Consider the following 55,638-nt stretch of genomic DNA (forward strand, 5'->3'; position numbering starts at 1 on the left):
AGCTTGGTATAGGAACACGCCAGACTGCCGCAAAGCACCCCGTACACCGCAGCACCTCGTCGTGGCATCCGTCGCCGTCCGACAGGTCGGAGCGGCAGATAATGCAGTTCCTCAGAACAGGTCGAGCATATTGTCCAGATAGATGGCTTCCCGGACATGCAGCTGGTATTCCGGTTTTGTCATGTAGTAGAGCAGAAATTCCAGTACCAGCGCACTGCCCAGTCCCCGGCCCTCGATCTTGAAGTTGGAAAATCCCATCGGCATATAGACATCCTGAATGTCCCTGATGCCGATAAACCCCGGATTTTCCATCGCCTTCGAGAAGCGGTAGCCTTCCTCCGCACCCGGTGCGGTACAGATGTGTTCGGGGCAGGCTTCGCCGAGATTTTTTCGGCTGACATTCTCATAGCAGCGCTTTCTGTCCCGGCATCCGACCCAGCAGCACTCGTTGCAGAGAAATTCCACCTTGTCTTTCTGCGCCTGCGGCAGACTGTCCAGCTCTCCAAAGGCTTTGTTCAGCCGGAAGTCCGGCACCACATAGCGGAACTCTTCCCGGGCTGTCTCCGCCCGGAGCTGCTGAAACTCTGTCAGCACTTTCGTCGTGGAGGACACGAAATAAAGCTGCGGATAGTGCGTTTTCAGGTAGTCCAGCAGCAGCTCCGAGTGGACGATGACGCCGCTCTGCACCTGGTTTTCTCGCTCAAACAGGGCGCAGAGAGCGTTGCACTTTTTATCCGAAAGATGTTCCTCCCGGAGGAGCGAGTTGCTGAAGGTCAGCCGCGCCGAGATGCCGTATTCCCGCGTCAGGGCAAGGACTTCTTTGGGGTCATGCTCCCCGAAGCCAGCCCGTCCCCCGCCCCAGACGCAGTCGGCCGGTGCGCCATAGATGGAGCCGATGTCGCACCAGTCATAAAAGTATTCTCTGTGCGCCCGAAACAGAGGCAGGAACTCCCGGTACAGCTCGTAGAACTCGAACGATCCGGGCAGATGGTAATAGGCTTTTTCCTGTTTCATGGCGTATCCACCTTCCCGCAAGAGTTTTTTCCTATTATGCCATGAACGCAGTGAAATGGCATAATTGCGCATCCAAAGCCGGTTGCCACGCAGCTCCGCAGGAGCAAGCGGCGAGGCGCTGCGTATAAAACTATAATATCGCGTTAGCGATATTATACCACGTTTTCTCCCATTACAAAAGCCCCCGAAGAGTACAGCTTGATTTGTTCACTATGCCCTTCATCCGGCGGTTGATGTTGTTGGCAAAGCGGCGGACATAAAAGCGCTTGATGAACCGCGACGCCTGCACCAGCAGGGCGACGAGGATATAGGCCAGAACCAGCAGCGCCATTTGGGCCGCTGTTTCGCTGCCGCTCAGGATGTCCGCCAGGCACTGGGCCAGACGGCCCTCGAACCACGGGGTGGCCAGCAGGCCGATGTTATAGATGAGGCCCGACAGGGTCACGAAAGCCAGCGGGAGCCACTCGACCCGGAAATAGGAGAATATCCGGTCCGGGCGGAAGGTCTTCTCATTTTTCATCGGTCGTCTCACCCCCCTGCGGCATTTCGGAAGTGCGGGAAGCCCGCACGGCTCTCGGTCTTGGACGCCGTATAAAGCTTGTTCAGCGAAGCGGCAAAGGCGGCGGCTTCTTCCTCCGTCAGTACACTCGTCAGATACTCGTAAAAAGCGGCCTCAATTCCGGCCTTGGAGGATTTCAGGCTCTCGGCCTTTTCTGTGGGGAAAAGCAGCTGGCTCCGTCGGTCGTTCGGGGCGTCCTCGCGGGTCAGATAACCCTTCCCTTCCAGATTTTTGGTCCGCCGGGCGATAGCCGCCTTGTCTGCATGCAGCAGTTCGGCCAGCTGGGCCTGCGTACAGCCGGGATGGTGGCGCAGCGCATGGATGAGGTCGATCTCCGCTGTGCCGACGCCCTCTTCCCGCATCGTGAGCAGGACGAGCTTTTCAGCCTCCCGCGCGATTTTTGTGATTTTTCGTTCGGTAATATCCATAGACAGCCTCCGGGGCTTATCTCAAGAAGATGTATCTACATCGTTGTATGTACAACCATTATGATACAAAACCACTCTTTGTCAAGAGCGGCAGTGGTTTTATTCATCAAAAAAATGTTCTTCCAGCATCAGGCACAGGCAGTGATAAATGGGCAGATGAAGCTCCTGTATCTGATAGGTCTCCTGCAGCGGCACCCGGATGCAGACGTCGCACAGCGGCAGCAGCGGGCTGTCTGCCCCGCCGGTCAGGCCGACCACTTTCATGCCCAGAGCGCGGGCCGTTACCGCCGCGTACAGGATGTTCTTGCTCTTTCCGCTGGTGGAGATGACCAGCAGCACATCTCCCGCCCTGCCATAGCCATTGACCTGCTGGGCAAAGCACATCAGCGGGGCGCAGTCGTTTGCATATGCCGTCGTGAGAGCCGGATGACCGTCCATAGCGATGGCCGGCAGTGCCTTCTGCAGATGCTGGACAAGGTCCGGCCCCAGTTCCGGGCTTTCCCGGAGAAGCCGTTCCGCCAGTGCCTCATTCAGCCTGCGGGTCTTCTTGAACCCCTTCATCAGCTCGCCCACGATATGCTCCGCATCCGCTGCCGAACCGCCGTTGCCCGCAATGAGGAGCTTGCCGCCCGCCTCGTAGCTGGCCGTGATGATCTGGTAGGCACCGTCGATCTCATCCCGCTGCCCGGCGAGGATGGGATAGCGCTGCAGCAGAAGCTCGAGCTGCTTTTTTGCCCCGTCAGTCTGTTTCATCGTTTCTCTTCTCCTTCTTTTCCACGCAGCACCTGCTCCACGAAGTCGTATAAGGATGGTGCCGTCCTCTCCTGCCCCAGCTCCGGCGGTGTCCCGTCGGCACAGAGCAGCGCCGTCCTGCACCCCGCATTTTTTCCGGCGAGGACGTCATTTTTCCCGTCTCCTACCATCCAGGAGCAGCTCAAGTCGATGTTGAACCGCTGTGCTGCATCCAACAGCATCCCTGGCGCGGGCTTGCGGCAGCTGCAATGGATTTTCAGCTCCGGTCTTTCGCCGGGAAATCCCTTGTCCGGGTGGTGGGGGCAGTAATAAATAGCATCCAGCCACGCACCCTCCCGGCCAAGCAGGGTCTCCATCTTGCAGTGGATGGCTTCCAGCTGCTCTTCCGTCACCTCGCCCCGGGCGATGACCGGCTGATTCGTCACCACGACAGCAAGCCAGCCCAGCTCGTTGATTTTACGGACAGCCTGTGCCACGCCGGGCAGAAGCTCAAACTCGTCGATATTCCGCAGAAAGCCAACGTATCGGTTGATGGTCCCGTCCCGGTCCAGAAAGACGGCTTTCTGCTTCCGGCGCAGATTCCGCGCCGCCGCATGGCCGCTGCGCACATCCTCGCAGACTGCCGCATAGCGCTCCGGCGTTCCCATATCCTTGACGTACTCCGGGCTGTCGTAACAGAGCAGCTGCCCCGTCCCCGCCAGCGGCTTCAATATCTGCCGGTCCAAGTCTACCTTTCCCGCCGGGATGTCCCCTTCCAGCAGCTTCGGGCTGAGGATGTGCAGCCCTGCATTGACCCGGTTGCGGTAATACTGCGGGCGGGCATCCTCCTTGGTCAGCCACTGGGTCACCCGCTGCTCGCTGTCCGCCACGATGAGGCCGCTGTCATAAGGGTGGCCGTTCGGGTGGGTGAACAGGGTGGCCAGCCCGCCATGAACCTTGTGGAACGCCGCAAAGCGCTGCAGATCCACATCGAACATCACGTCTCCGTTCAGCAGCAGAAAATCTTCGTCCAGCCGGTCCCGGATGCGGAACAGCGCGCCCGCATTCCCCAGCGGCTCTTTCTCCACAAAATACTCGATGTGAACGCCGAAGGGCCGGCCCGTCTGCGGCGAGCATCCGCTGCCATCGCCGAAGTACTCCATGATGGCCGGGGCCAGATGCCCCACTGTGATGAGCACATCCGTCACACCCTGCTCCCGCAGGGATCCCAGCTCCCGCTCCAGCACAGGACGCCCGTCAATGGGCAGCATCGGCTTGGGGAGATCCCCTGCCAGCGCGGCGATGCGGGTGCCGCGGCCTCCGGCCATGATAACAGCCTTCATAATGCCGGCTCCTCCTCGGGCGCATAGTAGATGACCCGCGTGCCACCGTTTTCAAAGCGGAACGGGATATAAAGCAGCTCCTGCATGGCCTGGCGCACGGCGGCCTGATGTTCCGGCTCCACGTAAAATACCAGAAATCCACCGCCGCCCGCGCCCAGCAGTTTTCCGCCCAGCGCACCGGCGGCAATGCCTCTGGCGTACAGCGCGTCGATACAGTCGGTAGAGACTGCTGCGCCGGTGCCGCGCTTCAGCTTCCAGGTGTGGTCCAGCAGACGGCCAAATTCGTTCAGGTCTGCCTGCTCGTCGGTCAGGATGGCTTCGGCTTCATCCACGAGCGCCAGCATCTCCTGCAGCCGCGCAAGCTTGTCTGCCCCGTTCCGGCTGTTGTTGAGCTTCTGGATCTCCGCCGAGAAACGGGTAAATCCGGTAAAGAACATCATCAATCTGCCGTTCAGACGCCTTTTGCGCTCCGGCGACAGCAGGACTGGGCGCACTTCGTACCCGTCCGCGCTGAAATCAATGCGGTTGAAGCCGCCGAACGCCGCCGCGATCTGGTCCTGCCAGCCGCCGGCCTCTGCACAGAGCACCCGCTCCAGATAGATGGCCTCCTTGGCCAGTTTTTCCTTGCTGGCATACTGCCCTTTCAGCGCGTAGAATGCGTTCAGCATCCCGACGGCAAATGAGCTGGACGTCCCCAGTCCGGACCGCGCCGGAAGGTCGGCCTCGTAGGTCAGCCGGATATGATGCATATCCAGCATCTTCATTGCGTTCCGGATGGCCGGATGCTCGATCTCTTCCAAGCTGTTCACCCGCTCGGTCTTTGCGTAGGAAAGCTCCGTCGCGTAGGAAAAGAAGGGCGGCAGATGCCGGACGTTGACATAGCAGTATTTGTCGAACGTCGTGGAGAGCACAGCCCCGCCATATTCGCGGAAAAAGCTCTCCATGTCCGTTCCGCCGCCAAAGAAGGACATCCGGAAAGGTGTTTTGGTAATGATCATCTTCTGTCACTCATTTCACATCTGAATTGGAGGCATTCTGCACGATGTCCAGAAATGCCCTGGCGCAGCGCTCCCACGAGAAATCCCTTGCGACTTTCGCCGCGCTCTCTTCCAGCTCCTGCCGGGACGGATACGGTGCCAGCAGCCACTGCGCAATGACGTCGTCATCGTCGCACAGAGCATGGCCCTTCATATCCTTCAGCGTCACCGACGGTCCGATGGCCCGGTAGGCCGCCACCGAGGTGCAGTAATACACAGCTTCCATGATGGCCATGCCGAAGATCTCGCCCTTGTTCATGTTGACGTAGTAGTCCGACATGCAGTAGATTTTCCACATCTCCGGATAGGGTACATTCTCGTACAGGGTCACTTCCTGCTCGAGACCGTTGAAATGTATCTTCTCTTTCAGGGCGTTTTCCAGTGTGCCATTGCCCACGATGATGAGCTTGAAGGGCTTTTTGCCCCGTATCTTCAAAAACAGGTCTATGAGCTCCAGCGGCCGCTTTTCCGGTGAGAGACGGGAGACATTGCACAGCACGACATCTTCCGGTGCATAGCCATGCTCCCGGCGGAGAGCATCCCGGTCCACACTGCGGAAGTCCTGCTTCAGCACCGAGGTATCCAAGCCCACCGGGGCCACCGTGATACGCTCCACCCCCAGCGCTTCCAACTCCGCCTTTGCTGCGCTCGTCTTGGCCAGAACAGGGTTATTTTTATAGATGCGCAGCGTCCCGGTCTCGAACAGTATGTTCATCAGCCGTCCTTTCGGCCCATCATTCAGGCTGTGTGCCGTGCCGATGTAGGGTACGAATGCCGCCCCGTGTCTTTTGCACCAGCGGTAGATGTGGGGCAGAAAAAGCTGCTGGTCGCCAAAGCAGAACAATGCCTTCGTCTCTGCATCCAGCGCGGAGACGGGCATCCAGCCGTGGGCTCCCAGATGCCGCATAGGCAGATACCACACCACCAGCCCCGGCACCACGACGACCTTTTCTTCCTCTTCTGAAGGGTCGATGCCCTTATAGATAGTCAGCTCGTGGCCCATGGCAGCCAGCGCACGGCCCAGGCCGACCTCCTGACTGTTGTAGTAGCCGCGCCGCCCGAAGCCGTTTATCATCGTACACAGGATTCCCAGTTTCATTGCTGCTCCTTCCTGTACTTCCATGCCAGACAGAATATCTGCATATCGTCCACAAAATAGCGGCGGAACAGCCGCTTCGGTTCCTTCACAAAACGGTAGAACCATTCCAGTCCATTCTCGCTGAACACCTTCGGGGCGCGCTTGACATTGCCCGCCAGAAAATCCACCGTGGCACCGGCGCAGAGCGTGACGCCCGATGCACAGTCGCGGTAATGTTCGCTGACCCATTTTTCCTGCTTGGGGCAGCCAAAACAGGCCAGCAGGATGTCGGGCTTCACCTTTTGCAGCGTCTCCCGGATGTATGCCACTTCCTCCGGCTTTTTTTCAAATCCCATGCTGGGCGAGAGCGCACCCACCACCACCAGCCCCGGGTAACGGGCCTTGATATTCTCTGCGGCCTTGTGGGCTGCGTCTTCTTTTCCGCCCAGCACAAAGACCGAGCGGCCCTCTTTTGCCGCACATTCCAGCAACGTCGGCACGAGGTCAGAGCCGGATACCTTCATTTTCAGAGGCCGGCCATACAGCTTTGCAAGCCAGATGAGCGGCTGCCCGTCCACCAGCGTCAGGTCGGCGTCGTTCGTTATTTTTCGCAGCACGGTGTCCTGTTCCATCTTCACCACGACGTCAACATTCACTTCCACCACATAGGCCGGAGTCTGCTGCCGTATCTTCTGCAGCAAAAACTCCACCGCCTCTTTCAGCGTGACATTGTTGACGTAGGTGTTCAGCAACTTTGTTTTTTCCATCGTTCGTTCAGCCTTTATCGTTTAATTTGATGAACCTTCGGCCCAGACTCTTCCAGAGCTGCGGCGGCAGTAAAATCAGAACAACTATCGGCAGCAGCACAGTCGCTGCGGTCAGCGCCTTGAACATCAGGGTTCCCCAGCTGCCTGCCGCCGGCAGAATGCGGCGCAGCATCTCTGCCGCAGCAAATCCCGCTGCCAGCGAAGCTCCATTGCACACCAGTGTCGGATAGAATGTGTGCAGCGGCAGATGCAGACAGTGAGCCGCATACAGCGGTGCATCCACGAAATGTACTACGCTGATCACCAACGTCGTCAGAAGCACTGCATACGCGCCTACCGATGTATACCGCAGCAGAATGTACATGGACAGCACATTGGCCGTTCCCATCAGGATGGTGACGCAGCAGGGCAGCCGCAGCTTCTGGGTCAGCGTGTAAACATAATACAGCGGCTGGACCGCGCCGGTGGCAATATCGCTAAGCAGCACGATGAGCCCGGCCCGGAACAGAAAGTCCGTGTTCTGGCCCGGGAGCCAGAGCGCCATAAAATCATGGCCGCACACAAAAAAGCCCATCACGACCAGGTTGCAGAACCCTCCGGTACATCGCATGGAAATCTTGAGCAGCCCGGTCAGCTCTTCCATTTTATCTTCCGCGTACAACCGCAGGCACCGGGGCCGAAACACCGTACTGATCTTCATGATCATGCCGCTCACGATGGTCTCCAGACTTTTTGCCACTGAGATCTGTCCCATGACCGTAGCGTTCAGCATCAGGTTGGTGATGAGCAGGTCCAGACCACTGTTCAGCAGATTGCCCAGATTGTTCAGGGCCGTCCAGCTGCCGGTAGAGAGCACCTCCCACACCGCATGAGGCGAAAAATCCTTTACATGGAACTGCAGCTCCGGGGTCAGCTTATGGCAGAGCCTCAAGTTGCCCGCCAGCAGAAGCAGCGCACCCACCGCCGCGGCCAGCCCCACATACCACACATGGGGCTGCAGCAGCAGGCACAGCGCCAGAAGCAGCCCGGCCTGCAGCAAATAGGCCGCACTCTGCAGCTTTTCCGCCAGGTCGATGCGCTCCGAGATAAACGCAGCAGCATCGAACGCCGTGCGCAGCAACGTGAGCAGATACCGCATCAGCACGATAAAAAACAGCAGTTTCACATCTGCCGTCAGCTCCTGCGGAATCTGCAGCATCCGGTCCAGCCGGACGATTGCCACCGTACCTCCCGCCAGCAGGACACACGCTAAGATCAGGTCTGCTAAAATCGTTGAAGAAAAATAGCGGTTGGCCTTCTCCAGCTTTTTCTGGTAGTACGCCATCGCGATGAACCGTCCGGCAAAGGCGTTCAGGCCTACCGCCAGAATATCCACATAGCTGATAAATGTGTTCGCCAGCGCCACGAAGCCGTACGCCTCCACGCCGATGTTATTGGTCACATACGGTGTGATGAGAAAATTCATGAGGTAATTGATGCACAACGATAGCAGTGACCAGAACATATTCAGCGCAATCACGCGCCGGGAGCGTTTCATCTCTGTTTTCGTTGCCATGCGTTCCGGTATCCCTCCGCCAGACATTCCGCCGAATGTTTCCAGTTATATTTTTCCTCTACCAGCTGTCGGATATGTGACTGTGTGCCGGTATATGTTTCCTCCGTCCAGTCTGCGGCCCGGAGGATGGCATCTTTCAGTGCGTCCGGCTCTTCGGGCGGGAACAGCAGGCCCGTGCAGCCCCCGTCCGTCTCTTCCTCAAAGGCCGGGATGCTGCTGGCCAGCACCGGCTTGCTGTAGCTGTAGGCCATCAGGAGAGCACCGCTGCCGTAGATTTCCCGATACGGGAACAGGCAGAAGTCCGCCTCCTGATACAGTGCATCCAGCGCTTCGTCCGGCACATGGCCCAGCTGCAAGGTGACACAGCCTTCCAGCCCCTTCTCCCGGATGAGCGCCGCGTAATCCGTGGCATCCAGCTTGGGGAACTGCTGCCCGGCAACGGTCACATGGACCCGGCTGCGTTGTGTTTCCGTCATGCGGGCCAGAGCTTCCAGCAGAATATCCACACCCTTATAGCGGCGCAGGACGCCGAACTGTAAAAACTCCGTTTTTTCCGTATGGAGCTGATGTTCTTTCGGGCTGATCTGGGTGTAACTGCCGTGAGGCGTCACACAGATTTTTTCCGGCGGCAGATGGTACTCGTCCATCAACAGCTGGCGGCAGTATAAGTTATGGACCACCAGAAGGTCGCAGACACGGTAAAAATCGCCGTACAGTCTGCGATCCCGGGGCGACGCCTCATGGGGCAGCAGATTGTGTACCGTATGTACCAGGATCCCACAGTGACGCTTCAGCTTACAGTAAAGAGGTATCTCATACCGGGCATCTTTGAACCCCTGCACGTGCAGGACATCATAGTGTCCGGTGCAGATCTCAGCGGCCAATGCCAGCAGCCCTCCACCGTAACGCATCAGGGCCTCTGCCCATCCCTTTCCGCCAGCATACAGCTTATCCTTCCACTGCACACCTTCCAGTGGCCGGGGCGCGCCTTTGCGGCAGAAAATCGTGATCTGTTCCTCTGTGCGCAGCGCCCGGCACAATTCCAGCGTATACACACTGCCGGGCAGGAAATGCTCTACCATCAGGACTTTCATTCCATCCTCCTGCCAAACAGCCAGAACACACCATAGCCCAGCACAGCCCCCAGCGCGTTGGTCAGGATGTCGTTCACGTCACACTGACCCACCGCCAATACCAGCTGTGTCGTCTCTATCATCGTGGAGAGAGCCGCCCCGCCCAGCAGCGCCCACCAGACAGAGCGCAGACTGCGGTGCAGCAGGGGCAACAGGACACCCAGCGGCACAAAGAGGGCCGCATTCTGCAGTAGATGCCGCAAGACATCCGTATCCTGCATTTTCAGCGCACGAAACAGCTCCAGCTCCATGATGACGGAGGTGTTGTGCTGCCCCTGACGGGACAGCAGAGTCACAAACAGCACCACCAGCAGATAGGTCATCAGCAGAGCCAGGATCGTCTTGTTCATCTCACGCACATGGCCCAGCAAAAACCAGACCATCCCGCAGAGCATGACCACCGCTGTCAGGATGAGCAGAGCAAACAGCACCATGCCGCTGTTCTGCATCGTCTGCACCAGCACCATCACCACACTCCCCAGACAGAGGAACAAAAATGCCACCACGGCCACCAGTGCCGGGACTGCGCGGGGATTGCGGTTGCGGCGCAGCAGCGCCGTCAGTACTGCCGCAAAACCGCCGAGCAAAAAAAGCCCAATCAAGATGAGCTGTATCCCGCTGTGTGTACTCATGTAGCTTCCTTCTCCAATCTTGCTCTGCGTCGGCTCACAGGCCGGGGCTTGTTGCTCCCGACTCCCATCGCCAAAAATAGAAACACCATCTGGTATTCATAGGTGGACATGGAGCGTTCCGTCCAGCCCATGACCATGAACCAGAGCATATATGCCGCGCAGAAAATATAATTTTGACGTTCCAGCTTCCGCATCTGCCGAAACGAGGCCAAGAGCGCAATAAAATACGATGCCAAGCCGAACAGACCCACATTGAGCCAGTATTCCAGCAGCACATTGTGCGCACCTGTGGTCATCGTACCCATAAAGGAGTTGCTGCGGAACGCTGTGTGCAGCAGCGCCACCGCCTGCCGGTCACGCCAGAACATACCAAACCCGTATCCTGTAAAGGTGTGGCTGTTTGTCATGACCAGAATGATCTGCCGCCACAGCGGTGTGCGGCCGGTAAGGGTCGCATCCTTACCGATAGCGCTCAGCAGCGGCTCCATCAGCGGCAGGATGGTCAGCGCCGCGATCAGGAACCCCACACTGCCGACCACATAGACCAGCCCCAGCGGCAGCCGCCACTCCGGGTCGTTCCGCCCCTCCACGAACAGCAGATAGGCCGCCGGGATAGCCACACAGAACAGCGCTCCCTTTGCGTTGCACAAAAACAGCATCATCCCCTGCACCACGAACAGCATCAGCTCCCAGCGCTGGGGGATCTCCCGCCGTGCGCGCTGCAGTTTGAACCACGCTATCTGGAACAGGATGCCAACGGAAAGCTCCGCTGCCTCGTTGTTCTTGGTGCGCAGAAATCCGATAAAGTCGTGTTCTCCCTGTTCTTGGGAAAAGATCGTCCCCGGGAAGAGTACACAGTATAACAGCGTCAGCACCACGAACACCATCTGCGCTGTGCAGATGAGCCGCAGGATGTCTTCGCCGTCGTAGCGGTCCGCCATCCAGAGCGCGAACAGGATGGTCACGGTAAATCGGACACAGGTGATGATCTGCTCCGACGGGTATCTCGTCACGAACATCGAGTCCGCAAAAAAGACGACAGCCATATAGTAGACCGCTGTATAGCGCTGTTTGAGGTCCAACAGCTTTATACTCATCACGCCGTCTCTCCCGCTCGAGAACAGCATCAAAACCAGCTGCAGGCCGAACGTGCCATATTCCAGCAGAGTGCTGCTGCTCCCGCCCAGCAGACGGGTGTACCGTCCCGGGAAGCCCATGCTGACCAGCAGGATGAGCACCACCGCTGAATCGATGAGCTTTTCTCTTCGCTCAATGCTTCGGTTTCGAGCGGCCGAAGCCGAGGCGCTTGTGTCCCCTGCGCTCCGGGGCCGCATGGGCGGCTCTCCCTGTGCGTTCGACCGCGGCGCTTCGTGGCGCGGGCTTCGGTTCGGGTTCTGGCTCAGATTCGGGTTCGATGGCAGTTCCTGCCTCATCAACTGGCTCTTCTGTAAGTCCCGGCTGGACTGCGGGCTGTTCCTCATATGCCGGGGCGGGGTCTGCTCTATGCTGCTCCGGTTCGGGGACAGGCTGCTGTTCCGGTATCGTTCCATTGCTGCCTGCCTCCTTTTCCTCGGCCTGCTTCCAGCTTCCGTCTTTGCCCATGCGGAGCAATTCCCACATGGCCTCATTGTCGCTCAGGCCGCCCTTTGTCTGGTACAGGTCGTCTGTCAGTTCGTCCAGCACGCTCTGGCTCCCTGCACCGGACGGCTTCCAGTCAGCGGCCTTCTCCTGACCGTCCGCCGGGCGAAGCAGATCTTCCGGCAGTGAGCCGCCAGTTTCTTTTTCGTCCGTATTTTCGTTCTTTTTCGATGCGTTCGAAACTGCAGTGCGCTCCGGATAGAACTGGAAGGTCCCCAGAGACTGCGTCTCGTTGACCACACAGCCCAGCACACGCACACCGGATTTATCCAGCTTTTCAATGGCATCCTGCAGAGCGGGCAGCGGCGTCGCATCGTAGCGCACCACAAACAGCACATTGTTCGCCAGTTTGTTCAGGCGCAGCACGTCCGAGGAACGACCCACCGACGAAGCGTCGATGACCACGTACTCGTAGGGCTCCATGATTTTTTCCAGAAGCTCGAACAGCGTACCATCCAGAGGCACGGCGTTGCGCTCCAGTACCATCGGCAGCAGGTCCAGAAAGCCCGTCAGCGAAACGATGGCCTCCTGTGCAGCAGACTCGCCCTTATACAGAGCATTCAGAGTCCGGCTGTAATCCACGCTCCGCAGAAACATTCCGCCCAGACTCGGGGCGCGGGTGTTCAGGTCCAGCAGCAGAGTGCGCTTTTCCATATCCGAAAGCTGCAGAGCCAGGTTCGCCGCCACCGTGCTCTTGCCCTCGCCGTCCTCGGCAGAGGTCACATAGAACCGGTGCTGCTTTTCCTTCGTGCCGAAGCGATTGGTCAGGATATATGCCGCCGAGGCAAAGTTCTGCACAGCTTCGGCATCCGAGCGGTGCTTTTCGCTCAGGAGCTGGGTATTCTTCTGGAAATAGCCGTCGTCCTTCGGGACATTGCCCAGCGTTTCCAGACCCAGAACATCCTCCACGTCTTTCAGGTTCACCAGAGTGGGCCGCATAAGCAGCTCCAGAACTGCCATGCCCACACCGGCCATCAGGCCCAGCAGGCTGAAGATGATCCAGAGGCTGGCATAGCTGCCGCCACCCATCAGGTACTTTGCCTCCGGGGCGTCGATGACCGCCACCGAGCCCACCATCAGCGTCTCCGGCAGGATCGTCCTGCTGGCGTCCAGAATGGCGTTCATCAGCCGGATGCCGGCGTCCGCATTGTTCCAGCTCAGAGTGAGCTGAAGGACCTGTGTCTCGTTGTACCGGCTCACCTCCAGATTCTGGTAAACATCCTTCGTCGAGACCGACACAAGGCCTGTGCTGTCAAGAGCCGCCTGCAATACACGGTTGCTCTTCATCACAAAACTTGCCGCGTCTACCATATCCTCCGCCAGATGGAAGTCGTTGGTGCTCAGGTAGGAGGAGTTGTTGGTAAAGGCTCCCGTCGATGATTGGGAGGTGATGGCAATGGAACAGCTGATCTCATAGCTGGTGTAGTTGCCCTGCAGATAGGAGACACCGCTGAGCGCGAATCCGCAGATGAATCCCAGCAGGCCCAGCGCCAAAATCATCTTCCAGCGCTTGAAGGCCGCATACAGCAGGTCTCCTACACGGAGCTGAACATTGTTCATCGTTTCTCACCACCCTTTATGACTCTTTTTTGTTCGAATCTTCTTCGTTCTTTTCTTCTTTCTGGGTCTCTGCTGCCTTCCGCGCCTTGCGGCGGGCCAGCACGCCCCACAGGAATACCAGCAGCCAGATGACGCCTGCCGCGATGACAGCCAGCACAGCCAGCGCGATGGCACTGCGCAGCGTGAATACCGGCACGTTCCAGTTCTGTTGTCTTGCCGTATCCTGTACGGTAAAGTTATATTTCTTTGCGTTTTCTGCATTCGGCTCACCGCGCACGACATAGTAGCTGCCCTCGGTCAGGTCGGTGAACATCTCGCCGGAACCGTTGGTCGTCCAGGTCTGGATGAGCTGGTCCTGAGCGTTGTACAGCGAGAGCTGTTCGTCTGCCGTGTCACTGCGCAGGACCATATCCACTGCGTGGATGGACACCCGCAGCATCCGGTTAGTGATGGACAGCGCTGCCGTGCTGAGGCCGTCGATACGGCCATCTGCCGCCACCGTCATGGTGTAGTCCGTATTGTCCAGGCGGTAGTTCTCCAGCGTCTGCTGCTCACGGATGTGATAGGTCGTGCTCTTGTCCAGGTCGGTCAGCAGCACATTGCCTGCGGCATCGGTCGTCACGGTCTGAGTGATGCCAGTGCGCTCGTTGCTCACAGCAAAGGTCACACCTTCCAGCCCGGTGGAGTTCAGTTCATCGGTGACGCTCAATGCGATTTTGGTCTTCTCTGCGTCGATCTCATGCAGCTCCGGATCCTCGCCGTTCTTCTTCTCCACCTCGACATTCAAATCTTCCTGCATGGTGGTGTAGTAGTTCGGTGCGGTCTGCTGCTGCACGGTGTAATTGCCCAGATACAGCTCCTTGCTCTCGCCGTAGCCGTTCTCATCGCAGACGATGGTATCTGCATACTGGCCCTGCGTATAGCGCACCGTGCCGTCCTTGGTCACGATGTCCTCAGCCGCGATGACGCGGAATGTACCGCCGCCCACAGGCAGCTGCGTCTCGGCGTCGTTCATTTGGATACGGATGATGTTTTTGCAGGGCGACAGCCGGATCTGCACCACATAGGGGTCGGGCCAGTCGTACATCCGGTTCACATCATAATAGGTGTCCCCCGCCGCATCGTAGCCCTCCGGCTCGGTCAGCTCGTGGAAATAGTAACTGCCCTGCCAGATCTTTTCCGGCAGATAAAAGACGCCCTCCTCGGTCGTCTCATAGTCGCGGTAGTTGATTTTTTCCGGATAATAGGTATTCAGGGTCTGCAGGCTTCCGTTCTGCAGATGGGTCGTATCGGTGCGGTACAGCTCGAAGGTAACGCCCGCTTCCGGGATGCGCCGCTCCGTCTCATCATCGACCACTTCTACGAACACGGCGGTCTTAATGCCGTCCTCGCCGTAGCCGCCTCCACCGCCGGTCTGGATGATCTGCTGGTCGAACTGACCGTTGCCGTCTCCATCACCGTCGCCGATGCCGCCGTCATAGTACCAGCCGCCGGGGTCGTTATTGTTCCAGCCGGTGCCGCTGGACGAAGGCCCTTCGCTGGAAACGGAGGACGCCTCCTCATAACCGGTGTAGTCGCTCAGAAGATAGAGACCCAGCAGCGCAATGATGAGCACCAGCACAAACACAAGGCCGCTCATCATATCGGTGGCCGGCTGCCAGAAGTTGTACTCCTCATTCGGTTTCTGTCTGTGTCTTTTCATCCTGCGTGCCCCACTTTCAGAATCTTGGCGAACTCATCCACCGACAGCGGTCGGGAGAAGAAATAGCCCTGTCCCTCGGTGCAGCCTGCCTTGCGCAGCACATTGAGCTGCTCTGCGCTCTCGATGCCCTCTGCCAGCAGGTTCAGCCGGAGCGTCCGGGCCTGCACAAAGATACCGGGCAGTGCGTTCGTCCGGTTCTGCATCTCGGCGCTGCACAGGTCGAGCTTGAGCACGTCGGTGCCGATGTCGCCCAGAGCACTCAGCTCCATATAATTTCCGTCAAAGCCGTCCAGCACGACCCGGAAGCCCATCTGCTGCAGCTGAGCCACTGTCTCGCTCAGAACGTCGTGCGTTTCCAGATAGGCAGTTCTCGAAATATCAATGTCCAGATATTTCGGCGGGATACGATATTTCTTCAGCATTCCCGAGAAGAATTCTGCCACATCAATGGCCAGAATATCAGTCTTGGTCACGTTGACCGTAATAGGCATTGGACGGACACCCTCGTCGATCCACACCCGGATGGTCTTGCACACTTCCTCCCAGATATACTGGTCCAGCTTCGTGATATAGCCGTTGCTTTCCAGTACCGGGATGAACACTGCGGGCGAAACGACGCCCAGTACCGGGTGGTTCCAGCGCACCAGCGCCTCGGCACCGATGACCTTGCGGGTGTTCAGCTCATACCGCGGCTGCAGGAAGAAGGTGAACTCGTTCTTGCGCAGGCCGTCCAGGATCTGCGGCATCAGTACGCGCTCGTTGCCGCCATTTCCTCTCATGGCTTCGCCGGTCAGAGCGCCATTGCCCGTGTTCTTGGGCAGACGGTCCAGCAGTTCCAGGATCTGCCGCACCTCGCGGCGGCTGCTGTAGCGGGCCTGCTCGTCCGTGGTGGGGATGACCGTCTTGTGGAACTCTTCGAGGAACAGTCCCGTCTCGCGGTTCATGATGTTCCTCAATACATTATTTATAATATTAAACAGGATAGACAGGATAACGCCTGCGATGGAGGTATAGAATGCCGTATCGATACCGGCCAGAATGGACTGCACGCTGCCCAGAGCAGCCTCCACCGTGACGAAGCTGATGTTCCGCAGGCCCAGCAGCAGACCCACGAAGGTACCCAGAATGCCGAGGCCCGTCAGGGTGCCGGGGATCTGGGCGATGACGCCTCGCCATGTGTACAGCGCAAGGACATCCTCGTTGAGGACCTCATCGATGTCGCTGACGATCTGCCCCGTCTCCCGCTGGTGCTGCACTTTCTCGCGGTACTCGCCAAACAGCTTGTCCAGCCGCTTCTGCTGGAAGAAGCGCTCGATCCGCAGCGCCGCGACCCACGCCGAGCTGCCTTCGGTCCCGGATGCCTTGCGGATGCCGTTCTGTCCGTTCAGCAGTCCGCCCGTAAACGAGATCGTCGGCAAAAGGCCATAGATGCACCCCGCCAGTGTGATCATACACATAAAGCCGACGATGACCATGGAAAGCAGGTCCGGAGAATACGCTGTGAGCACAATACCGCTCACAAGCAGCACTGCCACAGACAGGTAGGAAAACAGCCTCATACTTCCATCCTTTCTCACCATTGAAAACACAAATTGAAAGCGCAAAAAGAAAAAGGCTGCAATAGTATCTTCCCCAAAAATAAGGGAAAATCCTTTTGCAGCCGAACCACCTTTTGGTTTTATAAAACAACTTCCAGAAGGCTTCAAACTTTGCGTCCTTGACTCACATCAAGTTTGCCCAGATAATTCAATTATATTAAAGGAGCAAAGTACCCTTACGATTACAAAAGACGCACTACTCACCTTATTCTAGTGCTTATGATACCATTCTTAAAGTTCAAAGTCAATACAAAATCTCTTTTGGCAGACTTACTAGCAATTCAACTTTTTAATGCAACAGCAACAGCGTTGCATTGCATATCGCAAATATGCTGTTATCATGTTGTGTTATTTTCTTGACTTGCGATAGATTCGGTACTATTTGGTTTCTATTCTACCACGCTTTTCTCTGCCGAAAAGATGCCGGAACGCAAAAAGCCCCCGGAGAGCCTTGGGCAGCTCTCCGGGGGCAAGTTCTATGCACCGGTGTTCCTCACACCGATGCACAGGCATTATTCAATTTCAATGAGGTTGGGATTGACCGGCAGAGCCTTCTGCTGCTGAGGTGCAGGCAGCATGATGTGCAGGATGCCATCCTCAAACTTTGCGTGGATGTCCTCCTTCTTCATGGTGTCACCCACATAGAAGCTGCGGGCGCAGGTACCGGAGAAAGTCTCGCGGCGCAGGTAGCGGCCCTCTTTATCCTTCTCGTCATTGGAGTGGCTGCGGACGGCCTGAATGGTCAGGTAGCCGTCGTTCAGCTCCATCTGAACGTCTTCCTTCTTGCAGCCGGGCAGATCAACAGCAACGTCATAGCTGCCGTCGGCGGTCTGCTTCACATCGGTCTTCATCATGTTTGCACCGCGCTTGCCGAAGGTCTCACGCTCTTCACGGTTCATCGCACGCTCCAACGCGCCATCGTTCCAGAACGGGTCAAAGAAATCATCGAACAGGTTTTCATGAAAAATAGTCGGCATAAACATAAATCATTCCTCCAATCCCGGCGTTCGGGTCGGGCAAAAAATTTATGAGATGTGCATCAGGAGCGGAGTCTTCCCGGGAGCCTTGCGGCTCCCTCATGCCCCTCTCTCCTGAGCACGGCTTAGTTATAGCACATGTTTTTAGCACTGTCAAGCATAGAGTGCTAAAATTCACAAAAGAATAATACTTTGATAAAATCTCATGCAATCTTTTCAAAAATCAGTCGTATCATCGTCTTCATTCAGCAAAAGCGCCAGGCACACAGTCAGCATAGCGGTCCGGCCAGAGAAACTCATTATAATAGCGATAGCTCTGCTCCCCTGTCATATAGACCACCACTTTCTATAAGCAGAAAACGATTCTGAACCCTCTCTCCCCGTTCATACTGTATAGAAGAACGGTTTTGGAGGTGTTCCGTATGCTGTTGACCCTGCTGCAATTTTTCGCGTCCAAATTCCTCGTGCTTGCGCTCCATCTGGAAGCGGGCAGTTTCCCCCGCCCGCTGAGTCCACAGGAAGAGATCAGGGCCTTCGCCGATCTGCGGGCCGGTGATTCATCCGCCCGGGAAAAGCTCATCCGCCACAATCTGCGCTTAGTGGCGCACATCGCAAAGAAATACTATGCTCTCCCCTCTGAGCAGGACGATTTGATTTCCATCGGCACCATTGGCCTGATGAAAGCCGTAGACACCTTCGACTCCACCCGCCGGGCGCGCTTCTCCACTTATGCCAGCCGGTGCATCGAAAATGCTATCCTCTCCCCAGCGCACTTTGGGATGGAAAAGAGAATCCACCTCTTTCACGCAATGACGCATCTACGTCAAAATGGATTTTTTGGAGCCGAGAGAGTGGTTCCTTTTTTCTGCTTCAGAGGGTGTCATGTGAGGGTTGTGGTCTAACCCCTCTATACATCTTGCAGGTAACTTTGGCAGGCCCCCGCACCACCGTAGAGACGCAGGCGTTCTACCGTATGTACCGCTCTTACGCCGACATCCCGAACCCATGGGACCGTCTGCGTTGGTGCCGCTATGGTCTTGACTTGCTGCAAAAAGAGGTTGCCGCCATGGTGGGCATGGAGGAATGGCTCTATCAGGATCTGGAAAGCGGCAATTTCCGCCGGAGCTTCTCCCCGGAGATTGCGGACAAGCTCGCCGCCCTTTACGGCATCCCGGTGGAGGACGTTCTGAACGACTACACCCTGTTTCTGCACCGGGGCGGCGGAGCCTTCCTCCGCAGATACCGGGAGGCAAAAGGCTGGAATCGCCAGCAGCTTGCCGACCACGCAAAGGTCAGCCGGACAAGCATCCGCTGCTGGGAAAACGGACAAAAGACCATCAGTCAGAAGTGCTTTTGCCATCTGGTGGAAAACCTTGGTTCCGATTTTCCATCTATGCTTCGCATGTGAGGTATGGTAATTTTTCTCCGGCCAAACGAAAAAGCTCGTCTGCAAGCCACGATATGTGGCAGCGCAGACGGGCTTTCGTTATGGAATCATTCTGTTTCAATTATTCTGATATTCGCTCTGACTTACATGGCGTTCCGTAAAACACGCAGTCGTTCTTCAAACGTTGCTTTCCATGCCGGATGCTCGGAGAATACGGTATGCTCCACCTGACAGACTTGGTTCAGTCCAATGTTCCGCACCGCTTCCACTGCAGCATCTTTTTGGCTCAGATGGCGTTTTCCCACGGTCAGACAGTTTGCGCCTTCTGGCGTGTCGTACTGCTGAAACGCCCGGTTGAAGTCCATCAGGTCGTGCAGACGGATGGGCTGATTGGTTTCGTTGTCTACCAGCAGACCCCAATTTTCCCAATGACGGTCGGTATTGCCCACCAGATAATCCAGAATGTTCATCATATAGTAGCTGGGAGCATCCAACTCTAAGATCTTATCCAGCGTGTTCCAATCATGGTTCGTGCAGTAGACGTCATAGGCTGCATAGGTCACAAGACTGTATCGCTGAGATGTCATGATTTTGCTGATAGAAACCGGCTCATTTTCAAACATCCCCTGCTCATACAGTACCTGATGGCAGTCAAAGCACCGGCAGATTTTGCTTGCCAGCACTTCACGTTCCACCGCTTCCCTGCCACCATCCTTGTAAAGATAGAAGCCATCCTCTTTTCGCACCCACGCCTTGGGGTACACGCCACCCGTAGACAGGTCATTTGCCAGAAGATGGGCGTTTGTCACCGTCATTTGGTGCCCCCGCAGCGCAATATCCACAAGCGCATTGCTTAAGGAGTGTGCGAAAAGGTTGATATCCTCGAATCGAATCTTCTCGTTTTCTTCTTTCACCCAGAACACATCCAGCAAAGACAGACAATGGTAGGATAATGCAATCTGTGCTCGTTCCCTGTCCGTAACACTCTGAGATGCACCGATACTGTTCAGGATTTCCTTGGCGTAGGTGCGATCCAACGTCAACATCCGGGAGGCGCACCAATAGTAAAAGTTCGTTACATTATTGATGCGCTCGTCAAAATCATCCGATTCCACCAGAACCAGATCATAGGGCATGAAATCCTCGAGGCAGACCCTGCATTCCCCTGTCGTGCTGAGTTGTGCCACACAGCTTTCCCGGTGCATGATCTCGTAAAACATGGTTTTCATCCCTCCCTGCGTTCTGTGTCTTGCTCTGTATTTATATTACCTTCTTTTTTCACGGGACGCAAGAGCTTTTACTTTTCAAAAAACTTTTTCTGCTGCTCCATCAGGACGGTTTCGATACGCTCTTTCAGCAAAAAGCGAAACTGTTTTGCGTGTTATGCAATGCCATAGGATACCATATTGGCCGCCAATAATCAACCGTTTTGTTGTGTCGGCAGCATTTCAAACCACTTATGTAACACAAAAAGCCCCACGCTCAACACTGCCTCTGAATCTGACTATCTCTGGTCGGAGCAGAAAAGCATATGTTGAGCGTGGGGCTTTGTTTATCGGCTCGGCTGCCAGCCGGGCTTTTGGTGTTCTTTGGGTTTGTAAGTTCCTTTGGTAGTATCGATCACCGCCTGCAGCAATTCGAGCTTCTGCCATGTGGGGCAGTTCAGACGGTCGATTTTTTCGATCACATAGTTGGCGTGGGCGGTTGCGACCCGTTTTCCGAGTTCGTCCCATCCCTCTTTCGTTTTGGGGTAATGTACCACCACTTCAATGGGGGCACTCTTTCGCATGGCTCACTCACCTCCGATTACATCGCTATCACCTCATTTTTACGGGTTACTGGTTGTCCGCTATTCGCTGCGGTTTCCGCTCAGAACATTCAGAGCCAGACTGACCAGCAAAGCCATATCAATGCGGAGCATTTCAGCCTTGCTGGCATAGCCCATAAAGCGTTCGATGCGGGATTTATCGATCGTGAAGATCTGCTCCAGAAGAATCATGGACGGTTCTTCAAAGGCCGGGTTGGAATCCACCAGCACATGGGTGGGCTGGTTTTTCTTCTTTTCCGTCCAGGTGGTAACAGTTGCAACGATCAGTGTAGGCGAATGACGGTTTCCAATGTTGTTCTGCAGAACTACCACAGGGCGTTTTCCGCCCTGTTCCGAGCCGATATGCGGCTCCATGTCTGCATAATAGATGTCCCCTCGGAGATATCTCCAATTGTTCGGTAACATAAAAATCAACCTCCTTTTTATGTAAGAAACAGCCGCCGCAGACGGATACCACGACGACTGTTGTTCAGGAGGTAAAACGAAACTGTCAGTTTTTCAGCGGCAGACTCATCTCACGGCTGGCACCGTTATAGATGCGGAGAATCTGCCGCATGTGGCGGTTTGCAGAACTGCCGGTGTCTTTCTGTGCCAGCTGCGTGATGGTTTTCGGATGTGTCCTTGCCAGCTGCTGCACCAGGCGCTCCCGGCTGTACTCGCCCTCGTATACGGAGATGAAGCGGGCCACACCCCGGATCACACCGGCAAGGTAGGAATCCACATTGCCCTTCCACGCCTCGTTGATGATGTGAAGCATCTCGACGTAGCGCTCACAGCCATACTGCTTGTACAGTTCGTATGCCGTTTCGATGCAGTAGATTTTCCAGGGTGCCCGGATGCCGTCATAACGGGCATCCACCGAGGCCTGCAGTCGGGCCTTGTCTTCTTCGGACAAGTGCCGTTTATGACCCTGTATGCTCTGAAGAAAACTTGGTGGCGCATTGCTGGTCGGCTCGATTTCCTCTTCCGGCGGGGACTCGGTGATCGGTTCCTGTACCGACATTTCCGGCTGTTCTGCCTGCGACACCGTGTTGTTTTCCGTTGCCGTCGGCTTTTTCTTCTGCGGTGCAGGCTTTGGCTTCGGTGGTGGCCTGTTCGGCTTCAGGCGTTCGAGGACCGTATCATCACGGTCACTCTTTTTCTTCTTGAGTTCCTCAAGAATTGCCGGGCGCTCTTCCTTTGGAATTGAAGCAAGCGCTACGATCTGTTCATCTGTCGCCTTGATATGCCCGGTCAGGATCTCTTCCTGCGCACCGGGCACCGCTTCTTCCGCAGCATCAATGCCTCGTGAATACTTTTCAGCACGTCGTACCGTCGCAGACCCAACACTATGTCCTACGGCGATTCGTTCGCAAGCTGGATTTCTTCCACTTCAAACTTGATAAAACCGTGCTTTTTCAGGATGCGGTAGCGGGTGTGCCCATCCAGAATGTAGCCATTCCATGTGATGATGGGATTCAGAAGACGACCCTCGGCAATGATGTTCTGCTCAAGCTGCTGTTCTTCCTCAAACTGCAGCGGCGGAATTTTGCTTTGGAACTCCGGGTCAATTTTAAGCTGGCTCAGTTTCACGTCGGTTCTCCTTTCCGGTCATTTTCGATTTACAGACAATGGGCTGAACGTAGTAGTCAAACCCATATCGTGTCTGGCAATACGTGCAGACATCCTTGACGAGCTGCCTGGGGTCGGCTCTGCGGAGATGGACGCCCTTTGCGTCCAAAAATGCCCCTCGGCAGACGGCGCACAAAGTTGTCAGGGTGGATTCATCCACCTTTTTTGTGGTCTTGCGGTTCATTTGCGTACTCCTTTTCGCTGATATATAAAAACGCCGTCCGTGGTTACCCTCGAACGGCGTTTGGAAAAGGTTTTGTATGGTTTCTCTTAATTTGCCCCCGGCACCCCTGAGAAAGGGAAACATTCAGGCGGTGGATTTGCACCACTCCATTGGCCTCTCGGCCACCCCGTCTTCTTTATGACCGGGCCTCGAATTACGGAAGTATCATTGTCTGGAAGTACCTGAAGCTGCATATTCAATTTTCAAGGTTCGTCGGCTCCGTTTTCCGCTCCCTCTCGGGCCCGGTCCGTTTCCGTGACATAATTGTATCGTACTTTCGAAGAAAAGTTTATGGACTCGTAGTCCAAGTCACCCACCCTCTTAGCCCATATATTGTATACAACAGTCCCAAAAAGCAAAAAAATCCCGCCTGAAAAGCAAAACCTTCGCTTTGCCCTCAGACGGGATGTCTTTCGACACGACTGTTAGCTAAATCAACCAATAAAGGCCTCCGAATCTCTTTCTTATTAGGAAAAGATTCGGAGGCCTCTGTTTTACGATTTTTTCGGAATAGCGGCTTTCACCAACAGCATCATGGGACGGCGCAGTTCATCCTTCATGCCGTAAACACTCAGCATCTCTGCAGAGGTTCGTTGTCATATTCGCTGGTATGGAGTGGTTTCACTGGCTGCATTGAGCTTCTAATGGCATCCAAAATGGTCCGATCCGCCGGGAGCCACGGAACGGAATCAAAATCCTCCTTCGTCAGCCACCGTGCAGCTTCCGCTTCTTTCAGAACAAGATTGCCGGAAACCACTTCACACCAGAAGCAGTCCATGGAAAGATGAAACGCCGGATAATCATACTCGATTGTCCCAACTAGATTCCCCACGGCGATTTCCGTGTCCAGTTCTTCTTCGATTTCCCGCTTCAGAGCCTGCTGCGGGGTTTCGCCCGGCTCGATTTTGCCGCCCGGAAACTCCCACTGGCCTTTATAGTCGCCATAACCGCGGGCAGTAGCGTAGATTTTGCGCTTTTCCTGCATGGAGTCGCAGATCACAGCGGCCACAACACGAATCGTTTTCATAACGTTCTCCTTTTGGATTCATTATAATGGCCGACCGTCAGAAGTCCCAACGACACGATAGAACACCCTGTTTCCTGCTTTTCTTGCAGTAAGCAGCCCCATCTCATGGAATTTCATCACAAACGTCCGAATGGTTGCATACGCAGCGTTTCGGAAATCCTTTTCCAGCTGCTTTGTGGTAAACTCCTCTGCACCATAAGCAGACAGAACATACTCCCAGAGCAGCCGTTCTTTTTCTGTGATTTTTCCTTCCGCAAGAGCAGTTTGATATACCTCAAGATCAGTTTTCGGCGGGACTGCATCCACCTGCAGGCGGTTATAGACCTCATTGCAGAAGTAGAACAGAAAGGGAGTCACATCCGTATAGCCGGAAATCAGAGCATTTCTCTCCACGCGTTCGTAGGCTTTGTAATATGCGTCCTTGTTTTCAGCGATGTATCGGGAAAACGGCGTGAACAGTGCCGCAGGATAGCCCTGCTGAACAAGATACCAGAGGTGGAATAGCCGTGCAGTGCGTCCATTCCCGTCAAAATAGGGGTGGTAGTATGCAAAAGCAAAGTGCAGAATGGCAGCCTTATGCAGCTCATTGATGCCGTCATTGGCATTCGCAAAATCGACAAGACATTTCATGGCACTGGGAAGCCGCTCTGCCGGAAGTCCCGGTCTGGGTTCTTCACCGCCCACAATAAAAACCTCGCCATGCCGATAAAAGTGGTTTGGCAGTAATCGATCTTCATCCGGGAAATAATCCCCTGTGCTGATCTGATATAGGTGATGCAGATTCTCCTCGGTGATCCTATTCTGACGATTCGCGATAAACTCCAGTCCGCGCTTCATACCATAGATGCGGGCTTCTTGTTCATCACGAGGGGCATAACCATCGAGGATATAACGGATACTGCTGCGGGTCGAGCGGATACTTTCAATTTGAAAAGTCGCATAAATTTCCTCGGTCATCGCCGACAAACCGAAGTTTTGTCCACTGACAGGGACAGAGAGCAACTGCTTCATACCATTTGTTGAAATTTGCGCGAGGTTCGGCAGGTAAAACAGCTTATTTCCAGAAAAATCAGTCAACGGCAGAGGCTGCGCAAAGTTTTGCCGCAGCAATTCGGCAAATTCTTTGACGCTGACAGTCGAGTACTTGTATTCCATCCGATTGAGTTCAAACAAATGCTTATCTGAAAGCATTTTGGCAAACTGTGCCCCATCCATTCTGTCCACCTCGCAGTTGATACTTATTGATACTATATAGTATCAATATACCAATTCTTTATAAAAAGTCAACCGAAACAGGCCGAACCAACTTTTTTTCCATACTCCCCGTCAAAATTCCCGTGGTTCCGTCACGAATCACATCTCCATCGGCTTATTCCCCACTTCGTCCAGATACGCATTCAAAAATTCCGCTGCAAGGCTGTTGGGACGGATTTCGGGCAATAATTCACAATGCCCTCTTCTTCCAGTTCTTTTTCAATCAATGCCGTACCGCATTCAAAGCAATGCTTCTGAATCATTTTTACACTCCAAACACTGTTTTCGTCAGCCGGATACCTGCTGCCGTTTTCATCGTATGTTCCATAAAGGTTCGGATTGCCTGCTGGTCGTACCCGCTTTCGGACGCATTGACGATATAATCTGCCTCAATCAGAATCTGATAGTCAATGCCGTTGATCTGCGCCGGACTATGGTGGTGCCATACCAGATAGGCCACCCGGTCGATCTGTTCTGCTGTCATGCCGGTATCCGCCAAGAACTCCCGCACCAGCGGGGCCCCCTCCTGCTCCTGATATTTACCATTGGTGTTGCCGTACTTTTTGCGGCAGAGCGGGCAGGCGATATCGTGGGTGATGGCCGCCACCTCCAGAATAAACTGCGTGTCTGCGTCCAGCCCCTCCAGCTCACCAATGGTTTTGGCATAGGTCCACACGCAGCTCAGGTGCGTGATGTCATGGATATTCCCTTCGGAAAAGGCGATCATCTTTTCCATGATCTGTGCAATGGTCATCATTTGTTTTCACTCCCGTTTTTAATACTTAAATGTTCACCTTGATAAACGCGAATTTTACAGGGTATGAATGATATGAGAAGCAAGTTCTGCATTTTCTTTGTCTACAAAAATCTCTGTAATATACTGAGGCTTTATTCCAAAAGTCCCGATTTGTGCTCGCATCCGTGTTGCGTCAAAAACACTTCGCTGATTCACATCTTTGGTTTTGCAATAGCATTTGATTCCAGCCGCTGTCAAAGCATCTGTAATACGGTGGCAATAGGTTGAATCCGAAACCGTTGCTACCTGTGACTTGAAGAATCGTTCCAGCATGGTGAACCTCCTATGCAAAAAAGTTGGACGATGAGTACTTGATGAACCAACGTAGCAAATTCCGATTTATCAAATAAGAATTTCCGTCAATTTTTCTCTTGATGCGGCTCGCTTCTAAGAGTAGGAACGAACTGTTCTGTTGCCGGAGACGGACCATTCAGGTCGGTCTCCGGCAGTATTTTTGTTATCGCGTATTAAAAAACAGCCGGAACGACTTTCTGCTGCGCTACATCGATGATGCCGTATGTATTCAGTCTGAGTTTGGGAATGACCGGAAGGCTGACGAAGGCGAGGGTCATAAAAATGCCGATATCTTCCGCTACACCATGTGCCTTGAGGGCATCGTTCAGCGCCTGCATTTTCGCCGCAACGCTCTCTGCGCTTTCGGTGCTCATCAATCCGGCCACCGGAAGCGCAAGTTCTGCCACGACCTGTCCATCTGCCACAAACGCAAGTCCGCCTTTGTTTTTCCGCACAGTGTTGCCGGCCAGCATCATATCGGTATCGTTGTCCCCTGCCACGATCAGGTTATGGGAATCATGTGCGATGCTCGATGCAACGGCTCCGCATTTCAGGCTGAAGTTTCCTAAAAAGCCAATGCCCACATGGCCGGAGTGATGATGCCGCTCAAAAACGGCCAGTTTTACGATGTTGTGTTCCGGGTCCACACCGGGAGCTTTGCCCGGATGCCGTTGGAACGGGATGATTTTTTCCTCCGTAAGCAGCTCGCCTCGGTTCAGGCAGATGACACGCTCCTGCTCCCCGCTTTCCCGAAGTTCCAGGTCCTGCAGTGTGATCTCATCCAGATCAAAGGAATCCATAACGTGGGAAAATCTCACACGGTCGATGTCAAGCGGTGCGGGCTTCAGCGTTTTTCCGTGCTCGGCCACCAGCGTGCCATTCTTGTAAACCTGTTCGACCGTAAAGGATTCCAGATCAGGAACCACAACCAGATCTGCCCGGTACCCCGGTGCTACGGCACCGCGTTGCTTGAATCCAAAATACTGTGCCGGGACCAGCGTTGCCATTTTGACGGCCACTGCTGGGTCTGCGCCCAGCCGGATTGCTTTACGGATGTTGGAATCGATGTGTCCGCTGTCCAGCAGGTCACCGGGGTGCTTATCATCTGTCACCAGCATACAGCGGTTGCAATAGGGCTCCCGGAACAGCGGCATCAGGGCCTCCATATTTTTGGCAGCCGTTCCTTCCCGGATCATGATGTATTGTCCGAGCCGGAGTTTTTCCATGGCTTCCTCGATATTGGAGCACTCGTGATCGGACTGAACGCCTGCCGCAATATAAGCATTCAGGTCCTTAGCGCTCAAAAGCGGCGCATGGCCATCCACGATCTTTCCCGCTTCGGTGCAGTCGCGGATCTTCTGCAGGATCTTCGGGTCACAGCGCACCGTCCCGTAGGCATTCATCAGCTCCGCAAGCCCCAGCACGCGGGGATCGCCATAGTAAGGCCGGAGCTGTTCTGCGTTCAGCACCGCACCGGATTCATCCAGATCCGTGGCCGGAACACAGGAGGGCAGCATGAAATAAACCGAAAGGGTCAGATTTTTTGTCGTTTCCAGCATAAAATCCAAGCCTTCCAGCCCCGCAACGTTCGAGATCTCGTGTGGGTCTGTGACCACCGCAGTGGTACCGTGGGGCAGCACTGCCTGCTCGAAAGCCGGACCACAGAGCATGGAGCTTTCGATGTGGATATGCCCATCGATCAGGCCCGGGCAGACATATTTGCCGTGCAGATCAACTTCTTTCCGGCCATGATACATACCCACGCCCACGATCGAATTTCCGCTGATGGCAATATCAGCGGTGTCGATCTCATCGGTAAACACATTGATGATTCTGGCATTTTTCAAAACCAGATCAGCCAAAGCATCTCCTCTGCCTGCCGAGATCCGGCGTTTCAGCCCATCAGACCGCATAGAAACATCTCCTATCTCTGAAGTTCGATTTTCTCACCTGTGGATTGGTTCTGCCATTATTCTACCACGCCTTGCCGCTGCGGAAAAGATGTCGGGAAACAAAAATGGCCCCGGAGGGCTTGTTACAGCTCTCCGGGGCCACCTTATGTGCGTTGTGCCTTGGCGCACATGACCGGCGTTTTACTCGATTGCAATCAGATTCGGGTTCTCAGGCAAAGCCTTCGTCTGCTGAGGAGCAGGCAGCTCGATGTACAGGACACCATCCTCGAACTTTGCGTGGATGTCTTCCTTCTTCACATCGCCCACGTAGAAACTGCGCGCGCAGGTGCCGGAGAAGGATTCGCGCCGCAGATAGCGGCCCTTCTTATCCTTTTCATCGTTGCTGTGGCTGCGCACTGCCTGAATGGTCAGGTAGCCGTCGTCCAGTTCCATCTGGACGTCTTCCTTCTTGCAGCCCGGCAGGTCAACAGCTACTTCATAGCCATTGTCCGTCTGTTTGACATCGGTCTTCATCATGTTTGCACCACGCTTACCAAAGGCGCCACGAGCCTCACGGTTCATAGCACGTTCCAGTGCAGCGTCATTCCAGAACGGATCGAAGAAATCATCGAACAGGTTTTCATGGAAAACAGTCGGCATAAGCATAAATCATTCCTCCAATCCCGGCGTTCGGGTCGGGGCAAAAAATCTGAAGCGTCCATTCAGAAGGGCTTTCCGGGGAGCCTAGCGGCTCTCCTTTTGCCCTTCCTCCTGAGCACGCCACTGTTATAGCACCGTTCATTAGCAATGTCAATAGAAGAGTGCTAAAATTCATGAAAGAATAATACTTTTATAAAATCCTATGCAATCTTTTCAAAATTCAGTCGTATCATCGTGTTTTTATCATTTCTGCCGGTACATCGGCGTAGACAGATATTTCATGCCGTTGTCCGGGACGATGACCACGATGTTCTTTCCCTGATTCTCCGGTCTGCGGCCCACCTGCACCGCTGCGTGCAAAGCCGCTGCTGCCGATGTGCCCAGAAACAGTCCTTCCGCCCGCAGCACCTCATGGGCCGTTTCGTAGGCTTCCTCGGTGCGGACATTGATGCACGCATCGCTCCAGTCTGGCCGCAGATAGTCGGAAAGTGCGCTTTCCGGCACATCATACGCCGGCAAAACGCCATCTATGATCTGCGCATCCGGGTGCTCCGGGGTCAGGCGGGAGTCCGGATGGGGCTGCACCAGAACCACTTGCAGATTCGGGTTGCGGCTGCGCAGATAACTTGCTGTGCCAAAACCCGTGCCGCCGGTGCCCGCCATGCAGACCAGAATATCCACATGGCCTTCTGTATCCTGCCAGATCTCCGGCCCAGTGGTGCGGTAATGTGCCTCGGGGTTCGCCGGGTTTGCCGCTTGATTGTTAAAGTAAGCTCCGGTGCGGCGGCAGTAGGCTGCGATCTCATCCAGCGTCGCCTCCCGCTCTGGCTCCTGCCAGGGGTGGGTGTGCTTCGTCTCCGGACGCTCCCCGGTGGCATCTTTGTAATCCAGAAGCCGTGCCCCGTAGGCCAGCAGCATCAGCCGCCGCTCCAGCGAGGCACCCCGCTCCAGAAAAATATCCAGTTTGTACCCACGCTCTGCTGCAAACGCGGCCAGACCGATGCCGGTGTTGCCGCTGGTCTGCTCCACGATGGTACCGCCGGGTTTCAGCAGTCCGGCTTCTTCCGCAGCATTGAGCATCTTTTTTACTCCATTCTCTGAATCACCGCACCCAGCCATCGGCACAGGGTATCGCCTGCCTGATTTGCGATCTCCAGCACGCGGGCGTGGCTATGCTTGACCGTCTGGATGCCGGTGGCCATGTTGGTGATGCAGCTGACGGCCAGTACCTTCATGCCCATGTAGTTGCAGACCATGGTTTCCGGCACGGTGCTCATGCCCACGGCATCGGCTCCCATCCCCGCAAAGGCGCGAATTTCAGCCGCCGTTTCATAGCAAGGGCCCATAAAGCCCATGTAAACGCCCTCCTTGTAGGCAATGCCCAGTTCATCGGCGGTCTGCTTGGCAAGGTTCCGCAGTTCCAGACTGTAAGGTTCGGTCATGTCCGGGAAGCGGGGGCCGAAGCGCTCATCGTTGGGGCCAATGAGGGGGTTCGTGCCCATCATGTTGATGAAGTCGGTAATGAGCATCAGGGTGCCCGGCGCAAACTCCCGGTTGATGCCGCCGCAGGCGTTGGTCAACACCACCTTTTCCACGCCCAACAGCTTGAACACATAGAACGGGTAGCAGACTTCCTTCATGGAGTAGCCCTCATAGAAATGGAAGCGGCCTTCCATGGCGTAGACTTCCGTGTCCCCCAGTTTGCCAGCCAACAATGCGCCTTTGTGTCCTGCCACCGTGGATACCGGGAAGTTGGGGATGTCCTTGTAGGACAGTTCTTCCGTGTCCGTAAAGTCCGCGGTCAGCTTGCCAAGGCCGGAGCCCAGCACCACCGCGATCTTCGGGCTCTTTTTCGTGTGTATCTTGATATATTCCGCACTTTCCAGTGCCTTTTCATAAAGATGTTCCATACCGTTCTCTCCTTTTCCCCAAAAATTCGATATACTCTCTGGGTTCAGTATATCGGATTTTTCAGGCCGATGCAAGACGCCCTTCATAGGGATTCGGATTTTCTGCGTGCAGCCACCGGCGGAACATCCCGCCATAACCGGCATGGGGATATTCACGGCCCCAGAACCGCATTTCATGCTGCACTGCACAAAATGTTCTCTCCAGCAGACCCTTTCCGTCAATCAGACCAACTGCCACCGCAACGGTTATGACCGTATCATCGGTGAAGTGCGATTTCTCGCTCAGCAGCGGAAAGTCCTTGTGCTTGTAATTGTTGTGGTCAAATTCATAGGGACTGCCCACGATGTCACCCAAGATTGCTCCTAACATGGCTGTTTCCTCCCTTACCTATGATGCCGCTTCTGGAAATCAGCTTCGATTCGTTCTTTCCACTCTGCGCCGATGGACGCGCAGCAGGGTGCTTCCCGCATCCGGGAGACTGTCTCGCTGACAACGTGGTAGTTGACCGCCACGCCCTGTGCGTCATTCTCAAACCGCACAGCCCGGTCGGACGAGATGCCGAAGCGGGCAGCTTCCTTCACGGCATCCATGTTGGCACCGAGGAACAGGAACTCCCAGCCGTATTGCTCTTTTTCCCGCTCGATCATCCGGCGGATCTTCTCATAGCTAAACCGTTTGCTGGTGTTTTCCAGTCCGTCGGTGGTGATGACAAAGATGACCTTTTCGGCACGCTCGTCCTCCGGCAGATGGCGCTGGATATTCACCATCTTTTCCATGCCATAACCAATGGCATCCAGCAGCGCCGTGCAGCCCCGGACGTAGTAGTCCTTTTCGGTCAGCGGCGCAACAGCCTTCAGCGGGAAACGGTCGTGCAGCAGCTGCACCTCATGGTCAAACAGGATGGTGGTCACGTTGGCCTCGCCCTCCTGCTCCTTCTGCCGGGTCAGCATAGCATTGAACCCGCCGATGGTGTCCTGCTCCAGCCCGCCCATGGAACCGCTGCGGTCCAGAATGAAAACAAGCTCGGTAAGATTTTTCTTCATAATAAATGCCCTCCGTTTTGTGGTGTATCGCTTTCGTTGGCAAAAGGATACCACAAACCGGAGGGCAAAAGGTCAACGGGCAGGCGACAAATCACGCACCCAGCTGTTCCTGATCGTATTCAAACAGCAGCGTATTGACCTGATTGATGTTATAGATTTTGTGTTCCAGGCAATACCGCACGATCCAGTCCCGCTTGGAGCCATCCGAAAAGGCATAGCCCGCGCTCTTGAGCAGGTCGATGGTTTCATCTTCGGACAGGTGCAGCCCAACCGCAAAGGCCAGCACGGTTTTCTTTTTAGGGTTGTACTCGCGGTTGCACTGAATTTTGGAGAAATGCTGCCGGGAGATGTTGGACTGCTTGTACACGGTGGAGTCTTTCAGCCCCCGCTCGTCAATGAGCCGCAGCAGCCGGGTGGTGAAGCTTTCACCGAGATTATCCATCAGGCTTTCCAGACTGCGGGCTGTCCTGGGTGCCGCGGCGGGTGCCGGAACTGCACCTAGCATCGGCAGGGCGGCATCTTCTTCCAGAAGCCTCCGCCGCTCTGACAATTCCCTGCGCCGACGGCCAAATCCGTAGCTTTCATCGTTCTGTGCTACATAGTGGTCGTCAATGTACTCCTCCACCGAGGCGAACAGCTTCCGGCTCACGGCCAGCGAGTCCCGGTCGTAGAGCACCAGATACACGGTCAGGTCGTGCTCCATGACGTACTGTGTGATGGTGTCCACCGCAATGCGGAAGGCCTGTTCTTTGGGGTAGCCATAGTTTCCGCTGGACAGCAGCGGAAAGGCCACGCTCTCGCAGTGGTACTCTGCGGCTAATTCCAATGCAGAGTGGTAGGCACCGGCTAATTGTTCTGCTTCGCCAAAAAATCCGCCGTGCCATGCCGGGCACACCGCATGGAAGATATACTTTGCAGGCAGTCCGAACGCCGGGGTGCACACCGCCTTTCCCAAATCGCAGCGGCCGATGGCTTCGCAGGCGGCGGTCAGCTCCTGCTCCCCTGCCGCCTGATAGATAGCACGGCTGGTGCCGCTGCCCTGCAAAAGGTTCCGGTTCGCCGGGTTGACAATGGCATCCGCCGCCACTTTGGTGATGTCATTGCGGATCATCAGAAACGGCATGGTGGTTCCTCCCTCACATGGTTTTCTTCATCCTATCACATCCGATGGGGCGGCGCAAGGGGTGCTCTTGTTTCCTGTCCGCGCAGCTAGTATAATAGGTACAGAAAGAAGGTGAGCTTCCTGCACGACATCTGGAATCCATGGCACGGCTGCGTCAAGTGCAGCGAGGGCTGCCAGAACTGCTACATGTATTTTCTCGACCGGATGCGGGACCAGAACGGAGCCGAGATCTACAAAACGAAAAGCGGCTTTTCCTATCCGCTCCAGAAAGACCGCACCGGACACTACAAAATCCAGAGTGGTGAGCAGATCCGGGTCTGCATGACCTCGGATTTCTTCTTGGAAGAAGCCGACCCGTGGCGGGCTGAGGCGTGGGACATCATGCGCCAGCGCAGCGATGTGGTGTTTTTTCTGCTCACCAAACGGCCGCAGCGGGTACGGGAGTGCCTGCCGCCGGACTGGGGCAGCGGTTGGGACAACATCTTTTTCAACGTCACCTGTGAAAATCAGCGCCGCGCCGATGAGCGCATTCCCATTCTGTTTGACCTGCCCTTCAAGCACAAGGGCATCATGTGCGCGCCCTTCATCGGGCCAGTAAGCATCCGGCAGTACCTTTCCGCCGGGCAGATCGAGCAGGTCATCTGCGGCGGCGAAAACTATGATGGTGCCCGCCCCTGCAATTTTGATTGGGTCAAATCGCTCCGGCAGGAATGCGTGGATGCCAACGTGACCTTCTGCTTTATCGAGACCGGCACCGTGTTCATCAAGGACGGCAGGCGCTACCACCTGCCAAACAAGCAGCTGCAAAGCCGAATGGCCTGTAAATCCGGCATGAATTTTCAGGGCAGGCCCATTCATTTTGACCTCGTGGACGACTGGGGCTACCCCATCCCGCAGGAAGATCTATATACGCCCCATTTCCGCGCAAACTGCGAGACCTGCGGCAGCAAGTTGATCTGCAACGGCTGCAGCGATTGCGGAAAATGCTTATAAAATAAAGGAGTTCTATGAAGAACCAGAAGAAAAAATCGTTTTTCCGCAGAGTTTTTCTCTGCTTGCTGGCTGTTTTGCTGGCCGTCTGCATCGCATTCGGTATTTACGTCAGCGACTACTACCACACAGACCCCGCCGCCGAGGATGCGCTGGTATCGGATGACGTGGTGAGCGTCACCAAGCAGAACGGCAACTGGGTCTTTGCGCCGGAATCTCCCACCGCCGGGCTGATCTTCTATCCGGGCGGCAAGGTGGAAAACACCGCCTATGCTCCTCTCCTGCACGACCTTGCCGAGGACGGCATTCTGTGCGTGCTGGTAAAGATGCCCTGTAATCTGGCCGTACTGGACATGAACGCGGCGGACAGCATCCCGGAACGCTTTTCCGAAGTCACAGACTGGTACATCGGTGGGCACTCGCTGGGCGGGGCCATGGCGGCAAGCTATGCGGCCAAGCACACCGATGAACTGGACGGTCTGGTGCTGCTGGCGGCCTACTCCACCGCCGACCTGACCGACAGCGGCCTGCGGGTCTATGCCGCCTACGGCAGCGAGGACGGCGTACTGAACCGCGAAAAGTACGAAGCCGACCGCATAAATCTTCCGCAGGACACCACCGAAACTATCATTGACGGCGGCTGTCATGCCGGGTTCGGCAGTTACGGTACGCAGAAGGGCGATGGCACACCCACCATCTCTGCCGAGGAACAACAGCGGCAGACGGCGGATGCACTGGCGGCGTGGATGAATCTTCAATAAAAAGCAAAATATCCCGGCCATTTTCCTGTATGTCACAGGAGAATGGCCGGGACTATTTTTATTATTCCGCGAACCAGCACTCAATACAAATGGAACTTATGGCTGATCTGGTGTGCAATTTCATCCGGCAGCGGGCGGAAACCGATGCAGGTCAGAGTCATGCCCTCGCCGTTTTCATCAAATTCTTCCGGTTCCAGCTCGGTGTGGCAGGCATCCCGGATAAGGAAGAAGTCTTTGTTTTCCACAAGGCCTAATTCCTCGGCAATGGTCTTTGCTTTCAGCAGTTGATTGCGGTTCTTTGCCCCACATACGGTCTTGGTAAACGAACCATCGAACCATTCTTCATAGGTTGCTTTCTCCAACATGATTTCTGCCCGATAGCCGGTAATTTCTCCGTCTTTCTCGATGGGTTCCACGCCCTGTCCCATGCCGATGGGGTCGGTGAGGAACGCCAGCGAAGCGTGGCAGCACTGCGCCGCCAGCTTGCCAGGCGACATCTGCAGATCTTTTCGGGCAATGATGAGTTGACGCATTTTTTCTCCTTCTTACGACAGCTTGATCTTCAAATCTGCCAGCAGATTCACCGCTTCCGGCAGGGAAAATTTCGCATCCTTCAGGCGGCTGCCCAGAATGTCCACCTTATAGCCTGTAGCATCCCGGAAATCCGCCTTGCGCAGATCACACTGGTAGAACTCCGTTTCGTGAAGTTCTACACCCTTGAAATTCGCCAGCTGCATCTCGCATTTGGCAAACATGGAGCCGACAATTTCGTTGCCATCCGAAAAGTCGAAGCGGTTAAAGTTCATTTCGGTGAAGGTGTTATATTTCAGACTGCACTCTTTCAGCGTGTGGATAGGGTCCGGGAAGGCACCGTTGGACATCAGCGGTGCCCACTCAATTTCATTCAGGCGGCAGTCCTCAAAATCCAGCGACTGCACCGAAGAATGAGTGCTGCGCAGACCTGTGATCTCACACCGCACGAATTTGCACTCATTCAGCGTGGTATGATCCAGTTCGCATTTGGTAAAGGAGCAATCCACAAACACGCAGTCGATAAAGTCGCAATCCTCAAAAGCCTCCTCGGTGAACGACATGTCAGCAAACCGTTCACCTTCACAATAACGCTCTGTCATAAAATTCTCCTGTCAGCGCAGTTCTTCCAGCAAAGCTGTGCAGCCTTCCAGCACATCCTGCCAGGTCGCTTCAAAGTCCCCGGTATACCATGGGTCGGCCACATCGCCGGGGCGGCGGGTATGATCCATCAGCAGAGACACTTTATGCTCCGGGTCGCCGCCCACAAAGCGCGCCATATTGCGCAGGTTGTTGTGATCCATGGCGATCAGATAATCGTAGGTTTCGTAATCCCTCCGGGTCATCTGCCGGGCGGTTTTACCCTCGCAGGAGATGCCGTGCTCGGCCAGCTTCCGCCGGGCGGGCGGATAGACCGGGTTGCCGATCTCCTCGGTGCTGGTGGCGGCGGATGCGATTTCAAATTTATCAGAAAGCCCGGCTTTGGCCACCAAGTCTTTCATTACAAATTCGGCCATTGGGCTGCGGCAAATGTTCCCATGGCAGATAAAAAGCACTTTCGTCATACCAAAATATTTCCTTATATCGTATCATTTTGATTTTTACACACATGCGTGCAAAATTCAGTTCTGCTTCAAAAACTCCCGCAGCACATCCTCCGGGCGGGGTGTATGGTTCGGGTACTTTTCCCGCAGCGGTGCGGCGGCACCATCCATAATGTAGGGCACACCCACAATGTCCAGCATCGACACATCGTTATAATTGTCGCCAAAAGCCATCACATCGGCAAGGTCGATGTCCAAAGTTTTGCAGATGCTGCTCACACCAATGCCCTTGTTGGCAAAGGTGGTGTCGATCCAGCACGGCCCTGCCACAGCGCAGTTCGCCTCTTTCCATCGTGGGACAAACCGTTCCGTGTAAGATTCTACGCCTTCGTGCAGATACACCGATACTTTTGTGATCTCCTCCGGCACCTCGGAAGGGTCATGGATGATTTGATAGCGATTTCCGATGAACTGGATACGCTTGAGCATTCCCAGACCCCGCTCCATCAGGTAGGCGGTATTCTGACCGGAAAGCATTACCTCGCCCTGCCCGTCGCTGCGGGTCCACAGGTCGTTGGCGATTTCTTCGGCCAGCGCGCGCGGCATCGGATTCTTGGCGATGCACTGCTCGTCCTTATAGATCACACCGCCGTTTTCGCAGAGAAACACACAGCAATCCGCCACCGGTGTAAAGAGCTTGCGCAGGCTGGTATACTGCCGGCCGGATGCCGGGCAGAACAGAATGCCGCGCCGATGCAGCTCCCGCATCTGCTCAAAGATCTCGTCTTCCAGTTCCTTTTTGCCGTATTGCAGCAGCGTACCGTCAATATCGCTGCAAATCAGTCTGATTGACATTTTCCGTCCTCATTTTTCAAGATAATTTTAGGCAATTCCCCGGCATCCAGAACACGGATGCCTTCGTCCATCAGCATCTTGGCAAAAACACCCTGTCCGGGAATCTTTGTCCTGGAAAACGTTCCATCGTAAATTTCCTTCACGCCGCAGCTGGGGCTGCGGGATTGCAGGATGGCAAGCTCCACCCCATTTTCTTTTGCGATGGCAAGGGCCTTGGCTGCGCCCGCTCGGAACTCCCGGTCCACATTGATGCCCTCTTTGTTCGTGACAACGCCCTGCACGATTTCCGCCGGGTACCGCGGTGTGGGCAGGCCGCCCAAAACCTCCGGGCAGACCGGAACCACCTGATGCCCCCGCGCAAAATCACAGATCGCCTGATTGTAATTGTTTCCGCCGCTGTATTTACAGTTTTCGCCCAGCAGGCAGGCGCTGACCAGAATCTTCATTGTTGCGCGCTCCGTTTTTCAGATACTGAATCTTTTACCTATTCTACCACGCTTTTGGGCATTGAAAAAGAGGATTTTTCTTTTCCTATCCCCATACCGGGAGGTCCGCCGTAATCTTTTCTAATTCCTGTGCAAGAAACGTCAGTCTTTCCCTCAGATGGTTGTTATGCGGTGCATCTCCGTTCAGCAGATAGTCCGTTCTGACATTCAGGCAGGACGAAAGATCCTGCAGCAACTCAATCGAGCAGCAGCGGTTTCCCGTTTCAACTTTTGCAAGATGGTTCGCACTAATGTTCAGCATTATACTCAACTGTTCCTGTGTAATCCCCTTCTTTTTCCGCAAATCGCGGATACGTCCGCCGAATTCTTTTGCATCAAATCGCATTGTTCAATCCTTTCCTTTGCGCTGAAAACACAAACAGGCCGAGACTCCTTTTCCGAGTCCCGGCCTGTTTTCAGCTTGAAAATATGATAACATTTCCTATTTATGATTTCTGTGACTGAATCACGCAAAGCGTTTTTCTGCCGTCTTCACCCTTCCCTCTGCTCCACGATTTCCAGACTATCCCGCCCTACATGGCAGAGCAAAAACAGCACTTGCACACCTGCAGCTTTTGCTTCGGCCAGTGCCGTGCCAAACTCCGGCTGTGTGCTGACATTTGGCCGCACCTCGGTGATGCCTTCCATCTGAATCACAAAGGCCACAGCGCACCGATACCCTGCCTGCTGTGCCTGCGCCAGCTCGTGCAGGTGCTTCACACCGCGCTCGGTGGGTGCATCCGGGAAATAGCCGATGCCGTCCACTTCCAGTGTGCAGCCTTTGACTTCCAGCAAGTACTTCTGTTCGCCCTTTTCCATATAAAAGTCGATGCGGGACTTGCCATAGGTGAATTCCGGCTTGATATAGTCGTAGCCCTGTTTTGCAAGCCACTCCCCTACCACCTTGTTGGGTGCCTGACTATCCATGTTGACCCAGCCAAGTTCCTGCTTGCGTACCGCCACAAGGTCGTATTTTGTTTTGCGTTTCGGGTTGTCCGACACTTCCAGCCGCACCGCAGTACCGGGCAGCAGCAGTTCCCTGCACCGCCCGGTGTTCTTGACATGGACGGTTTCCACTGCTCCATTCACTTCCACATGGGCAATAAAGCGGTTGGGACGGTCAACAAAAATGCCGTCTGCGATTTCTCTGTATTTCAATCTTCACTCCATTTTCAGTACAGGATTCGGGAGCCATGCCCATCCTGTTTACCAAGATACAGTTCCACGACCATCCTGCCGCTTTCACTGTTGCAGAGTTCTTCCTTGCAGTAGCCGCAGAGTTTTCCTTCCGCTTCCGATACATAGCGGTGCAGCGGTTCCTGCAGGTCTTTCGGGATGCTGCCCCACGGAATGACATAGCTCATGCCCGTATCCCCCACATCCACGATGCAGGCCCGTTCACTGTCCTCATCGGACAAAATCAGGTTCACCAGAAACACATCCGCAAACGGTGCCCCCTGATACTCTGCCTTTTGCCGTCTGCGCTCCGTCCGAAGCTCATCCAGTGCTTGATTCAGGTCATTTTCTGTCAGCGTGGACTTGTACAACAAGATATGCAGCTTCTGCTCCACCGCTCTGCCGTCATTCTGACCGTCCGTCGGGAGTTCCACGTCTGCATGGATGGCGCAAATTTGTTTCTGCATCGCAGTGCGCAGAGTTTCCAGTTTCTGCTGCCGTTCTGCTTCCAATTGCTGTGCGGACTTTTGATGTACTTCTTTGGCTTCTGACTGTTGCGCAGCATGCTCCTGCTTGGGCTCTGGCTTAGGCTTTGACCATTCGCTGTGCTTTTCTGCGTCAGCCTCCGAAACGTTTTGCCCTAGTACAGTCGGCACCGACACGCTTTTGGCACCGCTTTGTGCTGCCGATGCTTTCTTCTCCGCAGAAGAAGGGCCGGTTTTCTTTGGTTTCACCGACCGCGTTGCACCTGTGCCCGTGTTTTTCGCTTCCGGCTTTGACTTTTTCTCCGCAGGAGCAGTATTTTTAATGCTTTCCGGCCAGGCTTGTTTCTGAGTCTGCCAGAAATCGCTGCCGGTGCGCTGATAATAGGACGTCTCCGCTCGTTTCCGGCTGCTGCGCACACCTTCACAGATCCACGAAAAAATCAGATAGCGTTCCAGCGTATTCCAAAAGCTGCTGCGCCGATGACGGGGCTTATGCCGCCCGCGGGACGCATACACAATCACTGACAAGCATCCGAAGAACAGAAATCCTGCCGCAAAACCGATCCCTGTAAACAGCTTTTTGAAAAAGCCCATCTCTCACGCCTCTTCCGGTTACAGCCTTGCCTGATACACCCGCTCCGTCCGGGCATCGAAGCAGCAGAAAATCACCTGCATGGCGTAATCCGCGTGATCTTCCAGCCACTGTGCCACTGTTTTGACTGCAATCGCTGTGGCATCCTCCAGCGGGTAGCCATACACGCCGGTCGAAATTGCCGGGAAGGCAATGCTGTGGAGTTCATACTCTTTGGCAAGGTCCAGCGAATTGCGGTAGCAGTCCGCCAGCTGCGCAGCATCCTCTGCTGTGCCGGAATATATCGGGCCTACCGTATGAATGATATACTTTGCTTTCAACCGGTAGCCCTTAGTGATTTTTGCTTCGCCGGTGCGGCAGCCGTGCAGCGTGCGGCACTCAGCCAGCAGTTCCGGCCCTGCTGCCCGGTGGATGGCACCATCCACACCGCCGCCACCCAGCAGACTCCGATTGGCCGCATTCACGATGCCGTCACAGTCCAGTTTGGTAATATCACCTTGCACCACTTGAATCTGATTTTTTACTTTTTCAGAAATCATTGTAAACTCCTCACTTTTTGAGCAGTTTCAACGCTTTCTCCATAGGCACGCAATCGGCATAACAATCTGGCCAGAGGAATTCATTGTAATAGTGGTAGCTCTGCTCCCCTGTCATATACTCGTTGTCCTTCGTGGAATTTGCATAGGCAGGAACGATCATGTGCAGGCCATGCTCAAAGCCCGCCTCCACCGTTGCATTGATGCAGAAGTCGGTCATGATACCGCAGAACATCACATCTTTTTCGCCCTTTTCCGTCAGATATTCCAGCAGACCGCTTTCTTTTTTGAACGCACTGCATACGGTTTTGACGAACCGTTTTTCAGTCAGCAGCGGCGCAAACCCGGAATAGACCTCAAATTCATCGTCTCCGATGGAAAAGCCTGTACCGGGCCCATCGTCATGCTGGACATAGACGACCTCGATTCCCTGTTCGCGGGCAGTCCGGATCAATTCCCTGATGTTGCTGACAAACTTTTCAAACGCATACAGGCGTTCATCCACGATACCTTTCTGTGTATCCACAACCAGTAAAACCATGTGTAAGCCCTCCTGTTTTTCTTTGATTTCATGTTATCATAGATCGCCGTTTTCTACAAGCAGATTCGAAAAATCCCCACAGGGAAAACCTGTGTTTCACCTGCAGGGATTGATTCAGCCATCCAAGACGATCAGGATCAGCACCACGACCACTGCAATAGCGATCAGGCAGCCGCACCCGCTGCCGTCCCCGCCGCCACCGCCATTGTTGTTGTGGTTTCCGCCACCACCACCGCCGCCGGACGAGCCGCCGAAGTTGCGGTTGAACGCCGTCATGTACTGGGCATATGTTGAGCGTAGGGCTTTGTTTACCGGCTGGGCTGTCAGCCGGGTTTCTGGTGTTCCTTGGGCTTATAGGTACCCTTGGTGGTATCAATGACTGCCTGATACAGTTCCAGCTTCTGCCATGTGGGGCAGTTCAGCCGCTCGATTTTTTCGATCACATAGTTGGCGTGGGCAGTTGCGACACGCTTGCCCAACTCTTCCCAGCCTTCCTCGGTTTTGGGGTAATGTACTACCACTTCAATGGGGGCACTCTTTCGCATGGCTCACTCACCTCCGGTCACATCGCTATCACCTCATTCTTACGGGTCACGGGTTGTCCGCTATTCGCTGCGGCTCCCGGTGAGAACATTCAAAGCCAAGCTGACCAGCAACGCCATATCGATGCGAAGCATCTCGGTCTTGGTAGCGTAGTCCATACAAGAGGAAGAAGCAGTATTTTGGGCTGCTCCACCCTGTCCAATCCGATCTTCTTTGCATTCCTGCTGGGCGTGTGGTTCTTGCTCCGCTGAGCGTGGCAGCAGGCAGCGCTATGAACATCTTTTTCCCGCTGCCGGGCAGGAGGGTGTATATAAGTATCGAAAGGTCTGATCATACCAGTTTTAGGGGATGGTTCTGCGGAGTCATCCATTTTTTCTTGTTCAGATCGCATTTTTTCTGTTTTCTCTTGACGATGCCCCGCTAATGGAGTAGGATTGTGCTGCAAAAACGAATTGCAAAAGAGGAGTTCTACCCCCGCCTGTGCAACAGTCACCTCCATGGCACAGCTCTATGACCGGGATGCTTCTCATTCCAGCGCGATCTATGTCCTGAGCACGCTGCTTTCCATCCTGACCATGCCGCTGATGATCGGGTCGTTTGAGCTGTTGCTCTGAAATACGAAGAAAGGCCGCCCGGCATCGCAGCAGGGCAGCCTTTACAACTACAAGGATGTGTCTCTATGAAACTCAAACAATTCATTCAGCAGGAAACGGTCCTCACCGCAGCCGCTGTGCTGGCCGTTGTCTCCGCCTTCTTTGTTCCGCCGGATGCGCAGTATCTCGGCTACATCGACCTGCGCACGCTGGCGATCCTGTTTTCCCTGATGACGGTCATGGCCGGGCTGCGGCGGCAGGGCTTTTTTGATGGACTGGGCCGGGCATTGCTGTCCCGCACCCGCAGCACCTTTCAGCTGACGCTGGTACTGGTCGGGCTGTGCTTTTTCGGAAGTATGTTCATCACCAACGATGTTTCCCTGCTGACCTTCGTTCCCTTTACGTTCGTGGTCCTGAGCCGTCTGGGAGCGGATGTCCGCCTCGCTCTTCTAATCCCGGTGGTCTGTATGCAGACCATTGCAGCAAACCTTGGCAGTATGCTGACCCCCATCGGCAACCCACAGAACCTCTATCTTTACGGAAAAAGCGGCATGAGCATCGGGGGATTTGTGCTTCTTATGCTGCCCTACACCCTAGTCTCTCTGCTCCTGCTGCTGGCTTGGGCAGCGCTGGTCTGCCGAAAAGCCTCTGCCGCCCTCTCCGTGGACGAGCTTGTTTCTTCTTCTGCATCTCAGGGGGATCAGAAGATCATCCTGCTGTATCTGGTTCTGTTTGCCATTTGCCTGCTGTCCGTGATCCGGGTGCTGCCCTATGGCATTGCCTTTGCCGCTGTACTCGTCTGCGTTCTTTTTGCAGACCCGCACACCTTACGAGCGGTGGACTATTCCCTGCTTTTGACCTTTGTGGCTTTTTTCATCTTCATTGGCAATCTGGGGCGCATTCCGGCCTTTTCCGGCTGGCTGCAGGAGTTTCTGACCGGCCGGGAAGTTCTGGTGGCGGTTCTTGCTTCGCAGGTCACCAGTAATGTTCCCGCCGCCCTGCTGCTGTCCGGGTTCACGGCAGAGACACAAGCCCTCATCATCGGCACCAATCTGGGAGGTCTTGGCACTTTGATCGCATCCATGGCCAGTCTTATTTCCTACCGGCAGATCGCACGGGAGCTGCCACAGGGGAAGAAGCAGTATTTTGGGCTGTTCACCCTATCCAACCTGATCTTCCTTGCGCTCCTGCTGGGCGTGTGGTTCTTGCTCCGTTGACCGTGGCAGATGACTTATGGTTTTTCTATACCCTTTCTTTTTGTACCCGCAGTCGCAGTAGGGCCCGCCGGAGGCAAGGGTGTACTGCCGCACAAAGTCGGTCACGCCGCCCGCTTCGCTCATGGTGCAGTCCAGACGGCACAGGGCGGGGGTCAGGTCGTACAGACCCAGCTCCTTCATCAGCACCCACATCCCAAAGGGCATCCCTGCATACTTCATTGTCTGTCTCCAAATCCGATCTTCACGATCTGCATTTTCATTCCGTTGTCCCCGACCTTGGCGAGAAAACGGAAAACGCTGCTGACAGAAGGGTCTCTCAAATTGTTGTACCCCAGCATATAGCCCCGGCTGGACACTTGCAAACGGCTGTCCCATGGGGAAAGCTCGCTTTTCGCATCCGAAACCGCGAAATATGCTCCCACATCCTTGATTTTCGCCGTCCTGAGCCACGTTTTGGCGATCATCTTCACCGCCGTGCGGTTGGCGGCATCGAACACCAGCACTCCGCCGGGGAACGCATCTACCATCCCCTGCACCAGCGCCTTGACCTGCTGGGTCAGGAAGTAATAGAACACCCCAGAGGCAAAAAACACCGCCCCGCCGGAGGCATCGATCTTGTCAAACCATGCGGGGTCTTTCAGGTCGCAGGGAATGTTTTGCTCCCGCTCCCCGGCAGGCAGCAGCTGCTCCCGCAAGGTAATGACATCGGGAAAGTCCAGATTGTAGATCTTGCATCTGCCGTTGTCGCAGGCTCTGCCGGTGTTATCCAGCCCGCAGCCCAAATTGACCACCGCCGCACAAGGGTGGTTTTTCAGGTACGCCCGCACCTCAAAAGCAAGGTCATTCTGCCGCGTGGCCACCTCCAGCGCACCGAAACGCTGCATCAGGCTGCGGGAATTCTTCTCTGCCTGCGAAAAATCGTAGTCGATCTGGTCGAGCAGATGCACCGCTGTTTCGTCTTGGTAAAGGTTCGGATACAGCTCGGTGCACAGCTTCCGGGAATACAGTGGGAGGATCAGCGTCTCCTGCACGGTGTTTTTCTCGATTTTGTATTTCATAGGTTCCTCCCTGTTCTCCTTATTCTGCTTTCCGGCAGACAAACCATGCCATACTCTTCACCGTGTCAAGTGTTACGGTTGCGTACCGTTTCTCCAGCCGTTTTTTCAAGCTGAAGGCCGTCTCGTAGGGCGGCGTGAAGAACCCCGTCTTTTCATAAATGTGCCGGACAAACCAGTCCGTCCGCTTCTGCTCGCCCTTCACATAGAAGCAGCCGCAGAAGATTCCGCCGGGTTTCAGCACCCGATAGGCCTCCCGGTAAGCGGCCTCTTTATCCGGGAACGCGTGAAAGCCGTTCAGCGACAAAACAATGTCAAATGCACCGTCCGCAAAGGGCAGCGCACCTACATCTCCCTGCCGGAAGGTCACATTTTTCAGGTGCAGGCGGTCTGCCTTTTCCTGTGCCTGCCCCATCATATCTACCGAGTAATCCAGACAGGTGATGTCCGCTTTTGCGCCGTAACGCACAGCCAGCCCTTTTTATTTTTGTGGCTTTGGATCTGACAGAATCCTGCTTTTTCCAGATACTCTTTCAGTGCAGTATCCGTATAGATGGCCATGCCATCGATGATCTGCGTCCATTTGTCGTCTTTTGTCGTTTCGCCGTTTGCTTCGTTACAGATGAAAAAGATTCCGCCGGGCTTCAGTACTCGATAAACCTCTCTGAAATTCTGTGCAAGCTCTGGCCAGAAGTAGACCGTTTCAAAGGCGGTCACCACATCAAACTGCTCCGCTTCAAACGGCAGTTCTGCCACACTTGCCTGTTGCACGGTACACCGTCCTGCCGCAATGGCTCTGGCATTGACCTTTCGCGCTTTTTCCACGCTGACGGCTGAGTAGTCGATGCCCTGTACCTTGCCGTTGGGGCACAGTTTCAACAGCGTTTTAATGTTCGCTCCACCGCCGCAGCCGCAGTCCAGCACCATGGCATCCGGGGCAGGCTGTAAAAAACTCAGCCCCCATTCTGCCATTGCGCTGTGTCCAAAGTTCATCATAGCAACCATGATCTTCCCGCCAAGGCCTACGGGCTTTCGGGTGTTTTCAAAAAAGGACATAACGCCACCCTCTTTCTATTTACCGTTCACAATGCAATGCTTTTTACCAGATGCGCCCACTGCACCGGATGACAGGCCAGCAATTCCTCGCGCCACAAGTTAGGTAAAGCTAACTTTCTGTTCTATAAAAAGCCGCTTCTCAGCGGTCCTTCTGCCAAAATAATACGCCCTGCCGTCTCCTCTGTCAAGAAGTTTCGGCATTTTCGGGTATTCCGAAAGAGATTTCGCTTTCGGGAACCCCCAACCGTCACCCCAGTGCCACATCCAGCACCATCATCACGCTGAAGCCTACCGCAAAAAACACCGTGCCGACGTTGGAGTGCTGTCCCTGCGACATTTCCGGGATCAGTTCCTCCACCACAACATACAGCATGGCTCCGGCAGCAAAGCTGAGCAGATAGGGCAAAGCAGGCACCACGATGCCTGCCGCCAGAATCGTCAGCACTGCCCCGATGGGCTCTACGATGCCGGACAGTACGCCGCCCCAGAATGCCCGGCCTTTTTTCATTCCTTCCGCCCGCAGTGGCATGGAGATGATAGCACCCTCCGGGAAGTTCTGGATGGCAATGCCAAGGGAAAGTGCCAGCGCCCCGGCGGCGGTGATCTGAGCCGTTCCGGCAAGGTATCCGGCATAGACCACGCCCACTGCCATACCCTCCGGGATGTTGTGCAGCGTTACCGCCAGAACCATCATGGTGGTGCGCTGGAGCTGGCTTTTTGGCCCTTCGGCCTGCAAACTGTTCTGGTGCAGATGCGGGATGAGATGGTCCAGCAGCAGCAAAAACAGGATACCCAGCCAAAAGCCTGCTGCCGCCGGGAAAAATGCCAGTCTGCCCAGATCTGCGGCCTGCTCCATAGCCGGGATCAGCAAGCTCCATACCGATGCCGCCACCATCACTCCGGCGGCAAAGCCCGTGAGGGCGCGCTGGATGCCGTCACGCAGAGAGTTTTTCAAAAAGAACACACAGCCTGCCCCAAAACTTGTGCCAAGAAACGGGATCAATATCCCCCAGAATGCGTCTTGTATCATGTAGTACCTCCTTGCGGTTAAATATGACTAACCGCACAAGCAGTATACTGCGCTCCGGCAAAAAGGTCAAGGGCTTTGCGGCATAGAGGATGCCGATCGTTTCCTGCATCGAAAAATTCACCTCTGCAAACTTGCCGGTTTCTACTTGACAATACTCCGCGAATCAAAAAGGGAGCTCTGTCACGGACGAAGGTCCGGGCAGAACTCCCTTTTGCATTTATCTTATGATTTCTTACTGGCCTTCCGGCTCCTTGCAGACATCCACCCAGCCCTCGTTCACTCCAAAGGGGCACACACCGCCGGGGGCATGACCCACATAGGCCTCCACCTCATCTTCCAACTTCCCCACTCTTATTCGGTAATGACCCAGACCCGTGCAGGCAGACCAGTCGCACCTTCGATGCGGGGATAAGAAACGATGACCACCGCACCGGCAGGCTGAACTTTATCCAGATTTGCAAGCACCTCCACCTGCAGCTTGTCGTTGTCCAGAACATAGCGCTCGCAGGCAAGGTCACCCTTTTCCTCCGCCACCGCAGAGGAATCGGTATCCAGCGTTTCGTGGCCGTTGGCGGCGGCGTTGCGCACCTTGTAGATATACTCCAATGCTTCCAGCGACCAGCCGGGGGCATTTTCTTTGCCCTCTGCGTCGATGCCGGACAGTGCATCCATATCCGGCCACTTCTTGTACCAGTCGCTGCGCAGAGCCACCAGCGCACCATCCGGGATGGGACCGTACTTTGCTTCATAGGCCTTGATGTCCTCCACTGTCACAGCGTAGCGGGGGTCTTTCTTGGCCTGCTGGGAAATATCAATGACCACCAGCGGGAAGATCAGGTCGTTCACATCGTACTTTTCGGACAATGCTTTGCCCTTGATGAAGTGCCCCGGGAAGTCGATATGGGTACCGAACTGTCCGGGGAATTTGAAGGTCTGGATCAGGCATTCCAGTTCCGGCTTGCCCCAGTCCCACACGGTCTTTGCCAGCTCCACAGAGCCTTCCGGGATGCCGGACCAGTAGGGGCTTTCGTTGTTCAGCGAGTGAGAAAGTTCCACCCAGCGATATTTTTTAGCATCCTTCAGTGCGTTCCACAGTTTATAATCAGCCATTGTCGGTTCTCCTTTTATTGTGATGATGTATGTTCGGGCACTTCTCCCAGACAACGGCATCTTCCTGTTTTTTCTCAGTCTGCCTGCCGGGAATTTGTCTGGGAGCAGCGCATTCGCCCGGGCAGCCTGTGCCGGGCATCTGCTGTACGTTTCATCTGCCTGTGCTCCCTTCCTTGTGTTGGGGATAGTATAAACCCATTTTCGTACCATGTCAATAGGTTTATTCTCACAAAGACACCTCTGTCCTTTCATCCGCCGGTTGCCCGCCGCCGGAGTTCCTTTAATTTCATACGTCCTGCTGCTTTTCCAGTGCTTCAAAGTGATACCGGGGCTTGCCTTTGCTCTTTTTGCCGTACTCGATGGCTTCTTTAGGGCAATAGCAGATGCACGCCATGCAATGGGTGCAGTTTTTGCCCCAGACCGGCTTGCCGTTTTCCAGATGGATATTGTTCAGAGGGCACAACTCCACGCACTTACCGCAGCCGATGCAGGCATCCGTTGCCCGGAAGGCATCGGCTTTTACAAAAAAGCGATAGAACACCGGGTTCACCGGGCCGCTCATAAAGCGGTCGTAGAGGTTCTCTCTCGGCGGAGGAAATTCCTGCCCGGCCTTGAGCTGCGCCAGCACTCTCTGAAGCGCAGGCTCTGCCTGCTCCACGATGCTCCGTGCCTGCTCCTTTTGGGGTGCATTGAACATGGCAATGTAGTTTTCCGGCATGATGATCTGAGCCGTGCCCATATACTGCAGCTGCTTTTGCGCCGCAAGCTGCCGGTTGTATTTTGCCGCATTGCCGATCTCGCTGCCGCAGTCCATCACAAACCAGATACGCTCTGCCCCGGTCAGCTCGGTCTTGCCCAGCCACTCCGACACCACCCGGGGGATACGCCATGCGTAAGTAGGCGTCACCAGCACCACATCCCGGCCAGTCTGCACCGGGGCAGTATCCCCTGCCTTGATGCAGGCGTTCAGGTCATAAAGCGGCATCTCCAACCCTTCGGCAATGCGCCGCGCCAGATACCGGCTGTTGCCGGTTCCTGTAAAATAAAGTACCATGGCTGCTCCTTCGTTTTTTGTGTGGTTTTCAGTTGCCTGTCTGCCCGGCAAACTGGAAATTGTAGCATTATTGACTTACTACTGGTTTGCCATCTTTATCAAGTAACGGCGTAAATCCCGCTGCATTTCCGTTTCTATGGAAAACATAATTTACGCCTGTTTGTGTATCAACCCAAATTTCCACTACATCAATCTTACCTTGTTGATAAATTTTCTTAAAACGATCCATGAGTATTCCTCCTTAAAAATTCCGAGTTGTCGCGCTCTCCGTATGCCATAGTCTCCGCACGCCAAAAAAGCCCTTTGCGGCAGGGTGTGTGCTTACACCTCGCCCGCAAACTTCATGCCCCAGCTCATGCGGGTGTCGTACATCAGGCGGGTCAGGGCAAGGCTGTCCTGCGGGGTGTAGCGGTCGCTGCCGGTACGCCCCAGCTTGACGCAGCGGCTTGCTTCCCGGATCTCATACTCAAAGCCGTTGATGTCCACCGGGCAGCGGATGACCTCCGGCTCTTTGCCCTCCACTTCCAGCGTCATGGTCTCGGCGTGCTGGAAATCCGGCAGGAAAATACTGCCCTCGGTGCCAACGATACGGGCATTGCGCTCCAGCTCCTGCCCGATGGTCTGGACAGACTCCGCCCTGCAGCCGCCGGGGTAGGTCAGCGCAAGGCGGCTGTAATCGTCGGTGCCATACTCGTTGATGTGCACCTCTTTGGTCTCCACCTTCTCCGGGTCCTGTCCGGTGAGAATGCGCAGAAAGCCCAGATTGTAGATACCGATATCCAGCAGCGCACCGCCGCCCAGACCGGAATCAAACTTGCGGTCCTTCCTGGCACCGGATGCCACAAAGCCGTACTGGCAGGTGATCTGCTTCAGTTCCCCGATGGTGCCAGCCGTAAGGATCTCGCGCAGGCGGTCGTACAGCGGCAGCAGCCAGATCCAGAATGCCTCCATGAGAAAGAGGTGCTTTTCCTCCGCCAGACGGTACAGCTCCTGCGCCTGTTCCGGGCTGATGGTAAAGGGCTTTTCGCACAGAACGTGCTTGCCCTGCTCCAAGCAGAGCTTGCAGTTTTCGTAATGCAGGGTGTTGGGGGTGGCGATATAGATAGCCTCCACCTCTGGGTCGGCGGCAAGGGCTTCGTAGGAGTCATAGCAGCGGGGAATGCCGTACTGCCGTGCAAACGCCTGCGCGCTTTCCAGATGCCGTGAGCCCACAGCAACAAGCTGCTCCCCCTCTGCGCCCATCTGTTCCACCGTAGACGCAAACTTTTTGGCAATGGTGCCGGTCGCTAAAATTCCCCACTTCATAACAGTACCTCCCGATTTATCACTTGGAACTCAGTATACCACGCTTTTCCCCCACAGAAAAGATTCCGTACGCAAAAACAGGCTCCTGCAAGCGTCAACCACTGGCAGGAGCCTGTTTATTTCTTAAAGCTTCGTCATCCACAGACCATGCAGGTTGCAGTAGGCGTAGACCGCCACCGGCTTTTCGCTGCCCAGCTCAAACACCGCCCTGGGTGCCTGCCCGGGGGCGAGATAGCGGAGCTGTCCGCCGTTTTCCGTCTCCACAAAGAGCCACTGGATGTGGTGCACATCCACCATGGGGTGCTCCACTGCACCCACCGTGACGGTGAGGGTGCTGCCGGAAAGCTCTGCCACCGGCAGATGCTTTTCGCCGCTGGCTTCCACGGTGTTGGGGAGCAGCTCCTTCATCTTTTCGCCGCAGCAGACCAGCGGAACGCCTGCGTTGTGGATGGTAGTGACCAGATTGCCACAGTGCTCACAGATATAAAACTTTGCTTTCATATTCAAATCCTCCATCGGAATGTTGTTGGTGTTTCCTGTGGCTATATGATAACATTTCCTAGTTAGATTTTCTGTGACCGGGTCACGCAAGCAGCCATTGCGTGAACCAGCTTCACTCTTGGCGTGAGCCGGATGAAAAACTAGAAGGGTCGTTTTTCTTGACTTCGACCCGGCAGAAGAGTATACTCCGTGGCAGTGAAATATTCGGCTATGACGAGAAAGAGTACCCGGAAAGAATGCTGCAGAGAGCTGCCGGATGGTGCAAGGCAGTGCAGGGCGTCCGTGGGAAGATCCTCTCCGAGCTTTCCGGCTGAATGGGCGGTATCTACGCCCCAGTAAGCGGGAACGGCAGGCCCCCGTTATCACGGGCCGCGCATTGTTGGATGCGCACTGAGGGGCCGGGCTTTGCACCGGCAATAAGAGTGGTACCGCAGAGGAGTTTATGCGCCTTTGTCTCTTACGAACCGTAAGGGACAAAGGCGTTTTTGTTTGCGGGAAAGCCATTTTCCGGATGTTTCATTGCCTTTGCATCCGCAAAAATAAGTGTTTTGAAAAAGGAGATTTCATCATGAAAACATTGGAAAAAGTAAGCGACTTTGTGGGCAAGTACATGGCCGCCATCGTCATTGTGGTGGCGGCACTGGCGCTGCTGTTCCCCGGCACCTTCAGTGTGGTAAAGACCGCATGGGTCAACACCCTGCTGGGCATCGTCATGTTCGGCATGGGTCTCACCCTGAAGCCGGAGGACTTCAAGGTAGTGTTCAGCCGCCCGAAAGACGTGATCATCGGCTGCATTGCGCAGTTCACCCTGATGCCCTTTCTGGCATGGGCGCTGACCCAGGTGTTCCACTTGCCCACTGAGCTTGCCATCGGTGTCATTCTGGTGGGCACCTGCCCCGGCGGCACCTCCTCTAACGTGATGACCTACCTTTCCAAGGGCGACGTTGCACTGTCCGTCGGCATGACCGCAGTTTCCACCGTGCTGGCGCCCTTCCTCACCCCGCTGCTGACCCTGCTGTATGCCGGCCAGCGGGTGGATGTGAACCCTGTAAATATGTTCCTGTCCATCGTCAAGGTGGTGCTGGTGCCCATCGCACTGGGCTTTGTGGTCAACCACTTCTTCCACGCCTTCACCCAGAACGCCGTCCGGGTGCTGCCGCTGATCTCCACCACCGCCATCGTGCTCATCATCTGCGCTGTTGTGTCCGCAAACTCCGCCAAGATCATGACCAGCGGCCTGCTGATCCTTGCCGTGGTCATCCTGCACAACCTGCTGGGCTACCTCACCGGCTTTGGCGTGGGTAAGCTGCTGAAGCTGGATTCCACCAAGTGCCGTGCAATTTCCATCGAGGTCGGAATGCAGAACTCCGGTCTGGCCACCTCTCTGGCTGCCGCCCACTTTGCACAGTATCCGCTGGCAACCATCCCCGGCGCTGTGTTCTCTGTGTGGCATAACATTTCCGGTGCCGTCCTCGCCAACTTCTTTGCCCGCACCGCCGAGAAGAAGGACTGAGTTACTACATACCATAAGGGGCTGCTGCAAAAGGCTGGGATCTGCAACGATCCCAGCCTTTTTTCAAATCATTCAGAAGAGCTTGCTCAGAACCGAGTTCTGGCGGCTCTCATAGATGCCAGCATAGTGCTGCAGGAACTGCGTAATGACTGACGATTATCCTTCTACTTTGACCGTAGCACGATCGCTCTTTGCGTTTCCATCCGCATCCAGCGTGATATGCACAAAATGTTCCGGTTTGTCGTAATCCCTTGTCTCGCCGTCATCGGTATAGTATTCATAGGATGCACCATCGGGAGCATAGGCAAGCAGGCGCAGATCTGCAAAATCCACATCGGCAACGCTCTGGATCTTTTTGCCGTCCTTGGCAAGGGGCAGAAGGTGTCCCTTGCGCATAAAGAACACCACTTCATCCAGCTCCACCGGAATGTAATGATGGCCTGCTGGCAGCACGCTGGTTTCGATGCGGTTGCTTTCGCTGCACTTTACCCGCACCTGCAGCATCTCCTCCGGCAGATAAACATACCGACCTCGGGCATTTTGCTCATATACCGGGGCGATCAACAGGCTTTCACCGATCATCACCTCATCCTCTACCCGGCGGGCAAAGTCGTCCTCCGGGAAGGCGAACGCCAACGGCATACAGTACATGTCGTCGTGCAGAGCAGCCTTCATGTACTCGCTGTAAATGTAGGGCAGCAGCAGGTAGCGCAGCTGTAAAATACCGGCAAAGGCAGCCTTGTTCTTAAAGCGGTAGGGTTCCTGCCGGCGGGTGTCCTTGGCAGAGTGGTTCCGCAGTAGCGGAGAGAAGATACCCATGCCGTACCAGCGCAGCACCAGATCCTCCGTGGTATTGCTGCCAAAGCCGCCAATGTCGGGGCCTTCGTACAGGAAGCCGCACATATTCAGGGAGGGCATCATGTGCAGCGCAAGCAGAATGTGGCTCCACCAGGAATGGTTGTCGCCGGTCCAGATGCCGCCATACCGGTGCATCCCGATGCAGGCAGAACGGGAGTACATCAAAATGCGCTTGTCCGGCTCCAGCCGCTCAAAAGCCTCGCCTGCAGCACGGGTCATGTTATAACCAAAAAGATTATGTACAATGTCGTGCCGCATACGCCCCTGTTTGGTGTTGTGGTAGAACAGCTTATAATCGTTTTCGTTGTTGGAAAGCTCTGCCACCATGCCGGTAAAAGCACCAAAGCTGGAAATATCCAGGTTTTGCTTGTTGTATTCCTCAATTTTAGCAAAGACCTTTTTCAGTCTTTCCTCTGCGTAGAAGATAGCAGGCTCGTTCATATCGTTCCAGAAGCCCTCGATCCCCTGATCCAGCAGAACTTTATATTGACTGCCAAACCAGGCACGGGCTTCCGGGTTGAGCATATCGGGGAAGTGTACCCGTCCCGGCCACACACCGGCTACAAAGGGAGTGCCATCCTGATTCGTACAGAAGTAGCCGTTTTTCACGCCCTCCTCGTACACATCATATCCCTCTTCGACCTTGACTCCTGCATCGATGATGGGGACAAGATGGATGCCCTGCGCTTTCATCTCGGCGGCAAAGTCTGCAAAACGCGGGAAGCGCTGCGCATCCACCGTAAAGTCCTTGTAACGCTCCATGTAATCAATATCCAGAACCACAGCGTCCAGCGGCATATGATTGGCACGGTAATTTGCCACCACCTCGCGGACCTCGTCCTCGTTCATGTAGCTCCAGCGGCTCTGGGCGTTGCCAAAAGCCCATTTGGGCGGAATATAACTGCGCCCCACCAACTGGCGGAACTGGTGCACAATATCGGTCAGGCTCTCGCCCTCAATGATGTAGAAATCGTAATTTTCCTCGGCTACCGTGATGCGTAAGGTATCCAGGTCGGTGTAGCCGCAGTCAAAGGTGACCTTGCCCGGGTAGTCGATAAAAAAGCCAAATGTATCCTTGCCGGACACGATCATAAAATTATAAGCACCGTACAGCGAGGATTTGCCCTCGGTATGGTTGCCGTCATCGGAGCATTTGCTTTCGTACACCCACCCGCGCTTGTTGATACCACGGACGTTTTCGCCAAGACCATACAGAACATCCTGCGGTTCCATGGCATAGGAGAAACCATCCGGCTCCTTGGTCAGATAGGGTATCGTTTCCATCATGGGCAGAAAAGAACCCACTACACTTTCGGTATCAAACGGTTGACCGTATCGCTTTTTGTAGATCATAGCAAAATATCTCTCCTTTGTTTTTTTTGAATCGTCACAGTGTAAAACGTACCAACGTATTTTCGATGGACAATCTTGAAACGTGATGTTCCTGCTTGCCCAGATAGGGCTTTATGTCAGCCAGTATCACGCGCCTTACGGCAATGCACAGATCACAGCCACTGTTTCAGCACATCGTTCAGCTTATTCAAATCAAGCGGTTTGGCGATATGCTCGTTCATGCCGGTGTTCTTTGCCAGCTGCACGTCCTCGGCAAAGGCATTTGCCGTCATGGCAATGATGGGCACTTTGCCCCGGCTGCCGGCAAGCGCACGGATCGCAGCAGTGGCTTCGTAACCATTCATGATGGGCATCTGGATGTCCATAAAAATGAGATCGTACCACTTTTCTGGCGCTTCCATCACCTTTTCGACTGCAATTTTTCCGTTTTCGGCAATGTCAATGGTCACGCCCGTCATGCCTATGATCTCGGTTGCGATCTCACGGTTCAGCTCGTTATCTTCCACAAGAAGGATCCGCTTACCCGCATAGTTTTCCGTCGCAAAGTCTTCCAGATAGTTCCGGGCGTTTTCCTCCTTCTTCTCGGATGTAAACTGCCGCAGAGTTGCCGTCAGACGGGAACGGAACAGCGGTTTTGCCATAAACGCATTCACGCCCGCTGCTCTGGCTTCTTCTTCGATCTCGCTGAAATCAAAGGAAGTCAGGATGATGATCGTGACATCTTCTCCTACCCGTTCCCGGATTTTTCTGGCAGTTGCAATACCGTCCATTTCCGGCATCTTCCAGTCCAGGATCACCGCAAAATAGTCACTGTTGGTCTCATGACGCGCATAGCAGCGCTCCACAGCTTCCTTACCGGTCAGGACCCATTCGCCCGCTATGCCGATCTCCTGAAGGGTCGCAACGGTGCTTTCGCAGCAGGTCTTGTCATCGTCCACGACCAGTACCGGCAGATCGAGCAGTTCTTTTTCCTGTTCCTTCTCGTTCTCCTGAAGCTTCAGATAGACCGTGACCGTGATCTTCGTTCCCTTGTTGGGAGCGCTTTCGACCTGAATGTCACCATTCATCAGATTGACGATGTTTCTTGCAATGGCCATGCCAAGACCGGTGCCCTGCACCTTGGTCGTCCGGTGATCGTCTGCCCGGCTGAACGGCTCGAACATGATCTTCTGGAATTCCGGCGTCATACCGATGCCGTTGTCCTCGATGGAAAACTCGTAGCAGCCAAGCTCCGAGAAGCCGTTCGGCTTTTCCTTGATCGTAAGGGTGATTTTTCCTCCATCCGGGGTGTACTTGACGGCGTTGCTCATCAGGTTCACAAAGACCTGCTGGATGCGCAGGCTGTCGCCGCAGACAGCTTCGTGCTCAATGTGCTCAATATGGACTTCGAGCTGATGGTGGTGCTCGTCGATTGCCGGTTTTGTGAGGGTGAGCAGGTTATCGACCAGCTCCGGCAGTCTGAAATCCTCCTCGGCAAGGCTTATTCGCCCGCTCTCGATCCGGGCCATATCCAGCACTTCATTGATCAGTCCCAACAGATGACGACTCGACTTTGTGATCTTGCCAAGGCACTCGACCACCCTGTCCTGACTCTCGATATTCGCACCCGCAATGGCGGTCAAGCCAACGATTGCATTCATCGGTGTACGGATA

61 protein-coding genes, 1 pseudogene, 1 riboswitch and 1 other annotated feature (1 of these 64 cut by a window edge) are annotated in these 55,638 nt (G+C 55.0%); of the genes and pseudogenes, 6 read left to right on the forward strand and 56 right to left on the reverse strand.

What is annotated here, in order from left to right; translation table 11 throughout:
• Positions 1-111 precede the first annotated feature (111 nt).
• The 16 genes from AAAU26_RS12610 to AAAU26_RS12685 all read right to left on the reverse strand — a co-directional run bounded on the left by AAAU26_RS12610 (position 112) and on the right by AAAU26_RS12685 (position 17,759).
• Positions 112-1,014: a hypothetical protein gene (locus tag AAAU26_RS12610; RefSeq protein WP_227618324.1), complete on the reverse strand. Its 903-nt coding sequence runs from the start codon at positions 1,012-1,014 to the stop codon at positions 112-114.
• A 172-nt stretch (positions 1,015-1,186) separates the two neighbouring features.
• Positions 1,187-1,534 (reverse strand): hypothetical protein, encoded by a 348-nt coding sequence (locus AAAU26_RS12615; protein ID WP_227618325.1) that lies wholly within the window; start codon positions 1,532-1,534, stop codon positions 1,187-1,189.
• An 8-nt stretch (positions 1,535-1,542) separates the two neighbouring features.
• On the reverse strand, positions 1,543-2,001 hold the full coding sequence (locus AAAU26_RS12620) for a MarR family winged helix-turn-helix transcriptional regulator (RefSeq protein WP_158394696.1): 459 nt from the start codon (positions 1,999-2,001) through the stop codon (positions 1,543-1,545).
• A gap of 99 nt (positions 2,002-2,100) precedes the next feature.
• Positions 2,101-2,754: a D-sedoheptulose-7-phosphate isomerase gene (locus AAAU26_RS12625; RefSeq protein ID WP_227618326.1), complete on the reverse strand. Its 654-nt coding sequence runs from the start codon at positions 2,752-2,754 to the stop codon at positions 2,101-2,103.
• Complete coding sequence (locus AAAU26_RS12630) at positions 2,751-4,076, reverse strand: HAD-IIIA family hydrolase (RefSeq protein ID WP_227618327.1); 1,326 nt, start codon at positions 4,074-4,076, stop codon at positions 2,751-2,753. Before AAAU26_RS12630 ends, AAAU26_RS12625 begins: the two co-directional genes overlap by 4 nt.
• Positions 4,073-5,074 (reverse strand): GHMP family kinase ATP-binding protein, encoded by a 1,002-nt coding sequence (locus tag AAAU26_RS12635; RefSeq protein ID WP_207676237.1) that lies wholly within the window; start codon positions 5,072-5,074, stop codon positions 4,073-4,075. Before AAAU26_RS12635 ends, AAAU26_RS12630 begins: the two co-directional genes overlap by 4 nt.
• Before the next feature lie 10 nt (positions 5,075-5,084).
• Positions 5,085-6,212 (reverse strand): glycosyltransferase family 4 protein, encoded by a 1,128-nt coding sequence (locus AAAU26_RS12640; RefSeq protein ID WP_160141199.1) that lies wholly within the window; start codon positions 6,210-6,212, stop codon positions 5,085-5,087.
• Entirely contained in the window at positions 6,209-6,958 is a 750-nt protein-coding gene (locus AAAU26_RS12645) for a WecB/TagA/CpsF family glycosyltransferase (protein ID WP_158394701.1), read from the reverse strand. Before AAAU26_RS12645 ends, AAAU26_RS12640 begins: the two co-directional genes overlap by 4 nt.
• Before the next feature lie 7 nt (positions 6,959-6,965).
• A complete protein-coding gene (locus AAAU26_RS12650; protein ID WP_160141200.1) occupies positions 6,966-8,513 on the reverse strand; it encodes a lipopolysaccharide biosynthesis protein in 1,548 nt (515 codons plus the stop codon).
• Positions 8,492-9,607, reverse strand: coding sequence for a glycosyltransferase family 4 protein (locus tag AAAU26_RS12655; RefSeq protein WP_227618328.1), 1,116 nt, complete (start codon positions 9,605-9,607; stop codon positions 8,492-8,494). Before AAAU26_RS12655 ends, AAAU26_RS12650 begins: the two co-directional genes overlap by 22 nt.
• On the reverse strand, positions 9,604-10,278 hold the full coding sequence (locus AAAU26_RS12660; protein ID WP_158394704.1) for a VanZ family protein: 675 nt from the start codon (positions 10,276-10,278) through the stop codon (positions 9,604-9,606). Before AAAU26_RS12660 ends, AAAU26_RS12655 begins: the two co-directional genes overlap by 4 nt.
• A complete protein-coding gene (locus AAAU26_RS12665; RefSeq protein WP_227618329.1) occupies positions 10,275-11,612 on the reverse strand; it encodes an O-antigen ligase family protein in 1,338 nt (445 codons plus the stop codon). Before AAAU26_RS12665 ends, AAAU26_RS12660 begins: the two co-directional genes overlap by 4 nt.
• Positions 11,548-13,476 (reverse strand): nucleotide-binding protein, encoded by a 1,929-nt coding sequence (locus AAAU26_RS12670; protein ID WP_227618330.1) that lies wholly within the window; start codon positions 13,474-13,476, stop codon positions 11,548-11,550. Before AAAU26_RS12670 ends, AAAU26_RS12665 begins: the two co-directional genes overlap by 65 nt.
• A gap of 16 nt (positions 13,477-13,492) precedes the next feature.
• On the reverse strand, positions 13,493-15,178 hold the full coding sequence (locus tag AAAU26_RS12675; protein WP_227618331.1) for an MSCRAMM family protein: 1,686 nt from the start codon (positions 15,176-15,178) through the stop codon (positions 13,493-13,495).
• Entirely contained in the window at positions 15,175-16,737 is a 1,563-nt protein-coding gene (locus AAAU26_RS12680) for an EAL domain-containing protein (protein WP_227618332.1), read from the reverse strand. The genes AAAU26_RS12675 and AAAU26_RS12680 overlap by 4 nt, the downstream gene beginning before the upstream one ends.
• Positions 16,738-16,830: 93 nt before the next feature.
• Positions 16,831-16,926: riboswitch (cyclic di-GMP riboswitch) on the reverse strand.
• Positions 16,927-17,288: 362 nt separating this feature from the next.
• Complete coding sequence (locus AAAU26_RS12685) at positions 17,289-17,759, reverse strand: Hsp20/alpha crystallin family protein (protein ID WP_227618333.1); 471 nt, start codon at positions 17,757-17,759, stop codon at positions 17,289-17,291.
• A gap of 416 nt (positions 17,760-18,175) precedes the next feature.
• Here AAAU26_RS12685 and AAAU26_RS12690 point away from each other — a divergent pair, with 416 nt between their 5' ends.
• Entirely contained in the window at positions 18,176-18,655 is a 480-nt protein-coding gene (locus AAAU26_RS12690) for a sigma-70 family RNA polymerase sigma factor (protein WP_158394710.1), read from the forward strand.
• A 26-nt stretch (positions 18,656-18,681) separates the two neighbouring features.
• Positions 18,682-19,161 (forward strand): helix-turn-helix domain-containing protein, encoded by a 480-nt coding sequence (locus AAAU26_RS12695; protein ID WP_227618334.1) that lies wholly within the window; start codon positions 18,682-18,684, stop codon positions 19,159-19,161.
• 122 nt (positions 19,162-19,283) lie between these two features.
• Here AAAU26_RS12695 and AAAU26_RS12700 read toward each other — a convergent pair whose 3' ends face one another.
• The 16 genes from AAAU26_RS12700 to AAAU26_RS12775 form a co-directional block, all read right to left on the reverse strand.
• On the reverse strand, positions 19,284-20,369 hold the full coding sequence (locus AAAU26_RS12700; protein WP_158394711.1) for a hypothetical protein: 1,086 nt from the start codon (positions 20,367-20,369) through the stop codon (positions 19,284-19,286).
• A gap of 323 nt (positions 20,370-20,692) precedes the next feature.
• Positions 20,693-20,929, reverse strand: coding sequence for a hypothetical protein (locus AAAU26_RS12705; protein WP_005922522.1), 237 nt, complete (start codon positions 20,927-20,929; stop codon positions 20,693-20,695).
• 60 nt (positions 20,930-20,989) lie between these two features.
• The gene (locus AAAU26_RS12710; RefSeq protein WP_227618335.1) at positions 20,990-21,373 is read right to left on the reverse strand and encodes a type II toxin-antitoxin system PemK/MazF family toxin; all 384 of its coding nucleotides are present in this window, start codon (positions 21,371-21,373) and stop codon (positions 20,990-20,992) included.
• An 85-nt stretch (positions 21,374-21,458) separates the two neighbouring features.
• On the reverse strand, positions 21,459-22,229 hold the full coding sequence (locus tag AAAU26_RS12715; RefSeq protein WP_227618336.1) for a DUF6551 family protein: 771 nt from the start codon (positions 22,227-22,229) through the stop codon (positions 21,459-21,461).
• Between the two features lie 74 nt (positions 22,230-22,303).
• Positions 22,304-22,540, reverse strand: a complete 237-nt coding sequence (locus AAAU26_RS12720; RefSeq protein ID WP_227618337.1) for a ParB N-terminal domain-containing protein — start codon at positions 22,538-22,540, stop codon at positions 22,304-22,306.
• 833 nt (positions 22,541-23,373) lie between these two features.
• Positions 23,374-23,829, reverse strand: a complete 456-nt coding sequence (locus AAAU26_RS12725) for a (deoxy)nucleoside triphosphate pyrophosphohydrolase (RefSeq protein WP_227618338.1) — start codon at positions 23,827-23,829, stop codon at positions 23,374-23,376.
• A gap of 21 nt (positions 23,830-23,850) precedes the next feature.
• Positions 23,851-25,044, reverse strand: coding sequence for a Fic family protein (locus tag AAAU26_RS12730; protein WP_227618339.1), 1,194 nt, complete (start codon positions 25,042-25,044; stop codon positions 23,851-23,853).
• Between the two features lie 304 nt (positions 25,045-25,348).
• The gene (locus AAAU26_RS12735; RefSeq protein ID WP_227618340.1) at positions 25,349-25,840 is read right to left on the reverse strand and encodes an HD domain-containing protein; all 492 of its coding nucleotides are present in this window, start codon (positions 25,838-25,840) and stop codon (positions 25,349-25,351) included.
• Positions 25,841-25,894: 54 nt separating this feature from the next.
• On the reverse strand, positions 25,895-26,152 hold the full coding sequence (locus tag AAAU26_RS12740) for a hypothetical protein (protein WP_158394718.1): 258 nt from the start codon (positions 26,150-26,152) through the stop codon (positions 25,895-25,897).
• 194 nt (positions 26,153-26,346) lie between these two features.
• Positions 26,347-28,035, reverse strand: coding sequence for an adenine deaminase (gene ade / locus AAAU26_RS12745; RefSeq protein ID WP_431834301.1), 1,689 nt, complete (start codon positions 28,033-28,035; stop codon positions 26,347-26,349).
• A gap of 231 nt (positions 28,036-28,266) precedes the next feature.
• Positions 28,267-28,731: an Hsp20/alpha crystallin family protein gene (locus AAAU26_RS12750; RefSeq protein ID WP_217210207.1), complete on the reverse strand. Its 465-nt coding sequence runs from the start codon at positions 28,729-28,731 to the stop codon at positions 28,267-28,269.
• Between the two features lie 237 nt (positions 28,732-28,968).
• Complete coding sequence (locus tag AAAU26_RS12755) at positions 28,969-29,805, reverse strand: PLP-dependent cysteine synthase family protein (RefSeq protein WP_265104187.1); 837 nt, start codon at positions 29,803-29,805, stop codon at positions 28,969-28,971.
• 5 nt (positions 29,806-29,810) lie between these two features.
• Positions 29,811-30,635 carry a purine-nucleoside phosphorylase gene (locus AAAU26_RS12760; protein ID WP_227618342.1) on the reverse strand — a complete coding sequence of 275 codons (825 nt, stop codon included), beginning with the start codon at positions 30,633-30,635 and terminating at the stop codon, positions 29,811-29,813.
• 61 nt (positions 30,636-30,696) lie between these two features.
• Positions 30,697-31,005 (reverse strand): ADP-ribosylglycohydrolase family protein, encoded by a 309-nt coding sequence (locus AAAU26_RS12765; protein WP_227618343.1) that lies wholly within the window; start codon positions 31,003-31,005, stop codon positions 30,697-30,699.
• 14 nt (positions 31,006-31,019) lie between these two features.
• A complete protein-coding gene (locus AAAU26_RS12770; RefSeq protein ID WP_227618344.1) occupies positions 31,020-31,679 on the reverse strand; it encodes a vWA domain-containing protein in 660 nt (219 codons plus the stop codon).
• Positions 31,680-31,770: 91 nt separating this feature from the next.
• Positions 31,771-32,802, reverse strand: a complete 1,032-nt coding sequence (locus tag AAAU26_RS12775; RefSeq protein WP_227618345.1) for a macro domain-containing protein — start codon at positions 32,800-32,802, stop codon at positions 31,771-31,773.
• A gap of 111 nt (positions 32,803-32,913) precedes the next feature.
• On the opposite strand from AAAU26_RS12775, the gene AAAU26_RS12780 reads away from it, so the two are divergent.
• Both AAAU26_RS12780 and AAAU26_RS12785 read left to right on the forward strand, forming a co-directional pair.
• Positions 32,914-33,795: a DUF5131 family protein gene (locus tag AAAU26_RS12780; protein WP_349181087.1), complete on the forward strand. Its 882-nt coding sequence runs from the start codon at positions 32,914-32,916 to the stop codon at positions 33,793-33,795.
• 14 nt (positions 33,796-33,809) lie between these two features.
• A complete protein-coding gene (locus AAAU26_RS12785) occupies positions 33,810-34,553 on the forward strand; it encodes an alpha/beta hydrolase (protein WP_227618346.1) in 744 nt (247 codons plus the stop codon).
• An 80-nt stretch (positions 34,554-34,633) separates the two neighbouring features.
• Here AAAU26_RS12785 and AAAU26_RS12790 read toward each other — a convergent pair whose 3' ends face one another.
• The 12 genes from AAAU26_RS12790 to AAAU26_RS12845 all read right to left on the reverse strand — a co-directional run bounded on the left by AAAU26_RS12790 (position 34,634) and on the right by AAAU26_RS12845 (position 41,342).
• The gene (locus AAAU26_RS12790) at positions 34,634-35,086 is read right to left on the reverse strand and encodes an aminoacyl-tRNA hydrolase (protein WP_005921358.1); all 453 of its coding nucleotides are present in this window, start codon (positions 35,084-35,086) and stop codon (positions 34,634-34,636) included.
• Positions 35,087-35,098: 12 nt separating this feature from the next.
• Complete coding sequence (locus AAAU26_RS12795) at positions 35,099-35,686, reverse strand: pentapeptide repeat-containing protein (RefSeq protein WP_227618347.1); 588 nt, start codon at positions 35,684-35,686, stop codon at positions 35,099-35,101.
• A gap of 12 nt (positions 35,687-35,698) precedes the next feature.
• Positions 35,699-36,148, reverse strand: coding sequence for a low molecular weight protein-tyrosine-phosphatase (locus AAAU26_RS12800; RefSeq protein WP_005946296.1), 450 nt, complete (start codon positions 36,146-36,148; stop codon positions 35,699-35,701).
• A gap of 57 nt (positions 36,149-36,205) precedes the next feature.
• Positions 36,206-36,982, reverse strand: coding sequence for an HAD-IIB family hydrolase (locus tag AAAU26_RS12805; RefSeq protein ID WP_227618348.1), 777 nt, complete (start codon positions 36,980-36,982; stop codon positions 36,206-36,208).
• Positions 36,967-37,428 carry a 2-thiouracil desulfurase family protein gene (locus AAAU26_RS12810; RefSeq protein WP_227618349.1) on the reverse strand — a complete coding sequence of 154 codons (462 nt, stop codon included), beginning with the start codon at positions 37,426-37,428 and terminating at the stop codon, positions 36,967-36,969. The genes AAAU26_RS12805 and AAAU26_RS12810 overlap by 16 nt, the downstream gene beginning before the upstream one ends.
• 85 nt (positions 37,429-37,513) lie before the next feature.
• Positions 37,514-37,813 (reverse strand): helix-turn-helix domain-containing protein, encoded by a 300-nt coding sequence (locus tag AAAU26_RS12815; RefSeq protein ID WP_227618350.1) that lies wholly within the window; start codon positions 37,811-37,813, stop codon positions 37,514-37,516.
• A 146-nt stretch (positions 37,814-37,959) separates the two neighbouring features.
• Positions 37,960-38,625, reverse strand: coding sequence for a DNA/RNA nuclease SfsA (sfsA, locus tag AAAU26_RS12820; protein WP_227618351.1), 666 nt, complete (start codon positions 38,623-38,625; stop codon positions 37,960-37,962).
• Between the two features lie 14 nt (positions 38,626-38,639).
• Complete coding sequence (locus AAAU26_RS12825) at positions 38,640-39,722, reverse strand: hypothetical protein (RefSeq protein WP_227618352.1); 1,083 nt, start codon at positions 39,720-39,722, stop codon at positions 38,640-38,642.
• Positions 39,723-39,740: 18 nt separating this feature from the next.
• Positions 39,741-40,259, reverse strand: a complete 519-nt coding sequence (locus AAAU26_RS12830) for an O-acetyl-ADP-ribose deacetylase (RefSeq protein ID WP_217210230.1) — start codon at positions 40,257-40,259, stop codon at positions 39,741-39,743.
• Positions 40,260-40,269: 10 nt separating this feature from the next.
• Positions 40,270-40,797, reverse strand: coding sequence for an isochorismatase family protein (locus tag AAAU26_RS12835; protein WP_227618353.1), 528 nt, complete (start codon positions 40,795-40,797; stop codon positions 40,270-40,272).
• 114 nt (positions 40,798-40,911) lie between these two features.
• Positions 40,912-41,073 (reverse strand): HFLK protein, encoded by a 162-nt coding sequence (locus AAAU26_RS12840; protein ID WP_154258525.1) that lies wholly within the window; start codon positions 41,071-41,073, stop codon positions 40,912-40,914.
• Positions 41,074-41,120: 47 nt separating this feature from the next.
• Entirely contained in the window at positions 41,121-41,342 is a 222-nt protein-coding gene (locus AAAU26_RS12845) for a hypothetical protein (RefSeq protein WP_227618354.1), read from the reverse strand.
• 677 nt (positions 41,343-42,019) lie between these two features.
• Here AAAU26_RS12845 and AAAU26_RS12850 point away from each other — a divergent pair.
• Positions 42,020-43,150 carry an SLC13 family permease gene (locus tag AAAU26_RS12850; protein WP_227618355.1) on the forward strand — a complete coding sequence of 377 codons (1,131 nt, stop codon included), beginning with the start codon at positions 42,020-42,022 and terminating at the stop codon, positions 43,148-43,150.
• Here AAAU26_RS12850 and AAAU26_RS12855 read toward each other — a convergent pair.
• The 10 genes and pseudogenes from AAAU26_RS12855 to AAAU26_RS12900 all read right to left on the reverse strand — a co-directional run.
• Positions 43,094-43,345: pseudogene (locus tag AAAU26_RS12855) on the reverse strand (hypothetical protein); the annotation flags it as partial. The gene AAAU26_RS12850 and the pseudogene AAAU26_RS12855 sit on opposite strands and share 57 nt — an antisense overlap.
• 20 nt (positions 43,346-43,365) lie before the next feature.
• Positions 43,366-44,208 (reverse strand): class I SAM-dependent methyltransferase, encoded by an 843-nt coding sequence (locus AAAU26_RS12860; protein WP_227618357.1) that lies wholly within the window; start codon positions 44,206-44,208, stop codon positions 43,366-43,368.
• A 19-nt stretch (positions 44,209-44,227) separates the two neighbouring features.
• The gene (locus AAAU26_RS12865; RefSeq protein ID WP_227618358.1) at positions 44,228-44,674 is read right to left on the reverse strand and encodes a class I SAM-dependent methyltransferase; all 447 of its coding nucleotides are present in this window, start codon (positions 44,672-44,674) and stop codon (positions 44,228-44,230) included.
• Positions 44,626-45,261 carry a class I SAM-dependent methyltransferase gene (locus AAAU26_RS12870; RefSeq protein WP_207676283.1) on the reverse strand — a complete coding sequence of 212 codons (636 nt, stop codon included), beginning with the start codon at positions 45,259-45,261 and terminating at the stop codon, positions 44,626-44,628. Before AAAU26_RS12870 ends, AAAU26_RS12865 begins: the two co-directional genes overlap by 49 nt.
• 247 nt (positions 45,262-45,508) lie before the next feature.
• Complete coding sequence (locus AAAU26_RS12875) at positions 45,509-46,291, reverse strand: ZIP family metal transporter (RefSeq protein WP_227618359.1); 783 nt, start codon at positions 46,289-46,291, stop codon at positions 45,509-45,511.
• Positions 46,292-46,642: 351 nt separating this feature from the next.
• Positions 46,643-47,401, reverse strand: a complete 759-nt coding sequence (locus AAAU26_RS12880; RefSeq protein WP_227618360.1) for a cyclase family protein — start codon at positions 47,399-47,401, stop codon at positions 46,643-46,645.
• Between the two features lie 286 nt (positions 47,402-47,687).
• A complete protein-coding gene (locus AAAU26_RS12885; protein WP_227618361.1) occupies positions 47,688-48,455 on the reverse strand; it encodes an EFR1 family ferrodoxin in 768 nt (255 codons plus the stop codon).
• Positions 48,456-48,522: 67 nt separating this feature from the next.
• A complete protein-coding gene (locus AAAU26_RS12890) occupies positions 48,523-48,684 on the reverse strand; it encodes a DUF6440 family protein (protein ID WP_227618362.1) in 162 nt (53 codons plus the stop codon).
• Positions 48,685-48,776: 92 nt separating this feature from the next.
• Entirely contained in the window at positions 48,777-49,760 is a 984-nt protein-coding gene (locus AAAU26_RS12895) for a Gfo/Idh/MocA family protein (RefSeq protein WP_227618363.1), read from the reverse strand.
• Positions 49,761-49,883: 123 nt separating this feature from the next.
• Entirely contained in the window at positions 49,884-50,261 is a 378-nt protein-coding gene (locus tag AAAU26_RS12900; RefSeq protein WP_158394748.1) for a desulfoferrodoxin family protein, read from the reverse strand.
• 201 nt (positions 50,262-50,462) lie between these two features.
• Positions 50,463-50,722 (forward strand) — a binding site (T-box leader).
• A 107-nt stretch (positions 50,723-50,829) separates the two neighbouring features.
• Here AAAU26_RS12900 and AAAU26_RS12905 point away from each other — a divergent pair.
• Positions 50,830-51,774, forward strand: a complete 945-nt coding sequence (locus tag AAAU26_RS12905; RefSeq protein WP_227618364.1) for a bile acid:sodium symporter family protein — start codon at positions 50,830-50,832, stop codon at positions 51,772-51,774.
• A gap of 156 nt (positions 51,775-51,930) precedes the next feature.
• On the opposite strand, the gene AAAU26_RS12910 is transcribed toward AAAU26_RS12905, so the two are convergent.
• Complete coding sequence (locus AAAU26_RS12910) at positions 51,931-53,985, reverse strand: TIM-barrel domain-containing protein (RefSeq protein ID WP_227618365.1); 2,055 nt, start codon at positions 53,983-53,985, stop codon at positions 51,931-51,933.
• Positions 53,986-54,137: 152 nt separating this feature from the next.
• Positions 54,138-55,638 carry the 3' portion of a hybrid sensor histidine kinase/response regulator gene (locus AAAU26_RS12915; RefSeq protein WP_227618366.1) on the reverse strand. The gene runs 1,712 nt beyond the window's last position, so the window shows 1,501 of its 3,213 coding nt (coding positions 1,713-3,213); its start codon lies beyond the right edge, outside the window — the gene reads right to left on this strand; it ends in the stop codon at positions 54,138-54,140.

Origin of the sequence: Faecalibacterium longum (assembly GCF_040094125.1) — a bacterium.
Classification (GTDB): domain Bacteria; phylum Bacillota; class Clostridia; order Oscillospirales; family Ruminococcaceae; genus Faecalibacterium; species Faecalibacterium longum.

Excerpts from the sequence above, each read along its gene's own strand:
- AAAU26_RS12610 (WP_227618324.1), bottom strand. The coding sequence starts at position 1,014 with ATGAAACAGGAAAAAGCCTATTACCATCTGCCCGGATCGTTCGAGTTC.
- AAAU26_RS12615 (WP_227618325.1), bottom strand. The coding sequence starts at position 1,534 with ATGAAAAATGAGAAGACCTTCCGCCCGGACCGGATATTCTCCTATTTC.
- AAAU26_RS12620 (WP_158394696.1), bottom strand. The coding sequence starts at position 2,001 with ATGGATATTACCGAACGAAAAATCACAAAAATCGCGCGGGAGGCTGAA.
- AAAU26_RS12625 (WP_227618326.1), bottom strand. The coding sequence starts at position 2,754 with ATGAAACAGACTGACGGGGCAAAAAAGCAGCTCGAGCTTCTGCTGCAG.
- AAAU26_RS12630 (WP_227618327.1), bottom strand. The coding sequence starts at position 4,076 with ATGAAGGCTGTTATCATGGCCGGAGGCCGCGGCACCCGCATCGCCGCG.
- AAAU26_RS12635 (WP_207676237.1), bottom strand. The coding sequence starts at position 5,074 with ATGATCATTACCAAAACACCTTTCCGGATGTCCTTCTTTGGCGGCGGA.
- AAAU26_RS12640 (WP_160141199.1), bottom strand. The coding sequence starts at position 6,212 with ATGAAACTGGGAATCCTGTGTACGATGATAAACGGCTTCGGGCGGCGC.
- AAAU26_RS12645 (WP_158394701.1), bottom strand. The coding sequence starts at position 6,958 with ATGGAAAAAACAAAGTTGCTGAACACCTACGTCAACAATGTCACGCTG.
- AAAU26_RS12650 (WP_160141200.1), bottom strand. The coding sequence starts at position 8,513 with ATGGCAACGAAAACAGAGATGAAACGCTCCCGGCGCGTGATTGCGCTG.
- AAAU26_RS12655 (WP_227618328.1), bottom strand. The coding sequence starts at position 9,607 with ATGAAAGTCCTGATGGTAGAGCATTTCCTGCCCGGCAGTGTGTATACG.
- AAAU26_RS12660 (WP_158394704.1), bottom strand. The coding sequence starts at position 10,278 with ATGAGTACACACAGCGGGATACAGCTCATCTTGATTGGGCTTTTTTTG.
- AAAU26_RS12665 (WP_227618329.1), bottom strand. The coding sequence starts at position 11,612 with ATGCGGCCCCGGAGCGCAGGGGACACAAGCGCCTCGGCTTCGGCCGCT.
- AAAU26_RS12670 (WP_227618330.1), bottom strand. The coding sequence starts at position 13,476 with ATGAACAATGTTCAGCTCCGTGTAGGAGACCTGCTGTATGCGGCCTTC.
- AAAU26_RS12675 (WP_227618331.1), bottom strand. The coding sequence starts at position 15,178 with ATGAAAAGACACAGACAGAAACCGAATGAGGAGTACAACTTCTGGCAG.
- AAAU26_RS12680 (WP_227618332.1), bottom strand. The coding sequence starts at position 16,737 with ATGAGGCTGTTTTCCTACCTGTCTGTGGCAGTGCTGCTTGTGAGCGGT.
- AAAU26_RS12685 (WP_227618333.1), bottom strand. The coding sequence starts at position 17,759 with ATGTTTATGCCGACTATTTTTCATGAAAACCTGTTCGATGATTTCTTT.
- AAAU26_RS12690 (WP_158394710.1), top strand. The coding sequence starts at position 18,176 with ATGCTGTTGACCCTGCTGCAATTTTTCGCGTCCAAATTCCTCGTGCTT.
- AAAU26_RS12700 (WP_158394711.1), bottom strand. The coding sequence starts at position 20,369 with ATGAAAACCATGTTTTACGAGATCATGCACCGGGAAAGCTGTGTGGCA.
- AAAU26_RS12705 (WP_005922522.1), bottom strand. The coding sequence starts at position 20,929 with ATGCGAAAGAGTGCCCCCATTGAAGTGGTGGTACATTACCCCAAAACG.
- AAAU26_RS12710 (WP_227618335.1), bottom strand. The coding sequence starts at position 21,373 with ATGTTACCGAACAATTGGAGATATCTCCGAGGGGACATCTATTATGCA.
- AAAU26_RS12725 (WP_227618338.1), bottom strand. The coding sequence starts at position 23,829 with ATGAAAACGATTCGTGTTGTGGCCGCTGTGATCTGCGACTCCATGCAG.
- AAAU26_RS12730 (WP_227618339.1), bottom strand. The coding sequence starts at position 25,044 with ATGGATGGGGCACAGTTTGCCAAAATGCTTTCAGATAAGCATTTGTTT.
- AAAU26_RS12735 (WP_227618340.1), bottom strand. The coding sequence starts at position 25,840 with ATGATGACCATTGCACAGATCATGGAAAAGATGATCGCCTTTTCCGAA.
- AAAU26_RS12740 (WP_158394718.1), bottom strand. The coding sequence starts at position 26,152 with ATGCTGGAACGATTCTTCAAGTCACAGGTAGCAACGGTTTCGGATTCA.
- AAAU26_RS12750 (WP_217210207.1), bottom strand. The coding sequence starts at position 28,731 with ATGCTTATGCCGACTGTTTTCCATGAAAACCTGTTCGATGATTTCTTC.
- AAAU26_RS12755 (WP_265104187.1), bottom strand. The coding sequence starts at position 29,805 with ATGCTCAATGCTGCGGAAGAAGCCGGACTGCTGAAACCCGGCGGTACC.
- AAAU26_RS12760 (WP_227618342.1), bottom strand. The coding sequence starts at position 30,635 with ATGGAACATCTTTATGAAAAGGCACTGGAAAGTGCGGAATATATCAAG.
- AAAU26_RS12765 (WP_227618343.1), bottom strand. The coding sequence starts at position 31,005 with ATGTTAGGAGCAATCTTGGGTGACATCGTGGGCAGTCCCTATGAATTT.
- AAAU26_RS12770 (WP_227618344.1), bottom strand. The coding sequence starts at position 31,679 with ATGAAGAAAAATCTTACCGAGCTTGTTTTCATTCTGGACCGCAGCGGT.
- AAAU26_RS12775 (WP_227618345.1), bottom strand. The coding sequence starts at position 32,802 with ATGCCGTTTCTGATGATCCGCAATGACATCACCAAAGTGGCGGCGGAT.
- AAAU26_RS12785 (WP_227618346.1), top strand. The coding sequence starts at position 33,810 with ATGAAGAACCAGAAGAAAAAATCGTTTTTCCGCAGAGTTTTTCTCTGC.
- AAAU26_RS12790 (WP_005921358.1), bottom strand. The coding sequence starts at position 35,086 with ATGCGTCAACTCATCATTGCCCGAAAAGATCTGCAGATGTCGCCTGGC.
- AAAU26_RS12795 (WP_227618347.1), bottom strand. The coding sequence starts at position 35,686 with ATGACAGAGCGTTATTGTGAAGGTGAACGGTTTGCTGACATGTCGTTC.
- AAAU26_RS12800 (WP_005946296.1), bottom strand. The coding sequence starts at position 36,148 with ATGACGAAAGTGCTTTTTATCTGCCATGGGAACATTTGCCGCAGCCCA.
- AAAU26_RS12805 (WP_227618348.1), bottom strand. The coding sequence starts at position 36,982 with ATGTCAATCAGACTGATTTGCAGCGATATTGACGGTACGCTGCTGCAA.
- AAAU26_RS12810 (WP_227618349.1), bottom strand. The coding sequence starts at position 37,428 with ATGAAGATTCTGGTCAGCGCCTGCCTGCTGGGCGAAAACTGTAAATAC.
- AAAU26_RS12815 (WP_227618350.1), bottom strand. The coding sequence starts at position 37,813 with ATGCGATTTGATGCAAAAGAATTCGGCGGACGTATCCGCGATTTGCGG.
- AAAU26_RS12825 (WP_227618352.1), bottom strand. The coding sequence starts at position 39,722 with ATGGGCTTTTTCAAAAAGCTGTTTACAGGGATCGGTTTTGCGGCAGGA.
- AAAU26_RS12830 (WP_217210230.1), bottom strand. The coding sequence starts at position 40,259 with ATGATTTCTGAAAAAGTAAAAAATCAGATTCAAGTGGTGCAAGGTGAT.
- AAAU26_RS12835 (WP_227618353.1), bottom strand. The coding sequence starts at position 40,797 with ATGGTTTTACTGGTTGTGGATACACAGAAAGGTATCGTGGATGAACGC.
- AAAU26_RS12840 (WP_154258525.1), bottom strand. The coding sequence starts at position 41,073 with ATGACGGCGTTCAACCGCAACTTCGGCGGCTCGTCCGGCGGCGGTGGT.
- AAAU26_RS12845 (WP_227618354.1), bottom strand. The coding sequence starts at position 41,342 with ATGCGAAAGAGTGCCCCCATTGAAGTGGTAGTACATTACCCCAAAACC.
- AAAU26_RS12850 (WP_227618355.1), top strand. The coding sequence starts at position 42,020 with ATGAAACTCAAACAATTCATTCAGCAGGAAACGGTCCTCACCGCAGCC.
- AAAU26_RS12860 (WP_227618357.1), bottom strand. The coding sequence starts at position 44,208 with ATGAAATACAAAATCGAGAAAAACACCGTGCAGGAGACGCTGATCCTC.
- AAAU26_RS12870 (WP_207676283.1), bottom strand. The coding sequence starts at position 45,261 with ATGTCCTTTTTTGAAAACACCCGAAAGCCCGTAGGCCTTGGCGGGAAG.
- AAAU26_RS12875 (WP_227618359.1), bottom strand. The coding sequence starts at position 46,291 with ATGATACAAGACGCATTCTGGGGGATATTGATCCCGTTTCTTGGCACA.
- AAAU26_RS12880 (WP_227618360.1), bottom strand. The coding sequence starts at position 47,401 with ATGGCTGATTATAAACTGTGGAACGCACTGAAGGATGCTAAAAAATAT.
- AAAU26_RS12885 (WP_227618361.1), bottom strand. The coding sequence starts at position 48,455 with ATGGTACTTTATTTTACAGGAACCGGCAACAGCCGGTATCTGGCGCGG.
- AAAU26_RS12890 (WP_227618362.1), bottom strand. The coding sequence starts at position 48,684 with ATGGATCGTTTTAAGAAAATTTATCAACAAGGTAAGATTGATGTAGTG.
- AAAU26_RS12895 (WP_227618363.1), bottom strand. The coding sequence starts at position 49,760 with ATGAAGTGGGGAATTTTAGCGACCGGCACCATTGCCAAAAAGTTTGCG.
- AAAU26_RS12900 (WP_158394748.1), bottom strand. The coding sequence starts at position 50,261 with ATGAAAGCAAAGTTTTATATCTGTGAGCACTGTGGCAATCTGGTCACT.
- AAAU26_RS12905 (WP_227618364.1), top strand. The coding sequence starts at position 50,830 with ATGAAAACATTGGAAAAAGTAAGCGACTTTGTGGGCAAGTACATGGCC.
- AAAU26_RS12910 (WP_227618365.1), bottom strand. The coding sequence starts at position 53,985 with ATGATCTACAAAAAGCGATACGGTCAACCGTTTGATACCGAAAGTGTA.